Genomic DNA, 57,671 nt, shown 5'->3' on the forward strand with positions numbered 1-57,671 from the left:
CTTTCCTTCTATCTACTTTCCTTCTATCTACTTTCCTTCTATCTACTTTCCTTCTATCTACTTTCCTTCTATCTACTCCCCTTCCATCTACTTTCCTTCTATCTACTTTCCTTCTATCTACTTTCCTTCCATCTACTTTCCTTCTACCTACACTTCTTCTACCTATGTTTCTTCTACTTGTGTTTAGCCTACTTACTATGTTCCTGGTTCTAGTGCCTTAAAAATGAGTACAAATAGAAAAATTCTCTAATGACGAGCTTAACTACTATTAGAGCGGTTTGAATCATCATAACGCTCTAAGCGACAACTCTCATGGCCTAGTAATTGTGTCCCAATAAAAGCGAACACTGAGAGATCGAGTACTAGTGGGATAGTCTGTGTTGAATGCCTGACACGAAAGCGGATAAGGCATTTACGTTGCGAGGCATCGCTAGCACAATTATGGGATCGGGCGCTTCGGCGCCCTTTCTTCCCTTCCATTATCTATAAAACCTATCAGTCAATTCCTCACACAGCACCGTTCGGTGCACGGTCTTGGCTTTGAGTAGTGCAGCATCCTCATGGTTTAGTAACACCTGTCGCGTTTTCTTATCAAACCGGCTTGGCATCTCTTCATAGAGTTGGCTATGCAGCCTCTTTATGTCATTGAAGATTTGCAGTGATTGCGAGAACAACATGACCTTGCTGTAATAGCCATGCTTAAGACCATACAGCCACTTTAAGAGGATGGTTTGCCTTGCAGCCTTAGTCTTAAATGAATGCTCAATTTCAATCGCTGCGATTGTGCCATCAGGCTCTAACGCTATACCGTCGACATTGCGCACATCATTGGATTTAAATTGCCGCTTAAATTCAGGCTCAGTGACAAACGAATACCAGTAGGGTTTAGCTATCTTGTCTTTTGTTTGATTGTGCACACCTTTAAGCAGAACGTACTGCATCATAAGGTCGTGCATAATGGTGTTTTGGTTGACTCGTAAGCTTGGCTCACCAGCGCGAAAATAGACCGCAACAGATAACAACTCTTCGGCGTACTTCGCCCCCGCATAATCGAGCACATAAACGCGTCCATCGATAGAACGATGTGTGATAACAAGGCTTAGTAATTTCTCGCTAACAAGCTTGTTCAAATGCTCTAATGCAAGCCGATGTGAAATACCATAAAGCCAGCTGATAATCGTTGGTGATGTTAGGCCGAAACGAGTGATGATTTTCATCGTTAATACACGCCTATCTTTACCAATCTGATTGTTGCTTGTTCCTGGTTGATAGTGCATTGGCATAGAGATATAAGGTTGGTATAACAGCGCTATTTCTGCTGCCATTTCTACTGTTTGATTTAGCCGTTGGATTGTATTTATTTGCTCATTCATCTTGATATCCGTTGTTGTGTTGAACATGGTTATCAAGAGGTAGAAACTTAAAACACAAACAATGCCTGTTCAGGCAAAAAAGTGCTGATTTTTATTCCGAAATGCTTATTTCTCCCTCTCGGGATGAAAATAGCGATAGGTATCGCTACCAAGCCAGGCTTTGCCTGATGAATGAATCACTTCGTGACACATCCATATGCCTTGAATAGCCCGCCAGCTCTGATGACTCGTCATCGCCACTGTCTTACGAGCTACGCTCTAGCTTTTCAAGACATTAAACGCGCATGTATCTCGCTACGCTCTGTACTAACCGCATTTTCACCGCTTACGACGAGGGGATGTGTTCCACCTCTGTTCCCTCTTTCGACGCTGTGCTTTTCTGACGAAAAGGCAAATGGTTTAGCCATCAATTTGTGCCAAATGTGAGGCTAAATTTTGCTGAAGCAAAATGGAAATACGGTTAGTACAGACCAGCTGTACATGCGCGTTGCTCCTTTGAATCGATACTTCGTATCCATCCAAATACGCGAGCTGATGGCATGTTTCACATGCTCTATTGTCACAAAAACTCGTGCCGATTTTTGCTATTAAAAGCTCACTTTCGTTAGGACGTAATGGGAAATTTTTGTGGGATTTTTGAAGAAAAAACGATGAATAACTCGAGGTAAAACGCCAAACTTTTTGTTGCTGACAGTTCAGTCAAACAAGTTTGTAATCTAACATTTTTTCATTAATGTGTATAGACAGTGACGAACATTTAAGCAGCAAAATCAGGAGATGAATATGGGTACAAATTCAAACAACGGACCGCAAGTTAATGTCGATGGCACACCTATGGTGACTAATAGCGGAGTCGATATTAAAGGCAATCCATACGGTGTAACCGAGTCATCTATAGATACGAGTTGCACCTCAATCGATACCAGCTTCGGCTCTATGAGTTGCGGCATTGATAACTCTTTAAATAGCACTTTCGACAACTCTTGTAGCAGTTCATTTGATAGCTCTTTTGGCAGCGACAGCAGCTTCGACTCATTTAGCTCTGGATTTGATGACTTTTAAATGCCAAGAAAACAATTAAATTTAAACCAGACAATGAGCATCCCGCTAGTAGTCGGCGCGATATTATTGTTCTGGTTATTCTCTTTTTATGTTGAAACAGACGATATTCGATACCTTTGCACCTATAGCATAGGTAGCTGCAAGCTGACCCTTGGTGCTTCAGCATACAAAGCCCTTTGCACGCAAACCCCGAGCAAAGTGAACTTATGGCGTGCCAGCTACTTTATCCTTTTTCGAATAATTTAAGGTGGGCTCCCACCCTATGGAGAATGTATGTACTTTCTAATACCTGCTTTTGTCATGGTAATTGGCATCTACTATCTTGTGGTTGTTTCAGAGAATAAAAACGGAAAACGGTAAAACCAACACTCTCCCAGAAAGCGTTAAAAAATTAATTTTACAAAGTTCAAACCGCCCATAACGAATATCTAACAATCTCCGATTACAAAAAACGGCAATCAGTAAAGAACATTACTTGCAGCTGAAAGGCACATCTCATTTTAGAAATGCTCGTTTAATTCGTGCTTTATGCTTTTCAGTTTTTTTGAAAATCTTATTAAAAATGAAGAATTATCGAAATAAACAAAACGCCAACATATGAATAATTATGCAATATGACACTTTTATATGCAAAACAACGAAACACAAAACACTTTACAGATAATTTTTACACCTGATAGGATTTAATAAGTTTCAACAAGATACACAAATAAACAACAATAACGCGTAAAATTTTTCGGTTATAAGAAACCTCAAGGTAGTGACTACTTAGTCACAAAGAAAAACGCATAAAAACAACATGCTAAGGAAAATGATGCAGCTAAAATCTCAAATAGACCAATCAAACTCCCCCTCTACTTGTGGATAGGGTTCTAGCAAATCCGCTCACTAGTCCGAGTAACTTTGTTCGTTATTACTATTAGAAACCGAGGAGATTCATAATTTTGCCACCTGCAACCTATCATAAACCGATGGAATCTTGTCAGGAACAGATCGAATGGCTAACAGCCAAAATCTTTCAACTGACAGAAGAGCTTCGCTCTATTAAAGCAAAATCTGAAGATCGATGGATGACAACTATGGAGGCCTCATTCCACATGAAGCCGAAAACTGCCTGTGCTATTCGCCAAAGGGTGAAAAGCAAAACGAAGCCAATGCCAGAGGGTATTGTATGGAAACAAGAAGCAAAGGGACACGAGATCCTCGTTAACGTTAAAGCCTTTAGAGAATATCTGTAGTGACCCTATCCCCAGCTATTGAAGCACTTTTAAAGCAAGCTAAAGGAGTAACTGAACACAAAGGTAATCTTCGTGTTCAGTTTAAAGTCCCTGAGCGTTCTAGCCCGATAAAGCGCTCTCTTGCTATTCCTGTCACAAAAGCAAATATAAATTTTGCTCAGATTACACTGGGAAATATCAAACAAGATATCGTAAATGGTTTGTATAAGCTTGACCCCGATGCTTTTTGGACAAAGCACTTTCCAACGAACAGCATAAACTATTGCCCTAATATCACTGTTGCTGTTTGCTTCGAAGAGTATATAGCTGAGAGTGCTAACATCCTTACTGACTCCACAAGAGAAAAATTAGCGTCAGCTAAAAGCTGGTTAAATAGACATAAACTTTTGGGTCGGCCAATTTCTGAAATCACTACTGACGTACTTAATAAGGCTCGGCAGCAGACTGTCACAGAATGCAAAGATTCAACCGTCAAGGAATACACGAACACATTCAGTAAAGTTTTAAGCCATGCTTTAGACAAGAAATACATAAAATCAAACCCAATTCAATCTCTTAAGAAGCTTGTTAAGGATGATATCAACCTTGATGATGAAGACAGCCTAGTACTACCATTTTCACAAAAGGAGTTGTGCCGGCTCATAAGCGTTATTCACATTCCTCAAACAAAGCGCATGGTAGAGTTGTTGGCATGGACAGGTATGCGTCATGGCGAGCTAAAAGCGTTAGCGTGGGAGGATATTGATTTCGAAAAACGAATAATCCGTGTTAAGTACAATTTGACACGCCAAGGTAATTTAAAGCCGCCAAAGACAGTTGCCGGTCATAGAGAAATCGAACTACTTCCAAAAGCTATGGAAGTACTCATTGAGCAAAAAAATCATACTTTCAGTACACCTGCATGCAATGAGACCATTTATTATAAAAACCAAAAATCAAAAACTATCAAACGCAGACGCGTATTTCTAAGCAGAAACAATCAGCCTTATCTCAGGCCTGAATTATCCACTACTCCCAAGCAGTGGGAGAATTGGCTAATAAAAGCTGAGTTAGCTCATAGGCCTGCATATCAGTTAAGGCATACCTATGCCAGTCAGCTATTGATGGTAGGAGCTGAGCCATCCTGGCTAGCTAAACAGATGGGACATTCTGACTGGGGAATGATCCGCAAGATCTATGGCAAATGGATCAAAGCGGAGAAACCAGACTACGTCAATGAGTTAGCTGACAAGTTAAATCAGGCCTACTAGCAATCAAAAATTCGTAAGCAGAAACAAAAAAGCTCAAGCAAATTGCTTGAGCTTTTTTTGTTTTTAATCGCTCGGATTTGGCCCCTATTTGGCCCCCTCCAATCTAATAGCGTAAATACACTATTAAAACAGCAACTTAAACCTAGAATGGCATCTTCATGCCTGGTGGTAGTTGCATACCGCCAGTCACTTCGGCCATCTTCTCTTTTTGATTCTCTTCTACTCGGCGCGCTGCATCGTTACAAGCTGCTGCGATAAGATCTTCTAGCATTTCTTTATCGTCTTCAAGCAGGCTTGCGTCGATATCTACTTTACGTACGCTGTGAGAACCTGTCATTGTGACTTTAACTAGGCCAGCACCGGCTTCGCCAGTTACTTCCATACGTGCGATCTCTTCTTGCACTTTAGCCATTTTGTCTTGCATCATCTGGGCTTGCTTCATCAAGTTGCCCATACCGCCTTTTCCAAACATACTCTAATTCTCTTCTATTATTTATCACAACAAATAAAGTGGGCTAATCTTACTAAAAAACCAATGATTAGCAATGAAAGCTGAAATTCAATTGTAAAAATTATGACTCAGTTAACCGCTTAAAGTTCGCAATATCGATCAACTCAATCTGTTTTCCTTTCTGTACCAATAGCTCTGGCGCATAAGTTAACGAATCGTCCGTCATCTGTGCTCCCATATTCTGGGTCAGCCAGCGCACATTTTCATCGGTCATCAGATCGTGATGTGCCTGTAGTAAAATCTCTTTATTGAAGCGTCTTCTCACTTCAAGTGGCGTTTCTCGGTCATGATCAGCACCAACAGTCACACTCACACTGCATTGCTCACCTAGAGCGGCGCTCATCGCTTCTTCAAGCTGTTTGATAGCAACATCTGCCGCCAGATGTTTTTGATCAGGCTTTAATAATAACGATAACGGTTGTTCAAATTGATGGCAAACTGAGTTCACCGCTAACTGACGCACTCGCCCGCCAACTTCTAGCTCTGACATAAAGCGATACCATTTTAGGTCCACTTCATTTCCCGTCAAATCACCACTGGGTAATACAGGTAAGTTTAGCTCAGCATCCTGAACAGGAGATGAATCAACTTCTGTTTGCTCTGCTGCCGTTTCATCTGGCTTAGCATTAAACGCACCTAGGTTTACTTCTTCATCGGTGGCTTTAGTCTCATCGGTTTGCCCCTCGGCTGTCGAGTCATCAAATCGCGCACAAGGATCCTGCTCGTGAGGCTCTTCCCAAGGTGGCCTGTCGATAATCTCGGACTGACTAGCATCATCTAGTTGTTGAATTTGCTCTTCAGTTGATTCAAGGCTATCTATAGACCTAGTGTCGCTATCCTTTACTTCGGGCTGCTTTCGCGCCGGAGGAGTAAAAGGTTTACGAACCTCTAAAGACTTTTTTGAGGATTCCTCCTTAGGATCGTCCTCTCCTAGTCCCTCAAGTAAAGTGGCTCTGGCTGCAAGAACGGCGTCCAAAAGGTCATCCCCCGAAGCGGGGCTTGCATGCGCAATCGAGCTAACTGGCGAAGTCACGGACTGAGTCTGTTCTTGGGCTTCATCATCTTGAGGCTGAGATGGCTCTTGATTGACCTGATAACTTAGATCGTCACCATTATCGAAACCATAATCATGGCTGGAACCATCATAGGCACCGGCATAATCGGCATATGATGCTAAATCATCATCGCTGTAATCTGCATAACCTGTGTTTTCGTTGGAAGCACTGGCTTGTTCTTTATCTACAAAACGCTGAGTCTCTGATAGATATTGGGACTTGGCTTGCAATGAAGGCTCTGTTTGCGCTGATGGCTCTGTTCGCGCTGAGGCCTCATTAGTATTCTCAACGCTCTCTGCGGCGTCAGTTACTTCGGTATCAGCATCATCAGGAAGCTCAGCTTCTGACTCTGTCGTCGTTTCAGCTTGATTAAATCCCTGACTCTGAGCCTGGCTCATTATCATGGCCAACTCGCTGTTAAGGCTTGCATCAGGCTCTTCTAACACCGCATGGTCTTGAGTTAGCGGCTCGCTGTTCGACTCAGTAACATGAGCATTAGCGTTAGCCAAAATAGTCTCTACAGGCTTATCTAGTGGCTTTTTCTGCGCAGTCGATTTAAATTCAGCGTTCAGAGCTTCAGTAGCAGACGTCTTTGAAGCACTTGTCTCTGTAACTAGCGCTTTTTCTGCTTGCGCAGAGTCTATCGTCGTTTGAGCGTGGCCTGTCAAAGCAGGGGGAATTGACTCTGCTTTAACGGTGGCTTGAGTCTCACCGACTTCAGGTATATTGACTTCGGCTTTCGACTCTACCGCCCAGCGCGTCACCGGCTTTTCAGGTATGAAGGTTACCGCACGAAGCAGTGCCATCTCGAGTCCTGATTTTGGATCGGGTGCATGAGGCAAATCTTTACGCCCCGTCAGTAGCAACTGATAGTAAAGTTGTACCTGCTCAGCTGATAGCTGCTGTGCAAACGCTTTGATCTGCTCGCTATACAGTGACATTTGCGCCGCAGCAGGGGCAAACTGGGTCAAGGTAATTTGATGCAATAACTCAAGTAAGCTTCGCAGCACTTCTTCTGGTTCTGCGCCAAATGACAGCACTTTTGCCGTCACTTGCATCAAATCCATGATGTCAGCTCTAGTCAGAGCTTCAAGCAATGCAATAACATGCTTCTCATCGATGCTACCGAGCATAGTTTGCACTTGTTCGAGTGTGACTTGTCCTGCACCAAATGCAATCGCTTGATCAGTCAAACTGAGGGCATCACGCATACTGCCGTTAGCTGCTTTGGCAAGCAAGGTTAAAGCCGATTCTTCAAACTTCAATTGCTCAGCCGTTAAAATATGGCTTAGCTGCGCGGCAATCTCATCTTGCGTTAAACTCTTGAGGTTAAACTGCAAACAACGAGATAGAACAGTCACAGGTAAGCGCTGTGGATCGGTTGTCGCTAATAAGAATTTTACGTGCTCAGGTGGTTCTTCAAGCGTTTTAAGCAAGGCATTAAAACTGCTGCGAGAAAGCATGTGCACTTCATCGATAAGATAAACCTTATAACGACCACGGCTCGGTCTGTACTGGACGTTATCGAGCAGTTCTCGAGTATCATCAACCTTAGTTCTTGAAGCGGCATCGACTTCAATCAGGTCGACAAAACGGCCTTCGGCAATCTCAACGCAGGCAGAACACTTTCCACAAGGCGTGGCTGTGACACCTTGCTCGCAGTTTAAACCCTTAGCAAAAAGACGTGCAAGACTGGTTTTACCCACACCGCGAGTACCGGAAAAAAGATAAGCATGGTGCAATCTTTGCTGAGTAAGCGCATTGGTTAATGCATGTAAAACATGAGATTGACCAACCATTTGCTCAAAAGTGGCAGGGCGCCATTTTCTGGCCAACACCTGATATGACATGGAACTCCCCAACGTGTCATGAATATGGTTTCGGGAGCACGCTCCTCGACATCTTTGAACAATAGCATGCAACGGTTTTACATGCTATCTCAAGCGTCTAAGGAGCGATTTGACGGTGATTAATTCACCTTTTAAGATAAAGAATCGACAGTTTTGCCGCTTCCCTATCGCTACTATTTATCACAGTAGCCTAGCTGCTTATTCGCCTTCAAACTCACAAAGACTGATTAGCTTAAGATCCATCGTTTTTAGACGCTCTTCACCGCCTAAGTCTGGCAATGAAATAACAAAGGCTGCGTCATTTACGCTTCCGCCTAACTGGCGAATAAGCTTAACAGTCGCTTCGATTGTACCGCCTGTCGCCAGTAAGTCATCGATAACGAGTACTTTGTCGTCACTATTGATCGCATCAACATGGATCTCTAACACGTCATGACCATATTCAAGCTCATAGCTTTCTGAAATGGTCTCTCTTGGTAATTTACCAGGCTTACGAACAGGTACGAAACCAATGCCTAGCTCTAGGGCTAAAGGTGCGCCAAACAAGAAGCCGCGCGCTTCAGTACCGACAACCTTGGTAAACCCTTGGTCTTTATAGTGCTCTACCAAAAGGCCAATAGTGAGTTTATAGGCTTGTGGATCTTCTAATAAGCTAGTCACATCTCTAAACAGGATCCCTTCTTTAGGATAATTAGGGATGGTTTTAATGCTGTTCTTTATTAGTGCCAAGCTGTCAGTATTCATTACCATAATTCTGTACTTTATCTACTTTAGTTTGCTGACATCCCCAGCCCAAAATTTGATTATGCCGGTATAGATGTCATCGAAGTGTAAAAATCGGCAACAAGCTTAAGCCGCTTTATAGCGAGTTGCAACCTAGTAAATCCAGAAGTGTAGTCTTAGTCTTAGCTATTTTGTGTTTCGATTGTTTTTATGTGAGGAGTTTTTTAAACTAAAGCCGTAATAGAGCTTAAATTTCAATATGATGACTCAATACAGTGAAGGTTAACCGTCGATTTCAGGAATGCTTCTCAGATAAAAAATTAAACCTGCGCCCAAACACGCCAGCATCACTTTAACCCAGATCAAAGGCACAATTGCAATGCTGGTTAAAAAACTCAGGCTACTTACTACATAAGCTTTCTTCTTTAAACTTTTACGAATAGCGCCCTGCGCCTGCCAATTTTTCAGTGCATCGGCAAACCAAGGGTGGCTCATCAACCACTGATAAAGCCTATCACTAGAACGGGCAAAACAATACGCGGCCAATAAGATAAACGGCACAGTTGGCAATATAGGTAGTAATATACCTAATAGCCCCAAGACTAGACTGCAAAGTCCGAAAATAAGAAAAAAGCCACGCTTTAACGCCATCAATCAATCCTAAAAAACAAAAAGCCACTCTGTATTGAGTGGCTAGTATACCCGAGCTTGGCTTAAAGGCGGATTAAATTAATCCGACAATCTTCAACCAAGTAAGGCTTGCGGGTAATGTAGGGATAAGCATTACAAGAATAAAACCAATAAAATAAACAATGTTAAATGGGTCTTTAAACGGCTGACTCATGACTTCCTCTCTTATTATTGTTAACTGCATTTATTGATCTAGATCAATTTTTGCGGCCATTATAGAGTTCCATCACAGGAATAGGAAGTCTATTTAGTCATAAATTCCCTAATAATTCCCTTATGGCTCAACTCAGTAAGTAACTGATGACAACCTTGGCGTAAAACGCTAGCTTCAACCTGAGTAAAGGTTTGCACTAACCAAGTCACTAACTCTTGATAATCAACACCTTCTTGTTGTGACATATACGCTAGCACCTGTGCGGTAAGTGGATTCAAATTTAAAAAACTCACCTCATCATCTGCATCACGATAGATGCAGAAGCATTGTGGCTCGGTTGCAGCCTCTTGCGGTCGATAATCTGGGCTTATATGCTGCACATCATAAGCATATTGAGCAATTTGAGCGGTCGCAGCAACACATAGCTTTTTATTCTCAATATCGCTGGATGTAATGAATCGGTGCCTCACATTATCTTGGGCAACGGCTACGACTAATTCCAGCCATTCATAATGGGCTAATTCAAGCATAAAGGGAGGATCGAGTTCCGTAGCTTCATACTCAGTTTGCAGAAATAACAGAAACTCTTGAGAGATCTCTAAAAATATCGGGGTATGGCAGTCGTGCGTAACAAAGAACTTTCGCACTAGACTTAACCAATCTTGCTGCTCGTACAGGCTCTTGAGCACCGGAAAAGCATTTGAAATAAAACCATCAATATTATTGAAAAACAGCTCACGATAAATTGTCATTCGCCGCGCTTCAATCCCCTCTGGGGGCTGAAGAGAAGGATCTTTAATGCAATCCATAAAGTTCTGCTGCACCTTAACAAAACTCATTAAGCACTCCTTTTCAAGCTGTCTAAATATCGATTTTGATAGTCATGGATCTGGTTGATCTCTAGTAATAGTTCGCTGGTTTCGGGGATATTAAAATCGCGCTCTAACAAGGTTGGAAACACGCCGTGGTGCTGGTGACAAGCATCGAGTAGTTTCCAAACCGGATCGACAATATCTGCACCATGAGTATCGACGATTAAATCCTCAGCCTCCTCATAATGCCCAGCGATATGCAAATACGCGATTTTATCGGTTGGCATCGCCTTTAAAAATTCAAGGGCATCATATTGATGATTAATCGAATTAACATAGATGTTATTAACATCTAAAAGCATCTTACAACCCGCCTCTTGCATGACCGCGCTAACAAATGCAGCCTCTGACATTTCGGCCCCAGGCGCCGCATAAAATGACACATTCTCAAGCACTAAAGGACGCTCAATTATGTCTTCGACTTGCTTAACTCGCTGAGCGACATGCATAACGGCTTCTGAGGTAAAGGGGATCGGCATTAAATCGTACATATGTCCAGTACCGGAGCAGTAACTTAAATGCTCTGAATAAGTTTCTATCTGGTGCAGATCTAAAAAATCTTTGACGCTTCTAACAAACTGAACATCCAGTGGCGCAGGACTGCCGATCGATAAAGATAGGCCATGACAATAGAACTGATGCTTTTCGGTGAGCTCTCTAAACTGGCGGCCAAACTTCCCCCCCAAAGTCATCCAGTTTTCAGGGGCTATTTCAAAAAAATCGATCGCTCTCGGTACTGACTGGCACATTTCATCCAGCATCTCTCGTCTAAGGCCTAAGCCTACTAGTCCCTTATTCACCTTACTGCTATGTGTCATACTGTCGCCCATTTACATCTGAATCAGCTAAACAAACAGGGCCAGCACATGCTGACCCCGCATAACTACCTAGAAAGCTTATTTAGCGCCGCCACATTTACCTTCACCGCACTTACCTTCTTTCTTAGCTTTCTTTTCGCCACCACATTTACCTTCACCACACTTACCTTCTTTGGCCTTCATCTTGTCGGCACCACATTTACCCTCGCCGCACTTGCCTTCTTTTGCCTTCATCTTGTCGGCGCCACACTTACCTTCACCGCACTTACCTTCTTTAGCTTTCATTTTATCGGCGCCACATTTACCTTCGCCGCACTTACCCTCTTTAGCCTTTTTCTTATCGGCACCACATTTACCTTCACCGCACTTACCTTCGCCCTCTACTAGCTGGTAACCGGCTTGCATCTCACTGTAGCCAAATGGGTTTGCTTGAACACTGGTCGCTAAAGCACTTCCCATTACAACAGCACCTACAGCTACAGTGATTGCAGTTTTATTCACTAATTTCATAATCTCTTCCCTCTTACATAATCAATATGGTATCGGTTACCAACAAGGCATTTTGTTGGCTTGCTAAATTAGACCCGCTCACCAACAATTAAATTTCATAAATTTTACATTCATCACATTTATGACTCAATAAAACGGGTAGGTCAAATAATCATCTTCAAACAAACTGTGCACATTTGAATGTTTACTCAAACTTTTTTTCTAAAAGCTCATCATTTGACGCTCCCTCACTCCTATGAATTTCGCATCAAGGCATTAACATTTATCATCGCAACAAAGTTGTCATCGATTTACTCTAGATAAATTGATTAAGTCTATTTGGCCGGCAGTTTAGGATGAGGTAGAATGCAGCGCCTCTAAAAATACCGATATGTTGGACTGTTCAGTGCGAATAATTTTGGCGCCTATGGAAGGCGTTGTAGATGATTTAATGCGAGAGATCCTCTCAGCCATCAACCCTTATGATCTAATGGTCACCGAGTTTGTGCGTGTGGTTGATCAACTGCTGCCTGAAAAAGTGTTCTATCGCCTTTGCCCTGAGCTGCAAAACGGTGCACAAACACTATCCGGCACACCAGTACGGGTGCAACTACTTGGCCAAGATCCTGACTGGATGGCAGAAAATGCCGTTAGAGCTGTGGAACTAGGTTCAAATGGCGTGGATGTGAATTTTGGCTGCCCAGCAAAGATGGTTAATCGTAGTAATGGCGGTGCTGTCATGCTGCAATATCCAGAGCAGCTATATAAAGTTGTGAAAGCGATGCGTGATGCAGTCCCAAGCGAGCAGCCTGTTACCGCAAAGATTCGTTTAGGCTTTAATGACAAATCACTCTATATGGAAAATGCGCTAGCAATTTATGAAGCTGGCGCAAGTGAACTAGCCGTCCATGCTCGCAGCAAAGTCGATGGCTATAAACCTCCTGCTTATTGGGAATATATCACCGACATCAATGCCAAGTTACCCATCCCCGTTATTGCCAATGGCGAGATCTGGAACCGAGCTGATGCCGAGCGCTGTATGAGCGTAACTGGGTGTGACAGTATCATGGTCGGACGTGGAGCCATTTCACTGCCAAACCTTGCCGCACACATAAAAGGCGATGCCTCTTACACTTGGGAGCAATCACTCAATCTCATGCTTGAGTATACTAACCGTGAATTAGAGGGAAGAAAGAGTACTTATTATCCAGCTCGGATCAAACAGTGGTTTGGTTATCTGAATCGCCAATATAGTGAAGCTGATGAACTATTTAGAGAGCTAAGGGTATTTAAAACGGCTGAAGAAATTATCGATGTCTTACGCCGCGCACAAGAGAATTTAACGAAATAACGAGCATCTATTGCTCTCTATTTTCAAAAGTTAAGCCACGAGAATAACCTCTATTTTTTCAAGCAAATAGAGGTTTAGCTAGCTATCACATCATCATAGGCAAGAACGACTAACTGTTGTTTTAACTGTTTGCAATCAGCTAGCAGTATCGTCTACAGAAAGATCCCAATAAGTTATTTACAAGTTGTTTGATATCGCTTAAACCTCTTGAAATAGATTTATAACTTATCTTTCCCTTCCCCGGCTCACCAGCGTATTGAGTGAGCTAATTAGCATTTTATTGCATGATATCACCAAAATATAGCGCTGAATTGATCTTAGTCATAACGCGTCACGCCTGCAGGTTTAGACTAACAAGCCGTAAAGTCAATAATTGTAGGCAATCTTGTGAGTACTAACCAAATCAAACAAACCTTATCCGCTATCGAGTCGGAACTAAGAGCAAAGATTGGTGCACTCCCCGAAATGCAAGCCAAGCTAATGGACCAGCAAGATTATTCTCTTTGTGAACTCATTCAAGTTATGACTGATGTTCACCTATGCGAGCATCCATTATTTATTAAGTTGATGAGCCTAGATGCGGCGCGCTGTCAACTTGAGATTGGTTTGTACGGCGTGTGCAGTGATTGCGAAAGTGATATCGAGCCTGAACAGTTGGCTAAGGACCCATTAGAACAACGCTGTATTAGCTGCAGTGGGCAGTTCCTACGTCAGCACAGACAAGAGTTAAGACTCAATCATTAGTAGTGCTCAAATAACAATCAGGGTAAAAATTTAATCACTCAGCGAAAATTTAACGCTTGCGAAGTAAGGTCATACATGCACCTACATAAATAACATTTGCAGGTTTCATGCTATTCACAACGAGTGAAGAGCACACACGTTAAACCTCGTCTTTCTTGAGCATTTTGTGCTGAAGAGCTTCACGAGAGAGCAACGGTTCCTTCTTCTATCCTACTTGAATTAGCCACCAGAGGCGCTCGGAGTAAACCAACGTCTTATACTGATTGGTATAATCAGGGAACTCTTCGTTATTTATAAATGTTCAAGCATAAAAAAACCTCCGACTAGCGGAGGCTTTTATTATGTTCTAAATGTAAATTTAGAATGACTGTTGAATTTTAAAGAATACGGTACGACCTAAAACATCATAAAGACCAGTATTCACATCACGCCAACCAACAGAGTCCTTATAGAATGACGGTGCTTCTTCATCAAATAGGTTATTAACACCTAACGTTAGACTACCATTCCAATCATGAGTGTAAGTAAACTGAGCATTGTGCTTAAAGTACGAAGGAATATCAGCAAGGTAATCTGTTCCATACTCCTCATTACCCGACTCCTGAGAGCCAATATAATAAGTTGTCCATGCCGCAGTCATGTCGCCAGAAGTCCACGCGATATTCACATTACCACGAAACTCTGGGTAGTCCTGCAAACCTGCATAATCAAACGGCTCTTCTCCGGCTGCAGATGTCTGAGAAAACTCCTCAACGTAACCCATTTCACCTTTAACACCAAAGTCACCAAACTCTGTTTCAAGAGTATAAGTCGCTTTAAAGTCATAACCTGACGTTTCTAGGCTCGCCATATTACGGTCAAAGCTGTAAGCCACATCGATCTTACCATCTGCGTCACGTACAATAGCGTCTGATGAGCCATTATCCATTTCATCTTTTAATAGACGAGTCAGACTTGTTGCTGCAATTTGGTTATCCAGCGTCAAGTCGTAGTATGATAATTCAACTGCAAGGCTATCAGTAATATTCCAAACAACACCCGTTGTAAAAGACTCCCCCTCTTCAGGCTTAAGATCAGGGTTACCACCAAACCAAGTTTTATGCTGTGAACCACCTGTCGCACAGTACACAGGGTCTAATGCAGCATTATTTCCTGCATCACACCACAGGTTGTCATCCGCAGTAGAAAAGCTTAACGCTTGGCTTGAGAACATCTCGCCCATGTTTGGTGCACGGAATGACTCTCCCCAGCTAGCACGCAATAAAAGCGAGTCAACTGGACGCCATGCTACTCCAAGTTGAGGAGCTACATTATCAAATGTGCCACTCACTAAATTAGCACCAACGTCGCCCTCTTGATCATAATTGTCGTAGCGTATAGCAGCATTTAAATCGACGTTATAAGGTAGGGTCGCCTTCAACTCCATAAATGCAGATGTACGATCTCGAGTCGCATCAACATCGTCACCACCAGAACCACCAGACACTTTTCCTGAAGCCGATTGTGGATCACTCTTTTGTGCGAATTCCACCATTTCATACTCGGCACCAACTACACCCGCCAAAGTAAATTCACCGTTTTCAACTAAAGTCGTTGAGATTAAGCCATCTATTTGCTTACTGCTAAATTGTGCTTGGTAAAGTCCTGTATGAGCGGCTTGGCCGTACATATCAGTCATCATTGCATTCCAATCACCGTAGCTCATGCCTGTGGTGTTGAAAATGTCGTACTCTTCACTATCAATGAGGGTCTGTACGATATCGTCATTAATTAAGTTTTCATTAAATACATTGGTTGTAGAACGGCTATATTGACCGTTTACTTCCCAATCAAGTCCATTGCCTACATCAATATAGCCAACCAAACCTCCAAAGAAGTCAATGCTATTAATCTCAGTATGCGCATCACGCTCGCCTTGTTGAGCAGAACGCATATACAGAGTTAGGTCTTCACCGGCAGGGTTATACATGTTTGATGCAGACATAGTTGGCTTATTGGTCGAAACTGGAGTTCCCGCATAACGAGTATCAGTCTCAGATAATGAAGCGCTTGCACGACCACGGAATTGAAGGTTATCAGACAATTCATAGTTAAAGTTCGACAATACAGAGTTTTGCTCCATATCACCAAATAACTTAGTTACTTCACCATAACTATATAAACAGCGACCACCATTATTGCCGTCTGTTCCATCATAAGTGTTATCAGCTTCGTTACAGAAAGCGCTATTTGAGATCCAACCACTATCGCCTTTAGCATTAGGAACTGAACTATATGATGAATAATCAAAATAAGTTGGATCATCAAACTTCCAAATATCCTTATCCCATACAGCATCGGCAGCATAATGCTCGAAAGTTAGAGTGATATTACCTTTTTCACTCGAATAACCACTTGTAACTGTGAAACGATTAGCATCACCACCTTCAACACTTGGTAATTCAGAATCATAAGTGAAATTTAATCCCTCAAAGTCCTTCTTGGTGACAATATTAATAACACCAGCGACAGCATCTGAACCGTATACGGCTGATGCACCCTCTCTAAGGATTTCAATTCGCTCTACGATAGCCATTGGAATGCGTGATGTATCTGCCGCAGCTCCTGAACTTGAGCTTGTGCCAGGCATACGTCGCCCATCCAACAAGACTAATGTGTATTTCGCGTCCAAACCTCGCATCTGAACACTACTTGTAGCAGCACCACCGCTACCGTAGCCAGATGTACCACGCCATGAACCAAAACTATTCACTGATGAGTTATTTAGTACATCTGCAACTGTTGCTTCACCACTTAACTTTATATCTTCAGCTGTAAGAACAGTTACAGGTGAAGAGTTTTCCATGTCGACTTGCTTAATACGTGAACCGGTGACTTCGATGCGTTCTACTTTTTCATCTGCAGCTTCTTCAGCAAATGCAAATCCTGATAAAGCAACACTTGTCGCGGCAGCGGCTATAAAGCTACGACGTACTGCTTTTGCGGTTAAGGTTACTGAGCTCATATTTATCCCCTCATATTCCAACATTACAACGCTGGAATAGTTGTATTTATTTATTATTCTTTAAAAGGAAGTTAATCACTTCACGACAAATACTGTTTAAATTTAACTTTTATGTCAACTCTCATTACAAAAAAATAACCTAAAAGAGATAATTTGATACAAGTACACGAATAGCCCTGTCAAAAATAAATAACAAAACCCTTTAAAAACAATCGAGTAGACAAAAGGCCGCACCAAACCAATTTAACGCAAAATAATGTATCAGACCAAGCAAAGCTTGTTAATGAAATATTAAACTGACCAACAGTAATTGTTGCAAAAATAAGCATTTCGCCGACAAAAGCAGCAGAAATATTAAATTAAGCATTAACTTAACGAAGGGGGAACCCTTGTTTATAGGGATAAAGAAGAAATAAAAGACTTAAAAACCCAAGTTTACATTTTATTAACTTTTACAAACTAAGTTTATCAAAAGGTAATATACAAACCTAGAAAGAAAGTTAATACTAGACGGCCCACACCTTGAAAGCCAATAATCTACCAGAGGCATTAAATTAAATATTAAATGCTAAACAAAGCGAATTAAGCAAGGGGATTCCTCTGTTACTCCTAAGTCATTAAAAATCAATTCAACGCTAGTGTTAAACAAAGTTCGTGTTAAAAAAGCTAAGAAGAAACATTTCATTTAGAGTCGTTGAAGAGAAACACGACACAAGATAGTGAGTAGTCTGCTCACCCCATGCAACGTAGCAGGCTTTAATGCCTTTCAGTATAAAGAACTGTTCGCTCAGCGAGCGCTTATAAGGCATGTATCGAGTAGTGCATAGTAAAAAATTGATTTAAGCTCGTTAACATAGCATCACAAGCGCTAGAATTCGCCTTACAGGACTGGTTGCGATTGCCTACTTCAGCGTTGAACAGCTTTACAAGGGAATAACTATACTTTCAGCAACTCGCCTTGAATTAGTTTGCCAAAACGCTCTGAGTAGATCATTTGCTTATACTTATTGGTACAAGGAAGGGGCAGAATTTAAAGCAAAAAAAAGGAGCCATTCGGCTCCTTTTTTCTCACATTCGAATTAACGAGTACGAGGGCATAACTCATCAGCGCTGAAGAAATAAGCTACTTCACGCTCTGCAGATGCTACAGAATCAGAACCATGAGCAGCGTTCTCATCAATGCTTTCTGCGAAATCAGCGCGGATTGTACCTTCAGCAGCTTCAGCTGGGTTAGTCGCACCTAAGATCTCACGGTGAGCTAGAACAGCGTTCTCGCCTTCAAGAGTTTGCACCATGATTGGACCAGACGTCATGAATGCAACTAGTGCACCAAAGAATGGACGCTCGCTGTGCTCAGCGTAAAAGCCTTCAGCTTGTTCTTTGCTTAGGTGAATCATTTTAGAAGCGATGATTTTCAGGCCAGCCGTTTCAAAACGGTTGTAGATAGCGCCAATGTGGTTTTTTGCAACTGCATCAGGCTTAATGATAGAAAAAGTACGTTCGATAGCCATGAAAAGCTTCCTTCTTATATAAACGGGTTTTAATTTTCGCGCGGATTATACGAAATTAATGCCTCATTGCCTACCCTTAAGCCGCAAACTAGTTGAGATAAGTCCGTAAGCCAAACGAGAAAACCGCGACCAGCTCACACTTCACGTCAACACCAACCGATTTAATTAGATAAAACAGCAATAACTAAACAATTGAATGACAATTAAAGCTAATCATCTCAAAGCACGCTACTTACGCTTTTTTATCCAAACAAAGCCTGCTGCTATCACTACTAGCAAGGCTATTGCCGGCGCTAAATCGACAAAGTGATGGAATAAACCAATGCCGCCATGGCCTTCATGCGCCATAACGGTCATGGGTAATAACAAGATAGCTAATAGTAACTTACGCATAGGAACTTCCCTTTTATTTGATTTTGTAGTGAATGTCTTAGCTTAGATTCGATAAAACTCGACTCTAAGCTAAGACCAATCAGCCTACGGTCTTTTGATACGGATCAAGACAAGGCGGTTTTGTGTTCACTAAGCCAGCTAGATAAGATGCTGGTCACACTTTAATCACATCGGATAGGTAGATTCATTTTTCAGCAATCCAATTTGCTTGGATAGCCTCAAGCACTCTCTCATTACAATGATTTGGATCGTCATCAAAACACTCTAAATTTAATACCCACTCACTAAGATCAGTGAAACGAATTTTTTCTGGTTCAACATCTGGGTATTTGTCTATTAAATGCAGCGCTATCTCTAGTGAGTCAATCCACTTAAGCTTCATATCTGCTCTCCTTTCAGTTCAAACTTAATTGAGTATAAAACATGGATAGCGACTCGCAGGTGAAATACCGATGACAAGTTAACATTCAATGGATAACGCGCAATATGAGCCTATAGGAGGAAATAGGATATTGGAGAAGCCTTGCAACGCCTCTGTATCGGTCTTGACCCATATCTTATTCCTAGCACTAGGAATTGATGAATGACTCACTATAGGCCGCCAATTTAAGTAATTCGCTTTCTGAAGAAAGTTGATTGGTCCATCTATTAGCAAATAGTGAGCTTGTGATCTTGGAATAGCAAGATGCCACAAATATATCGTTACAGGGCTTTAACAGCATGAGTTCCCTCCCCCCTGAATTTTAAGGTCTCACTGAAAAACAAAGTTTCACTTTAATATCGAGTCTAACGTCTAAATGGCTACATGGAGCTTTGCTAATCAGTATTTGGAGCTGACGTACTGATAAGATATGCCTTCTCCGAAATTTCAGCAGCTTTGTTTTAGTTTTAGTTTTAGTTTTAGTCCAAATTGATACACACATTCTTGAGCAATACAGACGAGATACCGAAAACAAAAAAGCCAGTAGACTTAGCTACTGGCTTTGACAACAAAACGGCTCACACAGGCTGAATTTTAGCCTTCGCTGACCATGTTAATGGTGTACTTTGGAATATCCACAACTAAATCAGCTTCAGGTACTCTAGACTGGCAAGACAGACGACTTTCAGGCTCAAGACCCCACGCTTTATCTAGCATGTCATCTTCTAGCTCATCACTCTCTTCTAACTCGTCGAAACCTTCACGGATAATTACGTGGCAAGTTGTGCAAGCACATGACTTTTCACACGCGTGTTCGATATGAATACCATTACGCAGTGCAACGTCTAATACTGTTTCGCCGACATTCGCTTCAACTACCGCGCCATCCGGACATAATTCTTCATGGGGTAAAAATACAATTTGTGGCATAACCTTACCTATATATTGTCAACCGACTGCCCTTTTAGAGCCAGTCGAATTGAATTATCCATACGCTTAGCAGCAAAGTCCTGCGTCGCTGTATCTAGTGCTTCAATAGCCTTTTCAATCGCATCAGCGTCATCTTCACTTGCAATTTGAGCAAGTGATGCCATATCGGCTTGGATTGCTGTGCGCTCTTCATCTGACAGTAGCTCACCGTCTTTATTTAAAGCAGCGCTTAAAGACTCAAGCACGCGTGCAGCTTCGACTTGTTTCTCAGCTAACATGCGACGAGTGATATCCTCTTTAGCATTAGCCATCGAGTCTTTTAGCATGCTACCAATTTCTTCATCACTTAAGCCAAATGATGGCTTAACCTGAATGCTTGCCTGAACACCCGTCGACTTCTCCATGGCAGTAACACTTAACAAGCCATCTGCATCCACTTGGAATGTCACCCTGATGTGCGCAGCACCAGCCGCAAGTGGTGGGATCCCCTTTAAGGTAAATCGAGCAAGTGAACGGCAATCAGCGACTAACTCACGCTCACCTTGAACCACGTGGAATGCCATGGCGGTTTGCCCATCTTTAAAGGTGGTAAACTCTTGCGCACGGGCTACTGGTATTGTGGTGTTACGAGAAACCACCTTCTCAACCAAGCCGCCCATGGTCTCAACGCCAAGTGACAATGGGATAACATCAAGTAGTAACAGATCAGATTCTGGTTTGTTACCCACTAAAATATCGGCTTGAATGGCTGCGCCAATCGCAACAACGCGATCAGGGTCAATAGAAGTTAGCGGAGTTTTACCCATGAAGCTTTCAACTTCTTGGCGTACTAAAGGCACACGAGTCGAGCCACCAACCATCACAGTTTCTAGTACTTCGTCATTAGTCACTCCGGCGTCACGTAGTGCGCGGCGACAACTACTGATGGTCTTTTTAACTAACTTAGCGATCAAGCCATCAAATAGCTCGCGACTAATGGATAACGTCAGTGTATTGCCTTCATCATCAACCACTGAAGCCGTAGTCTCAGCCGATTCTGTTAAAGCTTCTTTAACCCGTCTAGCTTCAATCTGCATCTTGCGGTTCAAGCTTGCACTCGCTGAAGCTAACTGCCACTGTTCGGCAAAATACGCTTGCAACATATGGTCAAAGTCATCTCCACCCAACGCTGAGTCGCCGCCAGTTGCCAGCACCTCAAACACGCCTTTATTCAAACGCAGAATAGAGATATCAAACGTACCACCGCCCAAGTCATAAACCGCAATCACACCTTCTTGGCCACTATCTAAACCATAAGCAATAGCCGCAGCAGTAGGTTCGTTTAATAGACGTAACACTTTAACACCCGTTAAAGATGCCGCATCTTTAGTGCCTTGACGTTGTGCGTCATCAAAATAAGCAGGAACGGTGATCACCACACCTTCTAGTGTGCCACCTAACGTAGACTCGGCACGTGCCACCAGCGGCTTTAAGATCTCTGATGAAATCTGAACCGGATTAACTTTACCGCTTGGGGTAACGAAAATCGGTAAACCGTTTTCACTCGATTCGAAACTGTAAGGTAGCGCTTGTTCACCAGACTGAATATCTTCAAGGCTTCGCCCCATAAAGCGCTTAATCGACACTATGGTGTTTTGTGGATCTTGAGCAGAAAATGCTTCAGCTTCACGGCCAACAAAAACTGCATCTTGGGTATATCGGACGACAGAAGGCAATGAATGTTGTGAATCTTCATCGGGTAAAGTATTCGCCACGCCGCTACGTACCGCAGCAACAAGAGAGTTAGTGGTGCCTAAATCGATCCCGACTGCGAGACGATGTTGGTGGGGAGCAGCGCTCTGTCCAGGCTCTGCTATCTGCAAAAGTGCCATATATATCCAACTTAAAAAAATGTTGGCTCAATATCTTGAGCCAACAGTATTATAAAATTAATACAGCTGACTAATCTAAGAGTGCGTCTTCCACTCTGGTCAGCTCGTCTTGTAATTTTGCCATGAACTTGAGTTTACGAATTTGATCTGCCGCCTGCAAATGGTCCGCTTCAAGCTCACTAACCAGCAAAAGCTTTAGCTCTGTGGTAATTTGCTTGGCGTATTGCTCAAAAGAGTCGTAGAGATCAGCAATCTCAGAGTCGGGATCATCGCTATGCTTGATCTCTTCAAGTGACTCACGCCATTCCATCTGTTGCATTAAAAATTGAGTGTCTTTTAATGTGGTAGATTCATGGCTTAACTCCATCCCTTTCAGTGCCAATAGGTGCTCGGCTCTCTGGATCGGGTTTTTGAGTGTTTGAAAACCATCGTTGATTTGCGCAGTACGCTGCACAGAAAGACGCTTATCTTGCTCACTTGCGTTAGCAAATTTGTCGGGATGAACCGCCCTTTGCAGTTCGCGGTAGCGATCTGCAAGTAAGGCGGTGTCGACATCATAGGAAGGAAGTAAACTAAACAGCTCGAAATAATTCATAGTTTTACTTTTAATGGCTTAAACGGTAAAGCTCTCACCGCAACCACATTCACCTTTCGCATTAGGGTTATTGAATTGGAAACCTTCGTTTAGACCTTCTTTTATAAAGTCCAACTCAATCCCTTGTAGATAGATAAAGCTTTTGGCATCGATGATGATTTTAACACCATCGACATCGTAAATTTCATCATCATCATTAAGATCGTCAACAAATTCCAGCACATATGCCATACCAGAACAGCCTGACGTCTTAAGTCCTAAGCGTAAGCCTAGACCTTTGCCGCGGCTAGCTAAAAAACTCTTAACTCTGTCTGCCGCAGCGGGAGTGATACTAATTGCCATCTTAACTCCAGGTATTACTTAGATTGCTTAGTTTTATACTCTTCTAGCGCAGCCTTGATCGCATCTTCAGCCAAAATAGAACAGTGAATCTTAACTGGCGGCAATGCCAACTCTTCAGCGATATCAGTGTTCTTAATCGCACGAGCTTCTTCAACCGTCTTACCTTTAACCCACTCAGTGACTAGTGAGCTAGAAGCGATAGCACTACCACAACCGTAAGTTTTGAACTTAGCGTCTTCGATAATACCGTTATCGTCGATACGCAGTTGCAGTTTCATTACGTCACCACAAGCTGGCGCGCCAACCATACCAGTTACTACTGATGGGTCGTTTTTATCGAATGAACCCACGTTACGTGGATTTTCATAATGGTCGATTACTTTTTCGCTATAAGCCATGATACTACTCCAATTTATCTATTCGTGAATTAGCTAAGGTTAATGGTGTGCCCACTGAACTGAGTCCAGATCGATTCCGTCTTTGAACATTTCCCAAAGCGGAGACATTTCCCTTAAATTACCAATAGACTCTTTAATCGTTTCTATTGCATGGTCGATCTCTTCATCTGTCGTGAAACGACCAATTGAGAATCGAATTGAACTGTGTGCCATTTCGTCATTTAGACCTAATGCACGCAGTACATAACTTGGTTCTAAGCTAGCTGAAGTACATGCAGAACCAGACGATACTGCTAAGTCTTTTAGCGCCATCATCAATGATTCACCTTCAACGAAGTTGAAGCTGACGTTTAGGCTGCCACAAGCTCGCTTGTCCATGTCGCCATTGATGTAGGTTTCTTCGATGTGCTTGATACCATTCCAAAGCTTGTCACGTAGACGACGAATGCGTTCGTTATCCACATCCATATCCGTTTTAGCAATGGCTGCAGCTTCACCCATACCTACGATTTGGTGAGTCGCTAGTGTACCACTACGCATACCACGCTCGTGTCCACCACCGTGCATTGCTGCTTCTAGGCGAATACGTGGTTTACGGCTTACATAAAGCGCACCAATACCTTTAGGGCCATACATCTTGTGACCAGAGATCGACATTAGGTCAACTTTCGTCGCTTGCACATCGATAGGTAGTTTACCCGCGCTTTGCGCCGCATCGACATGGAATATAATTTTACGTGAACGACAAAGCTCGCCAATTGCATCGATATCTTGGATGACGCCAATTTCGTTGTTCACTTGCATGATGCTCACTAAAATTGTGTCTTCACGCATCGCGTCTTCGATCATAGATACTGGGATCAAACCACTTGGCTCTGGCTGAAGGTAAGTCACCTCATAACCTTCACGCTCAAGCTGGCGACAAGTATCTAATACGGCTTTATGTTCAGTCTTGCTAGTGATGATGTGCTTACCCTTCTTATGGTAGAAGTGAGCAACACCTTTAATTGCAAGGTTGTCAGACTCCGTCGCACCTGAAGTAAACACGATTTCACGTGGATCGGCATTGATCAGCTCTGCAACTTGGTTACGGGCGATATCGACAGCTTCTTCAGCTTGCCAACCGTAACGGTGAGAACGAGACGCTGGATTGCCGAAAATGCCGTCCATAGTCAGGCATTGCATCATTTTCTCTGCGACACGAGGGTCAACCGGCGTCGTCGCAGCATAATCTAGATAGATAGGTAGCTTCATCACACACTCCGTACTTGGTAACCTCTAATAAAGGTCACTTAACAACGTACAAAAAATAATTTTTATATTCATAACAAAAGCTGTTAGATACTTAGCCTTTGTTCCTGCTGCAATTTATCCTGTTTAACGGAGATAAACTGCACATCTCTTTTATGCATCAATCCTGCTAACGATATGCCATTTAAGAAATCAGAAATCTGACTACTTAAATCTCCCCAGAGAGAATGGGTTAAACATCGTGTTCCACTCTGGCAGTTACCTTGACCTTGGCAGCGAGTTGCATCAACAGACTCATCAACCGCACGTACAACCATCCCAACAGAAATATCGCAAGCATCAGTTCCAAGGCGATATCCACCACCAGGGCCACGTACGCTAGAGACCAAACCGTTTTTTCTGAGTTTTGCAAAGAGTTGTTCGAGGTAAGATAGAGAGATCCCTTGGCGCTCTGAAATATCGGCCAATGGCACAGGACCATTAGTTGAATGCATGGCAACGTCTAACATTGCAGTTACTGCGTACCGACCTTTCGATGTAAGTTTCATGGCTACTACGTCTCCCAAAAAAGCATAAGCTAATTTCAACATACCCGACTATTTTAGTCAAGTATAAAACCTAGCAATTTGGTCAAGTATTAAAAGGATCATGACAGGTTAAATAACCCGTCATTTTGCTGGGGTATTTAACCTGTTTATTAGGCAAGATTCAATGGCATTTAAGATTTTAAACGCACATTATTCTAGATAATGGGATCAAACTCATCTAAAGACTTCTGACGTTTCTGCGCTGCCGCATTTTCTGCGTCACTAAAATCTTCAACATCAAGCTCTGGCAGCTTCTCAGTACAGACACTTCCGCCCAAAGTTTGTACAGCCTGACAGACCTCTTGAACTTTTGAGTCCATCAGATGCATATGATCTAGCATCTGGCCAATGGCATTGGCAACGGGGTCTGGATTATCTGGCGAGACAGCATAGGCATCGAAACCGTATTTCTTTGCCATTTCGGTGCGGCGCTGAGACGTTTCTTTTGATTGTGCAGATGGTGTAGCCACCACGCGGCCAGGAATACCCACCACAGTGGTATCTACAGGTACGTCTTTAACAACCACTGAGTTAGAACCGACGCGCGCGCCATCATTCATGGTAATAGGGCCAAGAATTTTAGCCCCCGCACCAATGACCACATTATTACCTAATGTGGGATGACGCTTACCTGACTGCCAAGTTGTACCACCTAGAGTGACACCATGGTAAAGTGTGCAATCGTTACCGATTTCTGCCGTTTCACCAATCACAACGCCCATGCCGTGGTCAATAAAGAAGCGATCACCTATGGTTGCACCAGGATGGATTTCAACCCCGGTTAGCCAACGAGAAAACGTCGACAAACATCGCGCTGAAAGTCGCCAATTCCTGACCCAAAGTTTATTACTTACTCTGTGGATCCAGATAGCCTGCATTCCCGGATAATTGAATAGAATTTCAATGGTTCCGTTTGCAGCTGGGTCTCTATGGTAAATAGAGGCTATGTCGTCTTTCAGTCTTGCGATAACACCCATGTTAGGTACTTCCTTTTTAGCACTACTTACTTATCTTTAGTCTCTGTCTTGGCAACGACTTTATCAATCGAGGTCAATATACCGCGCAAGATGTTCATCTCTTGACGCTCAATTCGGGTACGGCTAAATAGACGACGTAACTTAGTCATTATCTGGCCAGGATGGTTTTTAACGATAAAATTAGTAGATAGCAATGTGCTTTCTAAATGTTCGAAGAAATTCTCACGCTCTCTTGAAGATGGAAACGCTTCGAGGTTTTCATCATTTTCATCAGCAGGTGCTGGTTCAGCGCCGCTTTCCACTTGTGCTAGATGCGCAACTCGTGCCTCATAACAGATAATCTGCACCGCTTGCGCCAGATTCAAAGAGGTATACTCAGGGTTTGCTGGAATGGCGACATGGTAATCACAACGTTGCAACTCTTCATTGGTTAGCCCGTTATTCTCACGACCAAACACAATCGCCACAGGACCAGTTAACGCTGAACCCACTAATTTCTCACCTGCTTCACGAGGTTCGAGCATTGGCCAATCCAAAGTGCGACTACGAGCACTGGTTGCGATAACAAGGCTACAATCGGCAATGGCTTCTTCTACAGAGCCGACGGTAATCGCATGTTTAAGAATATCAGAGGCACCAGCGGCTAATGCAATAGAGTGACCATCTGGCTCAACTTTTGGCTCTGCCAAATATAAAGTGGATAACCCCATGGTTTTCATAGCACGGGCTGTAGAACCTATATTCCCTGGGTGGGAAGTACCGACAAGAACGACGCGAATATTGCTGAGCATGAAACTACTTAATTTTTTGAGAAAACACGTTAAAGGATGTTACCACAGGCGACTCATTTTGCTTATACAAAAATCAGCATTTGATATAACCGTCAAATAGAGTATAATCCGCCTCCGATAATTTATATCCGTTCTTTTACATCCAGGGGATTTGCAATGCTTCCTATGCATACTATTGCTGTGCGCGCTGCTCGCGCTGCCGGCCAAACGATTCTGCGCGCCTATGCGGAATTAGACCGAGTTGAAGTAACTTCAAAAGGTGTTAACGACTACGTGACTAACGTAGACAAGGAAGCTGAAGCTGCAATCACGTATCAGATCCGTAAATCTTACCCAGACCACACAATCGTTTGTGAGGAAAGCGGCGAGAATAAAGGAACAAATAAAGATTACGTTTGGATTGTTGACCCTCTGGATGGCACTAATAACTTCGTTAGAGGTATTCCTCATTTTGCTGTTTCAATTGCAATGCAATTCAAAGGCAAGACTGAAGTCGCTGTTGTCTACGATCCAATCCGTGATGAGTTGTTCTCTGCAGTACGTGGTAAATTCGCTAAGCTTAACGATTTCCGCATCCGTGTTGCGAACAAAGACTTAAACGAAACGATCATCGCTACAGGTTTCCCGTTCAAAGCTAAGCAGCACACTGAAACTTACATGAAGTTGTTCGCAACTGCATTTACTCAATCAGCAGATGTGCGCCGTGCAGGTTCTGCAGCACTTGACCTAGCATACCTTGCAGCTGGCCGTGTTGATGGTTTCTTCGAAATTGGTCTAAAGCCATGGGATATCGCTGCTGGCGATCTTATCGTACGTGAAGCCGGTGGTACCGTTACTGACTTCACTGGTAACCACAACTACCTAGTTTCAGGCAACATCGTTGCGGGTTCTCCAAAGACGACCACTGCACTAGTTAAGTCTTTCCGCCCATTATTGAGCGAAGCACTTAAGCGTTAATTTGCTTAAGTTAATAATCAAGCCGCCTTTATGGCGGTTTTTTTATGCCTTTTATCCAGCGTCGGTGACCCCTCCCCTCTAGGGTTAGCAGCCAAGCATGTATTCAAGAGGTGAGTACCGATAAGTATGATAACGCCATGTACTACAAGTTGTTGCTATGCTTAATTTAGGTTGGAAAAGTTCGATAGCCGTATGTGAGTTCCTCTCACACGATTGAATAGTTGCTCTTTTAAGGGAAATTATCAAACATAATTGTGAATGGCATCACACAGTGAATATCACAATTCTTCAATTTACTGGTACCCTTTATCAAACGACTGCATTAGGGAGCATCATGGATAAAATGTATCGAAAATATGGCATTACAAGTATCAAAGCCATCGAACATCTAGTACTGATTATTATTGCAATTGCCACGGTTGTAGCAATTGGACAAGAGATTAAGCACATTTTTGATGTGGGTGCTGTTGCACTAGCCGATCTCTTATTATTGTTTATTTACCTAGAAGTACTGGCAATGGTGTCGCACTACGCTGAATCAGGCAAACTGCCAATCCGTATGCCACTTTACATTGCCATCGTCGCACTAGCCCGATATTTAATCTTAGATATGAAGGCCATGGATGATTGGCGAATCGCTGCAATCTCACTCTCAACGCTTATTCTAGCAGCGACAGTGATAGTGATCCGTTGGGGGCAGTTAAAGCTACCTTACCCGCGCCCTAAAGAAGAAGATCTATAACGACTACGCCCGAAGTGTTCACTTCGGGCTTTTTTTATTGCCAGCCTGCCCACTTCTTTGTCTTTAAAATCTTTCTTCTGAGTAATTTTAACTTTTATTGTCCTGTTAAGATCTTTAAGCTATTGATTCGATCAACTAAGCAGTTGAGCAAAGTCATAGCGCTAAACCGAATAAGGGACTAATAGTATGGAAAGCTATCGGGAAGAAAGACGCAACTCTGCACGAGTGGATATGGAAGGCGAAGCGGTGATCATTGCCATACAGAGTGATGTAGATACCATTACCAAACCAGCTAAAGCCGTCTGTATCGATCTCTCTCGAAGAGGGGCACTACTAAAGTGCACACAAAAAATGCCATTAGGCACCTTAATGACTGTCACCTTTAACGCTAATAAAGACAACGAAAACACCGTTAAAGGGCAAGTTTGCCGTTGCGCTCGCCTTAATGAGGCTAGCTTTCATGTTGCGCTTCAACTCATATGAAGTATGCAAAATAACAAAAATAAAGCCTGCTGATGCAGGCTTTATTTTTTACTGTATTCAATAATAGAACTAGGATCCCTAGTGGTTACAAATTCTATTAGCAGCCGTTTCAATACCCTCTTCTGAGTGAATAAACTTACCTTTCTTCTCTAGAAAAGCAATCAACTCATCGGCATCCATCTCTTGTGCAGAACAAGTGTGGTAACGTGCCTGCTCACCAAATTCGTTATGCATAAGCGATTTTAGTGACTCTTTGGTTAAAGATTTCCCGTGCGCAAGCATAAGTTCCATTACCTGATGACCATGAATCGAATCTGACATAATGCCTCTTTAAATAAGCTGTATATAATAAGCAACTTTATACGCTATCCACGGGTTTAAAACTTTGATCTGCTTTGCAGTCACATCAATATCCCAAAATTTTTGTAGGAAACTCGCCTAGATGCGCACTATATTAAGCATTTGATTATGCTTGTGCTAAACCACTCTCCTAAAGTGAGTCTTCCATGTCCCTAATATTATTACTAACACAGCAGATGAGCCTCTATATGGTGATTGTCTACCTTGTTAGTAAAACGCCACTTTTTAAAGTCTTTACCGAAGCCGCGACCCGCCTGCCCCATAAAGTGTATATCTACTTCATCTTCTCTAGCTTTTGTGTCATGGCGACCTATTTTGGTGAGCAAACCAATGATGCCATTGCCAATACTCGAGCAATGGGTGCTGTACTTGGTGGATTATTGGGAGGCCCCATCACTGGATTTTTAGTCGGATTAACGGGGGGCTTACACCGTTATAGTATGGGCGGCTTTACCGATCTGGCCTGCGCCATATCGACAACCCTTGAAGGCTTATCCGCGGGCATGGTGAGTTATTACCTACGCCGGATCGGCCAACAAGAGTTGATCTACTCACCTTTACTCGTCTGCATGGTCACATTTGCTGCCGAAGTCATGCAGATGCTCATTATTCTGACTGTCGCCAAACCGTTCGCTGATGCCTGGGTGCTTGTGGAACAAATTGCGCTGCCTATGCTAATCATTAATTCTATTGGCGCGGCGCTATTTATGAGTATCATTCGCGATCAAAAAGCCATGTATGACAAGATGTCCTCGGTATTCTCCACCCAATCACTGCGGATTGCTGAGCGCAGCGTAGGCATTTTATCGACTGGCTTTAACGAAGAAACCAGTAAACAAGTCGCGCAGATAGTCAAAGAAGAGACCCAAGTCGGCGCGGTGGCAATTACTGACACCGAAAAGCTGCTCGCCTTTATTGGTATTGGTGACGATCACCATATCGCAGGCACGCCCATCTCATCCAAAATCACCCAAGATGCCATAGAGCAAGACAAAGTCATGTTCGCCGACGGTGTCAATGTTCCCTATTCCTGCTCAATTTCAGATAATTGTCAGCTCGGCTCCAGTCTAGTGATCCCTCTGCGATCCGACGCTGAGGTAATAGGAACCATTAAACTGTATGAGCCCAAGAAAAAACTATTTTTAAATATTAACCGCACCTTAGGCGAAGGCCTAGGCCGTCTATTGTCGAATCAGATCCTCTATGGCCGCTTTGCCGCACAACAAAACTTACTCACCCAAGCCGAGCTCAAACTGCTGCAAGCCCAGGTTAACCCGCATTTCCTATTTAATGCCTTAAACACTATTGCCGCGATTATTCGCCGAGATCCCAACACTGCGCGCCAGCTCATCCAAAATCTGTCACAGTTTTTAAGGATCAATTTAAAGCGCACCACAGGTCTAGTCACACTTGCCGATGAGCTTGAGCATATAGACTCATATTTAACTATCGAAAAAGCACGCTTTATCGACAAGTTAACCGTCAATATCGATATTCCAGAGTCGCTGTTGCACTGTAAGGTTCCGGCCTTCACTCTACAGCCTATCATTGAGAATGCGGTCAAACATGGCACCTCAAACATGCTAAGCTCTGGCGTGATAACAGTTAAAGGTGAGCAATTAGCCGATGAAACCATACTACTGTCTGTTACTGACAATGCCGGCCTATATAAGCCGGCAACAAACAGCGAAGGCTTAGGTATGAATATTGTCGATAAACGTATTCAAAACATGTTTGGTGAACAGTTCGGCATCGCCATAGATTGTGAACCTAGCCTTTACACAACAATCAGTATCCACCTACCGATAATGAGAACTTAAACCTTGATTAGCTGCATCATAATTGACGACGAACCTTATGCCAGAGATGAGATTGCAATTTTACTTGAGAGTGAACCCGATTTCGAAATTCTGGCCCAATGCAGCAATGCGATAGAGGCGATACAAGCCATCACTAAGTTAAAACCTCAGCTTATCTTCTTAGATATTCAGATGCCGAAGATTTCAGGACTTGAACTCGCTACTATGCTGGATCCTGAGCACTTACCAAGAATCGTGTTTGTCACCGCATTCGACGAGTTCGCTATCACAGCCTTTGAAAAACAGGCCTTTGACTACCTATTAAAACCGATTGATGATAACCGCTTTACTAGTACCTTAAATCGATTACGTAAAGATCTGACTCCAAAAGCACTCGGCACCATCGCTAGTGAGAAGCTGGAGCATATTCCCTGCTTTTGTGGCAACAAATTGAAAGTGGTCGCCACAGATGCGGTGCAGTTTATCTATAGCGACATGAGTGGGGTACACGTTGCTACGGCTGATGAGCTGGTTCACACCCATATGACCTTAAGAGTGCTTGAGGAGAAAACCTCACTCATCTATTGTCACAGACAGTATTTGATCGCACCAAAGGCCATTGCAGAGATCGAAGTTCAAGAAGCAGGGGCTGAGGTGACGACTCGATCTGGTGCAAAGGTTCCAGTCTCTAGACGTTACTTAAAACAACTAAAACAGCTATTTGGATTTCAATAGTCCAGCCTTACGTTACTCCCCCCTAAAAAGTTTAACCGCTAAGGCCAGCATATAACCGCTGACCTTAGCGATTTGACCGCTTATCAATTTGCAACTTTCCGATACTATAAATATGTTTACACTCTCAGCCATTCTATGTTTGGAGAGTTAATTAATATGACGTGGTTTTTGCTTTGCGTTGGTCTGTTGATCGGTGGCTATTTTATTTACGGTGCATTTGTCGAAAAGGTTTTTGGCATCAATGCCAAGCGCCAAACGCCTGCGTTTACCAAGACAGACGGTGTTGATTATGTGCCGATGTCAAAAGGTAAAGTGTACTTAATTCAGCTACTCAACATCGCAGGTGTAGGCCCTATCTTTGGTCCAATCCTTGGTGCTCTTTATGGTCCAGCAGCAATGTTATGGATCGTTTTAGGTTGTATTTTTGCTGGTGCCGTTCACGACTACTTCTCAGGTATGTTGTCAGTACGCAACAATGGTGAATCAGTACCAAGCCTAGCAGGTAAGTACCTAGGTAAAGGCGCTAAGCACTTTATGAACGTATTTGCCATTATCCTACTGCTTCTTGTTGGTGTGGTCTTTATCTCGGCTCCTGCAGGCCTACTAGGTAAGCTAACCGGATGGGATGTCAGCATTTTCGTAGGTATTATCTTCTGCTATTACTTAATTGCGACTATCGTACCTGTAGACAAAATCATCGGTCGTCTATACCCATTCTTCGGTGCGCTATTAGTATTTATGTCTGTTGGCTTAACCATCGCATTAATCGTATCAAGCGAGCACAGCTTATTGCCAGGTGTTGAAGTGGGTGACTTCCTAACTAACCTCAACCCGAATGACATGCCACTATGGCCTGCGCTATTCATCACTATTGCATGTGGTGCGATTTCAGGTTTCCACGCAACTCAGTCACCATTGATGGCACGTTGTGTAGAAAACGAATCAAATGGCCGTTTCGTGTTCTTTGGTGCGATGATTGGTGAAGGTATTATCGCGCTGATCTGGTGTGCTATCGCATTATCATTCTTCGGTGGTGTTGAAGGTCTAAATGCTGGCATGGCCGGTAACCCTGCAAACGTCGTTTATGAAGCTTCTACTGGCCTTCTAGGCGCTGTAGGTGGTTTCCTAGCGGTATTAGGTGTGATTGTACTGCCAATTACTTCTGGTGATACTGCTTTCCGTAGTGCACGCTTGATTTTGGCTGAGTTATTCAAGATGCCACAAACTGAGTTACCAAAGCGTTTGATGTTTGCTATTCCACTGTTTGCAGCTGGCGCAGTACTAACTCAAGTAGACTTTGGTGTGATTTGGCGCTACTTCGGCGTGGCGAACCAAGCGACTGCGGTAATGATGTTGTGGACAGCATCAGCTTACTTGCTACGTCTGAACAAGTTCCATTGGATCTGTACGATTCCAGCCATGTTCATGACCACAGTAGTGATTAGTTTCCTATTAAGCTCACCAACACTTGGTGCGGGTCTACCGATGACACTATCTACGGTTGCAGGTATTGTATCGACCCTAGTGATCACTGGTTTGATTATGGTGAAAACTAAAGGCAAAGGCGACATCGAGTCAACTGCTGAAGAAGCCTAATTTATTACAAGTTTAAACCCAATAAAAAGCCAGTCATTTGACTGGCTTTTTTATTTGTATTCAAGTTCACTCAACTAGAGCATGCTTGCGTTTTCAATTACCTAAAGCGTTACTCCTGCACGCCCTTAAGTAACTCAGGCTCCACAAGTACAGAGTTATCGTTATCTGAGATCCAGATCTGGCCCTCACAGATATTAAACTGCAAAGACATATTACGACCAACCAGTTGTCCCATGGCTTTAACTGCGTCTTCTGGAATATTCCAAATCGTTAAGTTGTCATAACGCTCAAGTGCAGCTTCATTTTGCTTCCACCAAATAGGCACGCTACGACCACCATAGGTAATAAGCTGTACCTGTTTGGCACGGCCGCAAGCTTTACGCAGCCATTTCTCATCGCTTTGACCGAACTCAACCCAAAGGTTAATTTCATCTGATAAAGATTTGTCCCAAAGCTCAGGCTCGTCATCGACACACAACCCTTTACTAAACGTCAGAGAATCACTGGCGTTCATGGCAAAAGCAAGCAATCTGACCATCATACGCTCATCGGTTTCCGATGGATGCTGGGCAACTGTTAATTGATGATCTTGATAGTAGCCACGATCCATATCGGCGATTTGGATTGCGATTTTGTATACGGTAGCTTTTTTAGCCATTAGCAATGTTTCATAAAGAAATTTGCGCCAAGTTTACCTTAAATTAAGATGTGAGCACACAATCTGTTATCTAAGATGCTCAGACGGAAGCGTGAACAGGGACGACACAAGATAGAGCTCTATACTCATTACAGCCAACAGTCCTTAACACACCTAGAAGTTACCAGTTCTAGAAGTCATCAGGACTAGAAGAGTCAATAGCTAGAAATGGCCAGGGCGGATCAGCTTAGCAGCGGGGAATTGCCGAGCTAAACGTAAGATTTCGTCACTGTCACCATAAACAAGGCAGGACTCACCCGCTGCCAGTTTATGCTCTATGGTTTTATCATCGAAAGATGCTGCATAGCTTGCATCACGTCTAAGTAACTCATTAAATTCAAATGGCACAGGCTTTGAAGAGTATGTGATATCGATTTTTTGCAGGTAAGGCATGGCGCCTATCGGTAATAACTCAGCCGATGTAGAAGAGTCTATCAAGAGCAACTCCCCTCTTGCAGGCTCTAAAGCAAAGCTCTTTTGATAGTGGTTTTCCGTGTCATCGTCAAAGCGTTCAGCATTACGGCTGAAAAACTGCTCCCAAAACACCCTTCGGTGTTTAAATACGGGCAAGCGCTGCTGAACCTCTTGGCGGCGCTCAGCGATAAAATCGAATAACGGCGTTATGGACTGTGGTAACCAAGATTCAAGTCGCGATCTGAGTTCTCGAGCATAAACAGGAGCCGCTCCAGCGGTACTGATCGCAATCTGCAAGCGGCCTCTATCGACAATTGAAGGAGTAATAAAACGGCAGTACTTTGGATTATCGACCACATTCGCCCAAATGCCTTGTTCCTTAGCAATACCCGCCAAGCGCTCATTAAGCCTTTTATCCGCGGTGCAGAGATAGACTAGATCGTAATCTTGAATATCTGCGTCACTCACGGCTCTTTGTTCAAGAGTAATACGGCTCTGCTCTAGATAATTGAGCGTATCATGGCAAACATCGACAGCTATCACGTGAATATTCGCCTCAGTGCGACTAAGTAAGTCGAGCTTGCGGCTAGCAACGTCACCCGCACCAACGATAAGCACCTTGAGTGACTGAGTATCAACAAATAGCGGAAAGTACTGCATCTAGGTTACACCTTAGCGATAATTAACGACGGTATTAGTCGTGTTCTATCGGCAATTGTCCCCCAAGCCAAGCTTTATAACCACCTGATAATGATACTACTTTCGTATAACCCATAACCTGAAGGTTGTTAGCCGCTAATGCAGAGCGATAACCGCCACCACAATATAAAACCAGCGGTGTATCTTTTTCAGGAAAAAGGGTCTCAATATCTCTTTCGATAATGCCACGACCTAAATGCTGTGCATTAGGTAGGTGTCCCTGGTGCCACTCAGAGTCTTCTCTGACATCGAGTAAAACCCAGCCTGTCATAGATTGGTACTGCTCAACGCTCACTTCGGTGATCTTAGGTAAGATACTTTCAACTAGCGCTAGAAATGCGGGATTGTGTTTCATTAACTGTATTTCTCACTACGTTCGGCGCTGCAATTCCAGCAGAGCTCAAAACTTGATTCATTAATTTCATGGCAATTAACACACTTCCACTTAGGACACTGTGCATTTAACGATGCCATCTGTTTCTTTGCAGACTCATACTGACTATCAGCAACCCACAACTCGACATTTTGAATGCCTGTAGGTAACTCACCAACACCGCCTAACAAGGCCTCACCTTTTAACTCGACTTGAATGCCGCTGGCCTCCAGCATGCCTTTCCAAGTATGAGCCTCTAGCAGGTTCCCTGCTGCAACCAAACGTGTTTGCTCTTCCATGTTATTTCCTACTGCTATTGCTCTAATTGGCAAATTAAGTGGTAATACTTCAGTTAGCTCACTTTAAAACGTTTTTACATGCTACAGCTAAATCAACAAGCCTGTCGAGTGCTGTTTTTTCAAACAACACAAAACACTTACCCTAGGTTGACATGGTGGAGATTTGTACTCAATTTCGCAGAAAGTCAAACATAAGCCATATTGCTTCAGCCATAAAAAAGCCACCTCAGCGGTGGCTTTTTTAACTGAGTACAGATTAAGGCATTAATGCGTCTTGATCTGCACCTTCTTTTTCAATTTCCACTGGCATCATGTGTTCACGATTGATCCCAAGCTTAATCGCTAAGAAACTTGCCACGTAGATTGACGAGAATGTACCGACAAAAATACCCATCAGCAATGCAGTTGCGAAGCCGTGGATCATTGTGCCACCTTTAAGGAATAGCGCTACAACCACAACAAGTGTTGTACCCGTTGTAATGATGGTACGACTCATGGTCTGCGTGATTGAAATATTCACCACTTCTTCAGGCAAGCTCTTACGTAGCTTCAGGAAGTTCTCTCGGATACGGTCAAACACAACGATGGTATCGTTAAGCGAGTAACCGACAACCGTTAATAGACCGGCTAATACGGTTAGATCAAACTCCAACTGTAAAATCGAGAATACACCCAGAGTAACAATCACGTCGTGGGCCAAAGCTGCCACTGAACCTAAAGCTAAACGCCATTCGAAGCGGAAAGATACATAGATAAGAATACATATCAAAGCGACTAAAACCGCAAGTCCGCCCTGCTCTGCAAGTTCTTTACCCACTTGAGGACCAACAAACTCGACACGCTTTTGAATAACAGATGAGTCAAGCTGAGTCACTGCACTCATTACGTCATTAACTTGATCTTCACTCTTAAAGTCATCTTTCACTGGAAGGCGAATAAGCACATCGCGGCTAGAACCGAAGTTCTGTACCAATGCCCCACCTACCGACTCACTTGAAAGATTCGTACGAATTGCATTCAAATCAGCAGGCTTAGAGAATTCTAGCTCAACAACGGTACCACCGGTGAAGTCTAATCCCCAATTAATCCCTTTTGTCGCTAAGGTGACAATCGAACCTAGCACCAACACAGCAGACAAAATACTGATAGGCAGTGCGTGACGTAGGAAGTTGACTGTACCTTTAACATTTAAAACCTGTAACATTTCAACTTCCCCTTAAATAGACAGTTTCTTCACGCGTTTACCACCCCATATCGCGTTCACGATTGAGCGTGTACCAACGATACAAGTAAACATAGAAGTGGCGATACCGATCATTAAGGTCACCGCGAAGCCTTTCACTGCACCCGTACCTACGGCAAATAAGATAAGCGCCGTCATAAAGGTCGTAATGTTCGCATCAGCGATAGTTGAGAATGCGTTACCGTATCCTTCATGAATCGCTTGCTGTACGCTACGGCCGTTACGAAGTTCTTCACGAATACGTTCGTAAATAAGTACGTTACCGTCAACCGCCATACCTACAGTTAACACCATGCCGGCAATACCTGGCAGGGTTAATACAGCGCCAGGGATCATAGACATAACGCCTACAACCATCACTAAGTTAGCTGTTAGCGCTAGGTTAGCAATAAGACCAAAGCCACGGTAGTAAACCAACATGAAGATAAGGACAACAGCCATACCCCAGATCATCGCCTGCATACCGTTTTCGATGTTTTCCTTACCAAGGCTTGGACCAATGGTACGTTCTTCAACGATATATACAGGAGCGATTAGCGCACCAGCACGTAGCAATAATGCTAGATTCTGTGCTTCAGCATGCTCAAGACCTGTGATAACAAAGTTACGGCCAAGACGAGCTTGAATGGTCGCAACCGAAATCACTTCCTCAATCTTCTTCATCTTAACGCTACCATCAGCATTCTTTTCACCGGTATCTTTATACTCGATAAATAGCGTTGCCATCGGGTTACCGATGTTGTCTTTAGTCACGTTAGAGAAAATTGAACCGCCTTTAGCATCAAGATTAATAGCTACTTGAGGACGACTGTATTCGTCAAAACTTGGTTGTGCGCCTTGAATATGGTCACCGGTCAACATAACCGCTTTCTTCAAGACAACTGGGCCGCCGCTGCGGCGCTGATAAAGCTCAGAACCTGCTGGTACACGGCCACTCATAGCAGCTTGTACATCTGCTTTTTGATCAACCATATGGAATTCAATCGATGCTGTCGCACTCAAAATTTCTTTTGCGCGAGCAGTATCTTGAACACCTGGTAACTCAACGATAATACGTTCAGCACCTTGACGTTGCACCACAGGTTCAGCTACACCTAGCTCGTTTACACGGTTACGAAGTGTAGTGATGTTTTGCTGTAGCGCTTCTTCTTTAACCTGCTTTAAATAAGCTTCACTTGGATTAGCAACAAGGACATAGTCATCGCCAACAGTCTTGTCTTGGAAGACCATGTCATTGCTGCGAGACTTAAGAAAGTTTTCTGCTTTCGCTAAAGTCTCGGCATCGCGAAACTTAATCTCGATGCCTTTGGCGCCATTTCGAATACCCGCGTAGCGAATTTTCTCAGCTCGTAAATCAGTTCTGAAGTCTGCAACCTTGGCTTCGGTCATCTTACGAATCGCTTCGCCCATGTCTACTTCCATCAAGAAGTGAACACCACCGCGTAAATCCAAACCTAACTTCATCGGCGAGCCGCCCATGGCCTCTAGCCACTTTGGAGTTGCTGGAGCTAAGTTAAGTGCTACGGTGTACTTGTCGCCTAACGCATCGCTAATAGCTTCTTTAGCAAGTAATTGCTCTTCGCCATTATTTACACGTACTAACAACTGACCATTTTCAAGCTCAGAACGCTTTACAGCGATCCCTTTGCTCTTTAATACTTCATTTACTGTCGACATAGTCGACGCTGAGACCTCTGCTCCTCGTGTGGCTACCACTTGAACTGCGTGGTCTTCACCGAAAAGGTTTGGTATCGCATAGAATCCACCTATGGCGATGATTAACACCACCATTAGGTTTTTCCACATCGGGTATTTATTTAACACGCCATCGCCCTCTTGGCTTAAAGTGACTTAATAGAGCCTTTTGGCAATACGGCCGCAATATAATCCTTCTTAATCGTGATTTCGCTTGTCTCGTTGATAGTCAACAACACGTAGTCGTTTTCATCACTGATCTTAGCGATCTTACCTAGAATACCGCCGCTTGTTAGCACTTCATCACCTTTGCTCAAAGAGCTCATTAGGTTCTTGTGCTCTTTAACACGCTTAGATTGTGGACGGAAAATCATGAAGTAAAAAATTAGGCCAAAGATGACCAACATGAAAATCAATTCCATCGTACCACCAGCGCCACCAACAGGTGCATCAGCTGCATATGCGTTTGAAATAAACATAGTATTCTCTTCTTATTTGTCTGAGTAAAAATTAATCGGATAATTCAGGAACTTCAGGTACTTCTCGACCTTGACTGGTATAGAATTCCGTAACAAAGGCGTCTAATGTACCTGTCTCGATAGCGCCACGCAAACCTTCCATCAATCTTTGATAATAACGAAGGTTATGAATGGTGTTTAATCGAGCACCTAGAATCTCATTACAACGATCTAAGTGGTAAAGGTATGCCCGTGAGTAGTTCTTACAGGTATAACAATCACACTTATCATCGAGTGGTGAAGTATCATCGCGATGACGTGCATTACGGATCTTGATAACTCCTTCACTGGTAAACAGATGACCGTTGCGAGCATTTCGTGTAGGCATAACACAATCGAACATGTCTACGCCGCGACGTACGCCTTCAACTAAATCTTCAGGCTTACCGACCCCCATCAAATAACGAGGTTTATCAGCTGGAATTTTAGGACAAACATGCTCAAGAATGCGGTGCATGTCTTCCTTAGGCTCGCCAACTGCTAAACCACCAACAGCGTATCCATCAAAACCGATGTCGACTAAGCCATTCAAGCTTTCATCACGTAGGTCTTCATAAACACCGCCTTGAATGATACCGAACAGTGAGTTCGGGTTTTCAAGTCTGTCAAACTCATCGCGTGAACGTTGTGCCCAACGAAGTGACATCTGCATCGACTTACGTGCTTCGTCCTCAGTTGCTGGGTACGGGGTACATTCGTCAAAAATCATTACGACATCGCTGCCTAATGAGTCTTGAATTTGCATCGACTTTTCTGGATCTAAGAAGATCTTTTCACCGTTGATTGGTGAGCGGAAATGTACGCCTTCTTCAGTGATCTTACGAATATCACCCAAGCTAAAAACTTGGAATCCACCCGAGTCAGTCAAAATAGGACGTTGCCAGTTCATAAAGTCATGCAAGTCGCCATGCTTACGCATGATCTCTTCACCTGGTCGTAGCCAAAGGTGGAATGTATTACCTAGCAGAATGTCGGCGCCAGTTTCGCGCACTTCTTCTGGTGTCATTCCTTTAACGGTACCGTAAGTACCTACAGGCATAAACGCAGGCGTTTCAACCGTACCACGTTCAAAAATCAAACGACCACGTCGAGCGCGGCCTTGAGTTGTATCTAATTCAAATTTCATTTTTCACCTCGCCAGATAAACAGTCTGACCTGAGTTAACTCAAGTATTTGAGTCTAAGATTATGACAAACATAAGGGCAAACAATTCAGTATCAACCCTAAATGCCAAAATATGCATTAAATCTGCGGATAAAAAAATACCCACTTCATATTATGAACTGGGTATTTTAAAGCAATTTGGATAATTAGTTCGCTTTTTTGGTCACAAACATGGCGTCGCCATAGCTAAAGAAGCGGTATTTTTGAGCAATCGCGTGCTGATAGGCGTTTTTTACCTCATCGAAGCCAGCAAATGCACTCAGCAACATGATGAGCGTCGACTCTGGTAGGTGGAAGTTTGTTACCATCGCATCGACCACTTGGAACTGATATCCTGGATAGATAAAGATATCCGTGTCACCACTGAATGCTTGTAACTGCTCAGGCGAAGCTTTGGCGGCACTCTCTAGTGAACGCACCGATGTGGTACCCACTGCAATCACTCTATTACCTGCTGCTTTAGTTGCAGCAATCAAATCAACCACATTTTGTGGCACTTCAGCCCACTCAGAATGCATCTTATGATCGAGGATATTATCAACGCGAACAGGTTGAAAGGTACCCGCCCCAACATGCAAGGTGACAAAGGCCGTATTTACGCCTTTCTCTTTTAATGCCGCGAGCATAGCGTCATCAAAATGCAGACCCGCTGTAGGCGCAGCAACTGCACCAGGATTTTGATTATAAACTGTTTGGTAGCGCTCTTTATCCGCGTCTTCATCGGGTCTATCGATATAAGGCGGTAATGGCATATGGCCGACTTCTTCGAGCACTTCTAAAATTGTCTTATCACTTTGCAGCGATAGCTCAAATAAAGCGTCATGTCTGGCAACCATCACCATCTCGTAGCCACCATCAAGGCAGATAATTGAGTCTACTTTCGGCGATTTAGAGCAGCGAACATGGGCAAGGACTCGTTTATCATCAAGCATACGCTCGACAAGGATCTCCAATTTACCACCCGACTGCTTAGTGCCAAACATACGCGCAGGAATAACCCGAGTATTGTTGAACACCATCAAATCACCTGAATTGACTTGCTTCAAAATATCGGTGAATTGCAGATCCGCCAACTGACCGCTATTACCGTCAAGTGATAGCAATCGGGACGCAGTCCGCTCTGCCGTTGGGTAACGGGCAATTAACTCATCTGGGAGCTCGAAAGAAAAATCTGCAACGCGCATGGAAAGTCTCTACTGTGTCTAAATCGGCCGCTAGTCTATGGCTACAGCTAAAGAAGATCAACAATCCGATCCTAAAAAACGCCCAATATCCGGGATTACTGCCATAAAACCAGAATATTAATTAAATGATTTAAATTTGCTCGACTGCTGCGAAGTACTATTGACCGTAGATTTGCTATCTAAATCTTCTATACGATAGCGGTGTTGAGCGTAGGGAATATCAATTTCGACTTTTTTTCGTCTAACTTGAGCGCTTCGGCCCAACTTTTGGGTTAACCAGTTCCACATCATCCTTGATCCTCAAACCGTTTTATTGGTGGATTAATTGCTGTTTTACGATGCACATCCTTTTGGAAAGCCTTAAATATTGAATAATCTCAAGAAAGAATTTCCTTCGCATCGCCCTGCATGATAACGTGAAGTATGCGAATCACCAAGTATAAAATATGAACTTTCTTGCACACCTGCACCTTGCAGACAATAGCCAAACCTCAATGGCAGCCAATATTGCCGGCGATTTTGCAAAAGGCAGTATTGAACATTTCCCTAAACATCTTCAGCAAGGAATATGGCTTCATCGTCAAATTGACCAACTCACAGACAGCCATGAAATAACCAAAGAGCTTTTAACGATATTTCCTAAATCATTAACCCGCGCCGCCCCTATTATCATCGATCTTAGTTTTGATCATATGCTGGCAAAATACTGGGACGAGTATCATGACCAAAGTCTCGATGAGTTTGCCACTAAGGCCTACGACGCCATTGATGAGTGTAAAGATCTCCCCGAACAATTGGTCGCGATTGCCCCTAAGATCCGTCAAGAAAATTGGCTTGTTGCTTATCAAACCCGTGAAGGACTCAATCAAACACTCGCCTCGGTAGCAAAACGAGTCTCTAAGCCCGAGATTTTTAATGGCGCTCAAGAATGCGTGAAAAAACTTGATACTGAAATAGAAATTGCCTTTCGCACCTTCTATCCCCAACTGATGGCATATAGCCGCTTATGGACACGTAACACTCCACCTGAGTATCTGTAAGCACTTATTAGCCTTTCTTAAGTGGCTTAGATTAATCCTCGGGTAATTTAAGTCACCTTATAACTCTTCCTCAAAATTAAGTGCATGTCTTAACGCTAACTATTTTGCTAGAATTGCGCCGCAACAGGAGAACTCATGCAAATATTTAGCTATCAGCCCCCCACTATTCCTTGGTTAGATATCCGTTATCTCGACCGAGATATTATCGTTATCAATAAGCCATCAGGCTTGCTATCTAATCCAGGCATCGCTGAATATACTCACGATTGTGCGCTCACACGCCTACAACAGCGATATAAAGACTGCATACTCGTACATCGCTTAGATTGTGCAACCTCAGGGATCATGGTGTTTGCCCGTAACAAGAAAGCTGAATCAAGCCTTAAAACCCAGTTTCAAGATAGACAGACACAGAAGACTTACATTGCAGAAGTTGACGGTGTCTTCAAGCAGCAAAGTGGTGTAATTGAATTAGCTATTGCTGCAGATAGACTCAATCCACCAAAGCAAATGGTCAGTGAATTAGGCAAGAGCGCGATAACCCATTTTAAAGTGTTACAGCAAAAAACTCACAGTGCTCTAGTTGAACTCAAACCTGTCACGGGCAGGACACACCAATTAAGGGTGCATATGTTAGCTGTAGGACATGCCATTTTAGGTGATGACTTTTATGGTGATGAACGAGTGATTAATGCCGCCAAACGTTTGCAACTGCATGCGCAAAGCTTAAGCTTTACTCATCCTTATTCAGGTAAAGCAATGCACTTTAACAGTGTGCATCCTTTCTAAATAGTACTCATTAATACCAACAATTTAGTTACTATTCATTTGATACTAACTATTTAGCTTCTGCTAACTTTAGTCGCAAAAAAGGGGCTTATGCCCCTTTTATATTTTAAAACAGTCTAATGCTGGATTGACTCGTTAGCCACTCAAATGTTGAGCTTAGGTTAACAGGCCAAACCTGCTTCGCCATTGATTTTTGCGGTATAATAACAGTTAGTTGAATTACAAAATTTAAGCTCATTATCTGTAGTCAACATAAAATATTCACCAAAAATATTACCGCCTTTATCTTCAAGCTTTATACCTTCCTCGGTCTGTTCTGAAGTCATCTCATCCAAGCTGTGGCAGCCATCAGTATACCAAGTCTCGAGATAATACTTTCCCTCTTGCTTATATAGGGTGATATTATCACCAAGCAAAGGTCTTTCATCTATCCAGCGACCCACTACCTCACGGGATCTGAGCTCGCCCTCTCGCCAAGATAAACGTCTACGCTTTTCAACTACTGACATTTCCATCTCCTTGAGCTTAGTTTCTCTCTCAATTTGAATAACTTCTTCTGTCCTATTGCGCACAAGTGTCATCTGTTAGTATTCTCCATTAAAAAGCGTTTGTAATATTTTTGTTAACCAAATCAGTTGTAAACAAAGAAAGCAATTACAATGATGCAGCCACCTTTTAGTAAAAAGTGTATCGCAATCATAATTTAAAAACGCGATATAAATCACTTTATATGCATTACTTTAGTAAATTCGCATAAAAAGACAAGCGCCACAAATTGACATACTTCTTTTTAACCTTTCAGCTACCAAATTTGATATAACTCTTGGGGTAAATCCTATTCTAATAAAATCGCTCAGGAATCTAGATGAAACTTAATCGCCGACATTTTTTGAAAACAGCTGGTCTCTCAGCGGCCGGGATCCTCACCTCACAACTTCCACTATCATCTGCAGAGGCTGTACCAAGAAAACCCGCAACAGGCCAGTCGGTCATGGGCTTAGTCGTCCCCAAAATGGATACCGTAAGAGTTGGCTTTATCGGTGTAGGTCAACGAGGTTCGGGTCATGTGAAACATTTCTGTCATTTGGAAGGGGTTGAGATCAAGGCCATTTGTGACACTGACTCTGAAGTATTAGATAGGTCGATTGAGTTTGTGGTTAGCCAAGGTTTACCAACACCAACGCGCTATACAGGTAAAGAACACGCCTATAAGGAACTTCTAAATAGGGATGACATCGATATTGTAATTATTTCAACTCCTTGGGAGTGGCATGCGCCAATGGCCATCAACACAATGGAGAGTGGCAAGCACGCCTTTGTCGAGGTGCCCTTAGCGTTGAGTGTCGAAGAGTGCTGGCAAATCGTCGATACTGCGGAGCGTACCCAGAAAAACTGTATGATGATGGAAAACGTCAACTACGGTCGCGATGAATTAATGGTGCTCAATATGGTTCGCCAAGGCTTATTTGGCGAGCTACTTCATGGAGAAGCAGCTTACATCCATGAGCTTCGCTGGCAGATGAAGGAGATCGACAGTAAAACGGGGTCTTGGCGCACATACTGGCACACGAAACGAAATGGTAACCTTTACCCTACCCACGGTTTAGGTCCTGTATCCCAGTATATGAATATTAATCGCGGTGACAGATTCGATTATCTAACTTCGATGAGCTCCCCAGCCCTTGGTCGAGCCTTATATGCAAGGCGTGAATTCCCCGCCGACCATGAACGCAACCAGCTCAACTACATCAACGGCGATATCAATACCTCTCTTATAAAAACGGTGAAAGGCCGTACCATCATGGTTCAACACGATACCACGACCCCACGCCCCTATAGCCGCCACAATCTCATTCAAGGCACTAACGGCGTGTTTGCGGGCTTTCCTAACCGCATTGCTATTGAGCAGACAGGCTCTGATAGTTACCACAAGTGGGATAGGGATATGGCTAAATGGTATGCCAAATATGACCACCCACTCTGGCAACGAATGGGGCAAGAAGCCGAGCGTAATGGTGGACATGGTGGCATGGACTTTTTAATGCTTTGGCGCATGGTGTATTGCCTCAGAAATGCAGAACCTTTAGATCAAGATGTTTATGACGGTGCAGCTTGGTCTGTGGTTAATATCCTCAGCGAAGAGTCGGTTAATAATCGTAGTAACTCAGTCAACTTCCCTGACTTTACCCGCGGCGCATGGAAAACCGGTAAGCCATTGGGGATTGTTGGCGCATAGACTCGGCAGTACTTGCTTTTAGCTATCTCAAGACGGGACCAATACAAATAAAAAAGCCCACTCTAAATGAGTGGGCTTTTTCAGTATTTAACGAGCCAATTTAGGGCTAAGCGTTTTCTTTTCTCTCTGCCGCTTCACAAGCTGCAGCGGTAAAGATCACGTCTGTAGAGCTATTAAGGCCCGTTTCTGCCGAATCTTGGATGACACCAATGATAAAGCCAACTGCAACAACCTGCATCGCGACATCATTAGAAATGCCGAACAGGCTACAAGCTAGTGGGATTAATAGTAATGAACCACCAGCAACACCTGATGCGCCACAAGCAGAAATACCAGCAACCAGACTTAGCAGAATCGCTGTAAGGATATCCACTTGAATGCCCATAGAATGCGCAGCCGCAAGCGTTAAGATAGTAATCGTAATTGCCGCGCCGCCCATGTTGATGGTTGCACCTAGTGGAATAGAGACTGAATATGTATCTTCATGTAACTTTAATTTTTCACATAACGCCATATTTACTGGAATATTGGCCGCACTTGAGCGAGTAAAGAAGGCGGTAACGCCACTTTCACGAAGACAAGTAAACACTAATGGATATGGGTTGCGACGTATTTTAAAATACACAATCGCAGGGTTGATGATCAGCGCCATAATCGCCATTGCGCCAAGAAGCACTAACAGCAGATGCATATAGCCTGCTATAGCGCTAAAGCCTGTGCTTGCGAATGTTGATGACACTAAACCAAAAATACCAATCGGTGCTAGACGGATAATAAAGCGAACCATCTGAGATACGCCATGGCTCACATCCGCGAACACAAGCTTAGTTGAATCAGTTGCATGATGCAGTGCTAAACCTAGACCCACACCCCAAGCTAGAATACCGATATAGTTACCCGTCATTACCGCATTAACCGGATTATCGACTAGCTGAAACAACAAGGTATGAATGACTTCACCGATCCCTTCTGGTGGGTTTGCCTGAGCAGCATCTAGCGTTAATGCTAGCGTGGTCGGAAATGCAAAGCTCATCAAGACAGCTGTAACCGCTGCGGAAAAAGTACCAAATAGGTACAGGATCACAATGGGACGCATATTGGTTTTAGCATTTTTCTTTTGGTTGGCAATAGATGCCGCAACCAAGATAAAGACTAAAATCGGTGCGATTGCTTTTAAGGCTCCAACAAAAAGCTGACCTAAAAACGCAACACTCTCAGCACCGGATTTAGACACGGTTGCCAAAATAACACCAGCAATAATACCTACAAGAATTTGTAACACTAAACTGCCGTCTGCCAAGCGGGCAAACAAAGATGGTTTTTGATTCATTACTTAACCTGTCGTTTTTATATTATGTGGTAATCCTATTTAAACCCACCATTAGGCGAACCTTAAATAAAATTAATCTTCCTTCGACACAGTTTGTATCGGATGTGGCAACTATTGTCTACCTTTACCAGGCAAATAAGCGCAGTTATTACTCACGGTTAACATACTGCTAATAAGGCCCTATACATTAGTCGTCGCAGTTGCTTTTTCAGCCCCTCGCAGCATGGCTTCTATCAACTCGTGGGCATCAAATTTTGTTAGCGCTTCGTTGGCGCCCACTTGATGCGCCTGACTGACACTAATTTCACTGGATAGCGAAGTGTGTAAAATAATATAGGCAGGTGCTATTGCAGGGTTATTCTTAACTTCGAAGGCAAGCTCATAGCCATCAAGTCCTGGCATCTCAATATCGCTGACGAGGATATCGATAGCGCGTTCGTCACGCTCAGCTTGTTCCATTATCAATAATGCCTCCTTACCATCGGCTGTGACTTGGTAAGGAATATTGATACTGTCTAATGCGTCACTCAGTTGTTTACGGGCTACTTTAGAGTCATCAACCAACAAGATATTGAGTGGTTTTAAATATTCACGTTGAACATCAGTCAAAATAGCTCTAGTACTTTCAGGGCTCGTCGGAAAGACTTTAGAGAGGAGTAATTCCACATCCAGTAACTGCACCAACTTACCATCAATTTTTGTTACCCCTGTAAGGTAAGCATTCTTGCCTAAATTACTCGGTGGTTTCTCAATATCACGCCAATTACACTCAATAATCTTATCGATTGAACGAACAAGAAAGCCAATCACCATTCGTTGGCAATCGGTAATAATAATATAGCTATCTTTCAATTCCTCGTTGCTAATAGGTCGATACCCAACTGCGGCAGCCATATCGACAATAGGGATCGTAGCACCACGTATGCTGGCCGCGCCTAAAATCGTAGGGTGAGAATGGGGGATCGCGCTCAATGGTGTATAGGGAACCAACTCGCGTATTTTCAACGTGCCTAATGCAAATAACTGTGTCAGAGACAGTTGAAACAAGAGTAAACCTTGAGATTGGCCTGCCTTACTCTTCATTTTGCTTCCAGTTCTTGCATCCATCGTAATCTGGTCACTCGCTATGTAAAAAGTTTAAACAAACTCTAACTCAATCATCATACGCACACAATTAAAGCTGCGACTCAATCGGTAATAATGCGATGCAATCCACTAGAAACTTTCTCCACAGGCCAGCATCGGGCTCGGTGTAAATTTTCCGTTGGCTAAAATCATCGAACCAGACGATTTCCCCCTTCTCAATCCCTAAACGGTAGGTGTTTTTAGCTAAGCTTGCATCAATTGCATCCACCACACCCGCTGCCAGCTCTGGGTTATCTATAATCAACCCCATCTCGGTATTCAACCATGCAGATCGAGGATCGAAATTAAAGGATCCAACAAAAACTGACAACCTATCCGTGATAAACGTTTTGGCATGTAAGCTACTCTTAGAACTACCGCTCCAGCTACTGGTTTTTTTTTGTTTAGGGTTAGCTTTTACTTCATAGATCTTTACCCCAGCCTCGAGCAACTGCTGACGATATTGTCGGTAACCGGCATGAACAGCCAATACATCGGTAGCGGCTAAGCTATTAGTCAATATCGTAATATCAATCCCAGCCCGCGCCGATTCAATAATGCTCTTTGTACCAGTCCGAGTGGGAACAAAATAGGGAGATACAATTAATACCTCCTCAGTTGCCTGATCTAAATACTCCCCTAGATCAGAGAGTATATTGTCCTCCTGAGACTGATGATTTTGCTTATCCGGCTGGTCATAAATCAGTCTTGCGGGTCCCCAGAACCAATGTAGAGATTGATTCTGCATTTGGCTTATCAGCTGACTACTTAGCAAACGAGCGATATATGGATTGGATTGATAAGCAGCTTTTTCTGACTCAACGGTCACCAAGGCATCAGCGATATTTTCCGCTGTCACACTGTGGGAGCTAAGTGAGTTAATCTCTACGGTTAATGGTGCATTCCAATAAAGGTCAAACTGTTGAGATACCTCATCGACGGCACTGCCTATCGCCATTAAATCAAAATCGCCAAACTCAACATCAGTATCATTTGAGAAATACTCGTTGCCAATATTACGCCCGCCTACCACGCTAATGGTGTTATCGACCGTTAGCGATTTATTGTGCATACGATGATTCAATCTAGAAAAACCAGCAACAAAGGCGATATTACGAAAATCTCTCTCGAACGAGGGGTTATATAAACGCACCTGGATATTTTCATGCGCATCCAACATCACTAAGGCTCTATCGACATTTTTAGCCGCCATATCATCGAGTAAAATGCGGACTCTAACGCCGCGATCGGCGGCCTCAATTAAGTGCCAGGTGAGCAGTCTTCCGCTGTCATCTCCGCGGTAGATGTAATACTGCAGATCGATACTGGCTGTCGCCGCATTAACTAACACAAGGCGTGCTGTTAAAGCATCAATACCATCGGCGAGTGGCAGTACGCCAGTTTGTTGGGGATAAGCTTCTACATCGGCTTGAACATACTGAACCAATGGCCACTCAGGTTGAACGGTTAACTTAGTGGTAATAGGTTTATCGGGGTAAACAGGAGAAGATTGGCAGCCAACTAATAGTGCGATGGCTGCCCAAAGAAAAATACTTCTTAAAAAGATAAGCGACTGCAATCCATTTGCATTCATTCTTTTATTCTATTGCTGAGTCTTATTTACTCTTGTAGCGCATAAAGCACATCAAATGCAAATTGATCCCAACCTTCGGCGCTAAATGCGATATCACGTATGGCTCGAACTTGGCTCACGGCATGAAGTGGAGCCGCACCATTATCCATCAAGTAATAAGCCATGATTAGGCCTGTTCTATCTTTACCCGAACGACAATGAATCAGTATCGTTTTATCCTGCGCTTCGCACTCACGGATAAATGCTAATGCTTTTGGAACCTGCTCTACACAATAACCCAAGTCTTCCGGCCTAGGCGGTATATTTCGAGAGAAAGGCACGCATAAGTAGTCTAACCCAGCGGCGCTCAATTCATCCTCAATACAATCTTCACCGTTATTAACCGATAAAATGGCATCGAAACCGGCAGCCTTTAACTCATGCAGATCCCAAGGATCTTTATTGGGTCCACTGCGTCCAGCAATTTGTCCCTCAACTAACCAAAATAGGTGCTGCATAGTACTTCCTAAAATATATTTTGAGTTTCAATTAAGGTTAAATACCAATCAATATAATAAGTTAATCTACTCAGAGTGTTTTTTGACAAACTAATTTAAGGCGAATGGATGATATAACCGTTGTTACCTTTTGAGTTTATTCAACGCAGAAGTTGGCAACCGAAAACACTCTTTACAGGCATTCAGAACTTTATACTGATTAGTATTATCGCCAAGAGAATACCTAAAGCCTATATCTTGTGCTATCGCTTTATTACTGAGCTAAGCGGATATTGTCAAAAAATGGCGCTAAGCCACAAAAGCATACTTATTTACTAAAAAAATGGACTCAATTAGAGTCCATTTCATGAGCCGTTGCTCTAAGGTTTTACGCCATTAACAGCAAGGTTTAAGACTTCTTACCCCAAAGTTCGGCATTGGCTTTGGGGAGTTTATTGCGATGTTTCTTGCCTGTGCCTGCAGGTTTAGCCATCGGCTTAACCTCGCGGGATGGACAGTCTTCTGGTGCTTCAAGATCGGCTTCAAACCCTGATATCTGCTCGCGTTCTAAACGCAGTTTGTTTTTCTTCTCAATTAATTTGAAGTGCTGATATTCATCGTGTGAAATCAAGCTCATTGCTAAACCCGCTTCACCCGCACGGCCACTTCGGCCAATACGGTGCATATAATCGGCAGGACTTCTTGGCAACTCAAAGTTAATCACGATAGGCAGTTTTTCAATATCGATACCACGCGCTGCGATGTCAGTTGCGATAAGGACGCTTATTTCGCCTGACTTAAAGCCTTCCAATACGCGATTACGCGCTCCTTGGCCTTTATCGCTGTGGAATACTTCGGCAGTGATCCCTGCATTTTCTAATTTTTGCGCCAAACGGTTACAAGTATATTTGGCGCTGGCAAAGATAAGCACCTGTTGCCACTCATTATCTTTAATCAATTGAGCTAACAAAGCGGTCTTACGGTTACGGTTAACGGTAATGACGCGTTGAACCAGTGTACTTTCTTCGCTACTTTGTAATTGTACTTCTACAGGATTATTCAACAACGAATCGGTAAGCTCACGCACCTCTTCAGGGAAAGTTGCTGAGAACAATAAGGTTTGCTTAGCTTTAGGCAACTTAGCTAAAAGCGCGTTAAGCTCCTCAGTAAAACCAAGGCTCAACATACGATCGGCTTCATCCAACACCAAAGTCGCGGTGTTATCGAGCTTAAGCGCATTGCTAGAAATCAGATCGATTAAACGCCCAGGTGTCGCAACGACAATATCAGCACCGCCACGTAAACTTTGCATTTGCACATTGGTAGACACACCACCATAAACGGCAAGCGTTTTAAGATTAGGTTTAATTAATTGCGAGTAGCGCATAAAGCTGTCAGCCACTTGCTGCGCCAGTTCACGGGTAGGAACTAATACCAAGCAAGATACAAAATTACTTCCTACTTTACGAGGTGACGCCTTTGCAAGCTTTTGGATGATAGGCAAGGCAAAGGCTGCGGTTTTACCCGACCCCGTTTTGGCACCGCCCAGTACATCTTTTCCGTCTAAAACCGCCGGAATAATATGTGATTGAATCGCTGTCGGCTTTGTATAACTCAGCAGTTTAAGAGTTTCAAGCAACTCAGGGATAAGCCCTAGTTGGGTAAAGTCACTGTGAGTTGTTGTGCTAGCCACAGTTTGCGTTGCTACTTGGTCGGTTGAAGATACTGGCTGAGTCATAATTTACGGGTAAACGCCTAATCAAAAATAAGGCATATATTCTACGCTAAACTCGGCTTAAAAGCTTATCTTTGATGTTATAGCAAGCTAAATAAGCCTCTACTCCTAGTTGCAGGTTAACCCCTTTTATGATGTCGAAAATGATCCCCCTTTGATAACAAAGACTTAAACAACACCTGCGGGTTATTATAACCGTTTGTTTCTGTGAAGTTCCCTGAACATCTGGTTATCTAGTACAACATTGTTAAGCGATGCAAAGGCCTAAATTTTTAACCTGCTTATGACGATAAACAATCTAAGCCCTCAAGCCTAAGTAACTTTCGCTTCAGTTCTATACCATACGCGTAACCAGTTAAGGCCCCATTCTTTCCTATCACTCGGTGACAAGGTACAATTATGGCGATGGGATTTGCGCCATTGGCCGCACCAACCGCCCTCACGGCTTTGGGCCTATCGATTCGGTTAGCGATTTGCGCATAACTGCAACTTTTACCGTAATCGAGCTCGGCTAATGCATGCCAGACTTGACGTTGAAACTCGGTGCCTTTTGGGGCAAGTTTCACATCGAATTGATGCCGCTCACCAATGAAGTACTCATTTAGCTCTTGCTGAGCTTGTAAAAGGTGTTGATTGGCCGCACTAAGCTCAGCTTGAGGACGCCCCGTATCAAGCTCTTTCTCCTCAATCTCCCGTGACTGCCAATCATCACCTGTCAACGGAACAATATTGAGATGAGTTATCCCGCTCGCGTTTGCACATAAGGAGAGCAAACCAAGCTCAGTTTTAAAATTCAACTTAGCAATAGGTTGCATATTTGTTCTCATCATAGACTCCAAAGCTGGAACGTAAGATAGCTGCCCCAAGGGGAAACTTGCTTAGCAAGTGACTGCGTTATCAATCCATAATCATTGCTGTTAGGGCTGCCCTCCCCTGCGGCTTGATAAAGGCCTAACACTCGCTTTTTAACCACAAGATCGCCACATAACAAGATATCAGGATGACTCATGCCGCGCATTTTTGCATAAGCCACCGTCCAAGGCCCAATCCCTTTTACCGATAACCAGTGTTCAAGCTCTGCATTAGGGTTATCGCAAACAAATTGACCGAGCGCATTGAGCGCACGTTTGCGAGCTCCTGGCATTTTAAGCTCTGTCAATTCAGCTGTTGCGATCGTCTCAGGACTAGGGAATAAAGTGACAAGTTTTTCACCAATCAAGCGCTTCTCACCGTAGGTAAGGACTAACTGATTAAGTAGTTTAGATGCCTGTACTATGCTCACTTGCTGCCCTAAAACCGCTCGACAACCCGCTTCGAATGTAGACCAAACACCAGGTAGACGCAGCCCCGGAATGATGAGAGCAGACAATGGCTTCAACGCAGTAAGCGCACTGTCGATCTGCTGAACGTTAGCATCGAGATCTAGCACTCTTCTAATATTACCGATAATTGCACTTAACTCGGTTAGACCTGACTCTTTCTCTAACACTATATCCACGTTAAAGAGATTGTTGCCAGAATCGAGCTTTGCATCAAAGTAACCACTTACCCCGTTTAAAGTAAAACTGCGACCATAACTCTGCCTACCATCAAGCCATTCCATCTCTTTTACTGCCCGTACATGATAAAAGTCATGCAGTTGCTGCCAAGCAAGAGGAGGACGAAAACTAAATTGGACTCTCAAAGCAACTGGCAGGCACTGACTTGAGGTTTGAACACGTTCGGAATCTAGCTCAATAGGCTTTGCCCGGCTTTTTCTCAGAGCCGATGGCGTCAGCTTCAGCTCATCTTTAAACACTTCATTAAAACGACGGATACTACTGAACCCAGCAGCATAGGCAACCTGAGTGATGCTCAATTTTGTTTGGTGTAGAAGCTGTTTCGCCAACATGAGTTGACGATATTGTGCATAACGTTTAACTGAGGTACCCAGTTTTTCTGAAAACAACTTTCTCAGATAGCGGCTCGAGATCCCCAAGCGCTCAGATAAAGATTCAATACTCATGCTCTCGGTACCACAGAGAGCTCCGTTATCAATCAATCCTTTTGCGCGCTCTAATGTGGTTTGCGTCCCCTTCCAAGCATAAGAAAGTGGCGCGCTATCGGGGCGACAACGCAGGCAAGGCCTGAGGCCAGCATTCGCAGCCTGTACGGCAGAGTCAAAATAGCAAACATTTTCCTCTTTTGGGCTTACAGCAGGGCATACTGATCTACAGTATATCTTAGTCGTTCTCACCCCGATAAAGAACTGACCGTCGAAGCGAGGATCGCGAGCAAGTCTTGCTTTACGACAGGCCTCTTTCGAGAGGTAACATTCATGCTTAAACATCTATCGCCCCATCTTTTTAATTCTTAAGTTGTATATTACGCGCCATGCTAAGTCATCACTAGCGGAAAACGGAACTGAATATAACTATCAGCGTATTCATTACATTTCACTCCCTGTTTCCTATATGCTTAATGCTCGATACATTTTTCCAACATAAAAATAATCAGTCGAGTAAACAGATGTTCAAACGATTTGAATCTTGGGTCGACCCTCTCCCCAATGAAGAGCCGCAGCAACCACCTAAAGGGATTTATGCCTTTTGTCGCCACTACACACGAGGTTTTGAAGTACCGCTGGGGGTTATGTCGGTTTTAACCGCCCTACTCGCCATTCTCGAGGTCTCTTTATTTGGCTTTATGGGGGATTTGGTTGATTTACTCATTAATAATGATCCAAATACCCTGTTTGAAAAAGAAGGCATGAAACTGCTTGGCATGACACTACTGGTACTCATTGTCATTCCAGCATTGGTGTTACTTCACGCGTTGATCGTCTATCAGGGGTTACTCAGTAATTACCCGATGTCGATTAGATGGCTCGCCCACCGCTATCTGCTCAAACAAAGCGTGTCATTTTATCAAAATGACTTTGCTGGACGTGTCGCAACTAAAGTGATGCAAACCTCACTTGCGGTGCGAGAAACGGTCACAAAGCTGTTAGACGTGTTGGTTTACATTCTGGTTTACTTCACCTCAATGGTCGTCATGATTGCTAAAGCCGATCTTAGGCTGATGTTACCTATGCTTGTATGGCTTGGCCTTTATGTTGCGCTGCAATTTAAATTTTTACCTAAATTGAAAAAGGTATCGACTGAGCAAGCCGATGCTCGCTCCACCATGACAGGCCGTATTGTAGATAGCTATACCAATATTGCGACGGTAAAGCTTTTCGCACATACCCAAGAGGAAGCTGAGTACGCGAAAGGCAGCATGAAAACCTTCCTCAATACCGTATATCGACAGATGCGCTTGGTAACTTGTATCAATGTAAGCGTGCAAATTATTAACTATCTACTGGCCTTTGCTATTGCTGCGGTATCCATCTGGCTTTGGCGCGATGATGCTATTACCGTAGGCGCCATTGCGATTGCTATTAGCCTCGCATTAAGGCTGAACGGCATGTCGCAGTGGATAATGTGGGAAATAAGTTCCTTATTTGAAAACATTGGTACAGTTGCTGATGGTATCAATACCTTATCTAACCCTATTGAAATCCAAGATATTGCGAATGCACCTGCACTAGCTGTTAATGAAGGCTGTATAGACTTTAATAATGTCAGCTTTAACTATGGTGAAAATAGCGGAGTGATTGATGAATTAAACCTCAATATTAAAGCTGGTGAAAAAGTTGGCTTAGTAGGCCGTTCAGGCGCAGGTAAGTCCACTCTAGTTAACCTGCTAATGCGATTTCATGATGTCGAATCTGGCAGTATTACAATCGATCAGCAAGATATTACCCAGGTTTCACAGGACTCTCTGCGCGCACATATCGGCATGGTGACACAAGATACCTCTTTGCTGCACCGCTCTATTCGAGAAAACATACTATATGGTAATCCAAATGCAAGCGAAGCTGAGTTAGAGCAAGCCATTCATCGAGCTCAAGCACACGAGTTTATTCAAGATTTGAGCGATCCAGAGGGTAATCGAGGCTTAGACGCACAAGTGGGTGAACGTGGCGTAAAGCTCTCAGGAGGACAACGTCAACGCATTGCTATTGCGCGGGTACTACTTAAGAACGCCCCTATTCTACTGCTTGATGAAGCCACATCTGCTCTCGATTCAGAAGTTGAAGCCGCAATCCAAGAAAGCTTATATCAGCTTATGCAAGGGAAAACAGTTATTGCCATCGCACACCGACTATCAACCATTGCAGCGATGGACAAATTAATAGTTTTGGATGAAGGAAAAATCGTTGAGCAAGGTACTCATCAGCAGTTAATTGGCTCTGGCGGGATCTACGCGCAACTTTGGGCACATCAAACCGGTGGGTTTCTTGGGGTCGATTAGTGCGTAAGTTTCTACACTTGCTATACAAAAGTCATCATTACTGATGGCTTTTATACGTCAGATCGGACTAAATTACTGCTCATCATTCACAATCTTTGTAATCTAGGACAGGTCGAAAGTAGAATAATGCAGGGGCGATTATCGAGAGTAACGCAGGTGTTGTTACCGAGGAGCAATTAATGACCTTGCCTATAGCGCCAGACTCCCACTGACCGAGCAAATCTTTATACTGATTGGTATAAGAATTGGCGTGGGTAAAGCAGCTATGACCGCAAATTTCAGGCATAAAAAAACCACCCTAAGGTGGTTTAATTACTTACTGATTTAAAACAGTAAAATGGTGGAGCCTAGCGGGATCGAACCGCTGACCTCAACACTGCCAGTGTTGCGCTCTCCCAGCTGAGCTAAGGCCCCATTTCTGGTAAACATCCATGTTATTACTAACACGAATTAATAAATAGTGGTATCCCCAAGGGGATTCGAACCCCTGTTACCGCCGTGAAAGGGCGGTGTCCTAGGCCTCTAGACGATGGGGACCCGGACTGCATTAGACTCTGCAAAGAGTGAATACTCATTAAGTTCTGTAGGCTAAAACTCAACGCTTGATAAATAGTGGTATCCCCAAGGGGATTCGAACCCCTGTTACCGCCGTGAAAGGGCGGTGTCCTAGGCCTCTAGACGATGGGGACCCGGACTGCATTAGACTCTGCAAAGAGTGAATACTCATTAAGTTCTGTAGGCTAAAACTCAACGCTTGACAAATAGTGGTATCCCCAAGGGGATTCGAACCCCTGTTACC

55 protein-coding genes and 4 tRNA genes (1 of these 59 running past the window's edge) are annotated in these 57,671 nt (G+C 43.4%); 15 read left to right on the forward strand and 44 right to left on the reverse strand.

Features of this window, described 5'->3' with window-relative positions; all coding sequences use genetic code 11:
* Positions 1 to 479: 479 nt before the first annotated feature.
* Positions 480 to 1,373 carry a hypothetical protein gene (locus Q1A86_RS18465; RefSeq protein WP_299809984.1) on the reverse strand — a complete coding sequence of 298 codons (894 nt, stop codon included), beginning with the start codon at positions 1,371 to 1,373 and terminating at the stop codon, positions 480 to 482.
* Positions 1,374 to 2,156: 783 nt separating this feature from the next.
* Here Q1A86_RS18465 and Q1A86_RS18470 point away from each other — a divergent pair.
* The 3 genes from Q1A86_RS18470 (at position 2,157) to Q1A86_RS18480 (ending at position 4,923) form a co-directional block, all read left to right on the forward strand.
* Positions 2,157 to 2,435, forward strand: coding sequence for a hypothetical protein (locus Q1A86_RS18470; protein ID WP_299809987.1), 279 nt, complete (start codon positions 2,157 to 2,159; stop codon positions 2,433 to 2,435).
* 944 nt (positions 2,436 to 3,379) lie between these two features.
* Positions 3,380 to 3,673 (forward strand): hypothetical protein, encoded by a 294-nt coding sequence (locus Q1A86_RS18475; RefSeq protein ID WP_299809990.1) that lies wholly within the window; start codon positions 3,380 to 3,382, stop codon positions 3,671 to 3,673.
* Entirely contained in the window at positions 3,673 to 4,923 is a 1,251-nt protein-coding gene (locus Q1A86_RS18480) for a site-specific integrase (RefSeq protein ID WP_299809993.1), read from the forward strand. Before Q1A86_RS18475 ends, Q1A86_RS18480 begins: the two co-directional genes overlap by 1 nt.
* Before the next feature lie 142 nt (positions 4,924 to 5,065).
* On the opposite strand, the gene Q1A86_RS18485 is transcribed toward Q1A86_RS18480, so the two are convergent.
* From Q1A86_RS18485 to Q1A86_RS18515, 7 genes are all read right to left on the reverse strand, one after another.
* Positions 5,066 to 5,395 carry a YbaB/EbfC family nucleoid-associated protein gene (locus Q1A86_RS18485; protein ID WP_012154758.1) on the reverse strand — a complete coding sequence of 110 codons (330 nt, stop codon included), beginning with the start codon at positions 5,393 to 5,395 and terminating at the stop codon, positions 5,066 to 5,068.
* A 100-nt stretch (positions 5,396 to 5,495) separates the two neighbouring features.
* On the reverse strand, positions 5,496 to 8,339 hold the full coding sequence (gene dnaX / locus Q1A86_RS18490) for a DNA polymerase III subunit gamma/tau (protein WP_299809999.1): 2,844 nt from the start codon (positions 8,337 to 8,339) through the stop codon (positions 5,496 to 5,498).
* A 198-nt stretch (positions 8,340 to 8,537) separates the two neighbouring features.
* Complete coding sequence (gene apt / locus Q1A86_RS18495; protein WP_299810002.1) at positions 8,538 to 9,089, reverse strand: adenine phosphoribosyltransferase; 552 nt, start codon at positions 9,087 to 9,089, stop codon at positions 8,538 to 8,540.
* 255 nt (positions 9,090 to 9,344) lie between these two features.
* Complete coding sequence (locus tag Q1A86_RS18500; protein WP_299810005.1) at positions 9,345 to 9,713, reverse strand: YbaN family protein; 369 nt, start codon at positions 9,711 to 9,713, stop codon at positions 9,345 to 9,347.
* A gap of 282 nt (positions 9,714 to 9,995) precedes the next feature.
* Positions 9,996 to 10,745 carry a DUF2063 domain-containing protein gene (locus Q1A86_RS18505; protein WP_299810008.1) on the reverse strand — a complete coding sequence of 250 codons (750 nt, stop codon included), beginning with the start codon at positions 10,743 to 10,745 and terminating at the stop codon, positions 9,996 to 9,998.
* On the reverse strand, positions 10,745 to 11,596 hold the full coding sequence (locus tag Q1A86_RS18510) for a DUF692 domain-containing protein (RefSeq protein WP_299810011.1): 852 nt from the start codon (positions 11,594 to 11,596) through the stop codon (positions 10,745 to 10,747). The genes Q1A86_RS18505 and Q1A86_RS18510 overlap by 1 nt, the downstream gene beginning before the upstream one ends.
* A gap of 78 nt (positions 11,597 to 11,674) precedes the next feature.
* Entirely contained in the window at positions 11,675 to 12,106 is a 432-nt protein-coding gene (locus Q1A86_RS18515) for a hypothetical protein (RefSeq protein WP_299810014.1), read from the reverse strand.
* Between the two features lie 385 nt (positions 12,107 to 12,491).
* Here Q1A86_RS18515 and dusC point away from each other — a divergent pair, with 385 nt between their 5' ends.
* The gene (gene dusC, locus Q1A86_RS18520; RefSeq protein WP_299810016.1) at positions 12,492 to 13,436 is read left to right on the forward strand and encodes a tRNA dihydrouridine(16) synthase DusC; all 945 of its coding nucleotides are present in this window, start codon (positions 12,492 to 12,494) and stop codon (positions 13,434 to 13,436) included.
* Positions 13,437 to 13,823: 387 nt separating this feature from the next.
* Positions 13,824 to 14,180, forward strand: a complete 357-nt coding sequence (locus tag Q1A86_RS18525) for a TraR/DksA C4-type zinc finger protein (RefSeq protein WP_299810019.1) — start codon at positions 13,824 to 13,826, stop codon at positions 14,178 to 14,180.
* 358 nt (positions 14,181 to 14,538) lie between these two features.
* On the opposite strand, the gene Q1A86_RS18530 is transcribed toward Q1A86_RS18525, so the two are convergent.
* From Q1A86_RS18530 to trmJ, 13 genes are all read right to left on the reverse strand, one after another.
* Positions 14,539 to 17,184, reverse strand: coding sequence for a TonB-dependent receptor (locus tag Q1A86_RS18530; protein WP_299810022.1), 2,646 nt, complete (start codon positions 17,182 to 17,184; stop codon positions 14,539 to 14,541).
* 1,079 nt (positions 17,185 to 18,263) lie between these two features.
* Complete coding sequence (gene ndk / locus Q1A86_RS18535) at positions 18,264 to 18,695, reverse strand: nucleoside-diphosphate kinase (protein ID WP_299810025.1); 432 nt, start codon at positions 18,693 to 18,695, stop codon at positions 18,264 to 18,266.
* A 228-nt stretch (positions 18,696 to 18,923) separates the two neighbouring features.
* Positions 18,924 to 19,088 (reverse strand): hypothetical protein, encoded by a 165-nt coding sequence (locus Q1A86_RS18540; RefSeq protein WP_299810028.1) that lies wholly within the window; start codon positions 19,086 to 19,088, stop codon positions 18,924 to 18,926.
* A 184-nt stretch (positions 19,089 to 19,272) separates the two neighbouring features.
* Positions 19,273 to 19,470: a Fe-S cluster assembly protein IscX gene (iscX, locus tag Q1A86_RS18545; RefSeq protein WP_299810031.1), complete on the reverse strand. Its 198-nt coding sequence runs from the start codon at positions 19,468 to 19,470 to the stop codon at positions 19,273 to 19,275.
* 633 nt (positions 19,471 to 20,103) lie between these two features.
* On the reverse strand, positions 20,104 to 20,439 hold the full coding sequence (fdx, locus tag Q1A86_RS18550) for an ISC system 2Fe-2S type ferredoxin (RefSeq protein WP_028767232.1): 336 nt from the start codon (positions 20,437 to 20,439) through the stop codon (positions 20,104 to 20,106).
* Between the two features lie 8 nt (positions 20,440 to 20,447).
* Entirely contained in the window at positions 20,448 to 22,310 is a 1,863-nt protein-coding gene (gene hscA, locus Q1A86_RS18555) for a Fe-S protein assembly chaperone HscA (RefSeq protein ID WP_299810043.1), read from the reverse strand.
* A gap of 70 nt (positions 22,311 to 22,380) precedes the next feature.
* Positions 22,381 to 22,905 carry a co-chaperone HscB gene (gene hscB / locus Q1A86_RS18560; protein ID WP_299810046.1) on the reverse strand — a complete coding sequence of 175 codons (525 nt, stop codon included), beginning with the start codon at positions 22,903 to 22,905 and terminating at the stop codon, positions 22,381 to 22,383.
* 18 nt (positions 22,906 to 22,923) lie between these two features.
* Positions 22,924 to 23,247: an iron-sulfur cluster assembly protein IscA gene (gene iscA / locus Q1A86_RS18565; RefSeq protein ID WP_299810049.1), complete on the reverse strand. Its 324-nt coding sequence runs from the start codon at positions 23,245 to 23,247 to the stop codon at positions 22,924 to 22,926.
* Positions 23,248 to 23,261: 14 nt separating this feature from the next.
* Positions 23,262 to 23,645 (reverse strand): Fe-S cluster assembly scaffold IscU, encoded by a 384-nt coding sequence (gene iscU, locus Q1A86_RS18570; protein WP_220770737.1) that lies wholly within the window; start codon positions 23,643 to 23,645, stop codon positions 23,262 to 23,264.
* Positions 23,646 to 23,684: 39 nt separating this feature from the next.
* Positions 23,685 to 24,899, reverse strand: coding sequence for an IscS subfamily cysteine desulfurase (locus Q1A86_RS18575; RefSeq protein WP_299810057.1), 1,215 nt, complete (start codon positions 24,897 to 24,899; stop codon positions 23,685 to 23,687).
* A gap of 83 nt (positions 24,900 to 24,982) precedes the next feature.
* On the reverse strand, positions 24,983 to 25,444 hold the full coding sequence (gene iscR / locus Q1A86_RS18580; RefSeq protein WP_012154738.1) for a Fe-S cluster assembly transcriptional regulator IscR: 462 nt from the start codon (positions 25,442 to 25,444) through the stop codon (positions 24,983 to 24,985).
* Between the two features lie 194 nt (positions 25,445 to 25,638).
* The gene (gene cysE / locus Q1A86_RS18585; RefSeq protein WP_012154737.1) at positions 25,639 to 26,460 is read right to left on the reverse strand and encodes a serine O-acetyltransferase; all 822 of its coding nucleotides are present in this window, start codon (positions 26,458 to 26,460) and stop codon (positions 25,639 to 25,641) included.
* A gap of 26 nt (positions 26,461 to 26,486) precedes the next feature.
* A complete protein-coding gene (gene trmJ, locus Q1A86_RS18590) occupies positions 26,487 to 27,251 on the reverse strand; it encodes a tRNA (cytosine(32)/uridine(32)-2'-O)-methyltransferase TrmJ (protein WP_299810062.1) in 765 nt (254 codons plus the stop codon).
* 156 nt (positions 27,252 to 27,407) lie between these two features.
* On the opposite strand from trmJ, the gene suhB reads away from it, so the two are divergent.
* The 3 genes from suhB to Q1A86_RS18605 all read left to right on the forward strand — a co-directional run bounded on the left by suhB (position 27,408) and on the right by Q1A86_RS18605 (position 29,433).
* Positions 27,408 to 28,208, forward strand: a complete 801-nt coding sequence (gene suhB / locus Q1A86_RS18595) for an inositol-1-monophosphatase (protein WP_220762930.1) — start codon at positions 27,408 to 27,410, stop codon at positions 28,206 to 28,208.
* 334 nt (positions 28,209 to 28,542) lie between these two features.
* A complete protein-coding gene (locus tag Q1A86_RS18600) occupies positions 28,543 to 28,950 on the forward strand; it encodes a phosphate-starvation-inducible PsiE family protein (protein WP_299810146.1) in 408 nt (135 codons plus the stop codon).
* 186 nt (positions 28,951 to 29,136) lie between these two features.
* Positions 29,137 to 29,433 carry a PilZ domain-containing protein gene (locus tag Q1A86_RS18605; protein WP_299810067.1) on the forward strand — a complete coding sequence of 99 codons (297 nt, stop codon included), beginning with the start codon at positions 29,137 to 29,139 and terminating at the stop codon, positions 29,431 to 29,433.
* Positions 29,434 to 29,511: 78 nt separating this feature from the next.
* Here the strand turns inward: Q1A86_RS18605 and Q1A86_RS18610 are convergent, their stop codons facing one another.
* A complete protein-coding gene (locus Q1A86_RS18610) occupies positions 29,512 to 29,754 on the reverse strand; it encodes a YecH family metal-binding protein (RefSeq protein WP_299810070.1) in 243 nt (80 codons plus the stop codon).
* 185 nt (positions 29,755 to 29,939) lie between these two features.
* On the opposite strand from Q1A86_RS18610, the gene Q1A86_RS18615 reads away from it, so the two are divergent.
* The 3 genes from Q1A86_RS18615 to Q1A86_RS18625 all read left to right on the forward strand — a co-directional run bounded on the left by Q1A86_RS18615 (position 29,940) and on the right by Q1A86_RS18625 (position 33,923).
* Positions 29,940 to 31,613: a sensor histidine kinase gene (locus Q1A86_RS18615; RefSeq protein ID WP_299810073.1), complete on the forward strand. Its 1,674-nt coding sequence runs from the start codon at positions 29,940 to 29,942 to the stop codon at positions 31,611 to 31,613.
* 3 nt (positions 31,614 to 31,616) lie between these two features.
* On the forward strand, positions 31,617 to 32,327 hold the full coding sequence (gene btsR / locus Q1A86_RS18620; protein WP_299810075.1) for a two-component system response regulator BtsR: 711 nt from the start codon (positions 31,617 to 31,619) through the stop codon (positions 32,325 to 32,327).
* A 156-nt stretch (positions 32,328 to 32,483) separates the two neighbouring features.
* Positions 32,484 to 33,923: a carbon starvation protein A gene (locus tag Q1A86_RS18625; protein ID WP_299810078.1), complete on the forward strand. Its 1,440-nt coding sequence runs from the start codon at positions 32,484 to 32,486 to the stop codon at positions 33,921 to 33,923.
* A 109-nt stretch (positions 33,924 to 34,032) separates the two neighbouring features.
* Here the strand turns inward: Q1A86_RS18625 and Q1A86_RS18630 are convergent, their stop codons facing one another.
* The 9 genes from Q1A86_RS18630 to queA form a co-directional block, all read right to left on the reverse strand.
* Positions 34,033 to 34,581 (reverse strand): YaeQ family protein, encoded by a 549-nt coding sequence (locus tag Q1A86_RS18630; protein WP_299810081.1) that lies wholly within the window; start codon positions 34,579 to 34,581, stop codon positions 34,033 to 34,035.
* A gap of 201 nt (positions 34,582 to 34,782) precedes the next feature.
* On the reverse strand, positions 34,783 to 35,694 hold the full coding sequence (locus Q1A86_RS18635; protein ID WP_299810084.1) for a bifunctional precorrin-2 dehydrogenase/sirohydrochlorin ferrochelatase: 912 nt from the start codon (positions 35,692 to 35,694) through the stop codon (positions 34,783 to 34,785).
* Between the two features lie 34 nt (positions 35,695 to 35,728).
* On the reverse strand, positions 35,729 to 36,088 hold the full coding sequence (locus Q1A86_RS18640) for a rhodanese-like domain-containing protein (protein ID WP_299810087.1): 360 nt from the start codon (positions 36,086 to 36,088) through the stop codon (positions 35,729 to 35,731).
* Positions 36,088 to 36,405, reverse strand: coding sequence for a DUF2007 domain-containing protein (locus Q1A86_RS18645; RefSeq protein WP_220762963.1), 318 nt, complete (start codon positions 36,403 to 36,405; stop codon positions 36,088 to 36,090). The genes Q1A86_RS18640 and Q1A86_RS18645 overlap by 1 nt, the downstream gene beginning before the upstream one ends.
* Positions 36,406 to 36,661: 256 nt before the next feature.
* Positions 36,662 to 37,609: a protein translocase subunit SecF gene (gene secF, locus Q1A86_RS18650; RefSeq protein WP_299810092.1), complete on the reverse strand. Its 948-nt coding sequence runs from the start codon at positions 37,607 to 37,609 to the stop codon at positions 36,662 to 36,664.
* Between the two features lie 12 nt (positions 37,610 to 37,621).
* Complete coding sequence (gene secD, locus Q1A86_RS18655) at positions 37,622 to 39,472, reverse strand: protein translocase subunit SecD (protein ID WP_220762967.1); 1,851 nt, start codon at positions 39,470 to 39,472, stop codon at positions 37,622 to 37,624.
* A gap of 17 nt (positions 39,473 to 39,489) precedes the next feature.
* The gene (yajC, locus tag Q1A86_RS18660) at positions 39,490 to 39,822 is read right to left on the reverse strand and encodes a preprotein translocase subunit YajC (protein ID WP_012154722.1); all 333 of its coding nucleotides are present in this window, start codon (positions 39,820 to 39,822) and stop codon (positions 39,490 to 39,492) included.
* 31 nt (positions 39,823 to 39,853) lie between these two features.
* Positions 39,854 to 40,987 carry a tRNA guanosine(34) transglycosylase Tgt gene (gene tgt, locus Q1A86_RS18665; protein WP_012154721.1) on the reverse strand — a complete coding sequence of 378 codons (1,134 nt, stop codon included), beginning with the start codon at positions 40,985 to 40,987 and terminating at the stop codon, positions 39,854 to 39,856.
* A gap of 184 nt (positions 40,988 to 41,171) precedes the next feature.
* Positions 41,172 to 42,209: a tRNA preQ1(34) S-adenosylmethionine ribosyltransferase-isomerase QueA gene (gene queA, locus Q1A86_RS18670; protein WP_299810109.1), complete on the reverse strand. Its 1,038-nt coding sequence runs from the start codon at positions 42,207 to 42,209 to the stop codon at positions 41,172 to 41,174.
* A 446-nt stretch (positions 42,210 to 42,655) separates the two neighbouring features.
* On the opposite strand from queA, the gene Q1A86_RS18675 reads away from it, so the two are divergent.
* Both Q1A86_RS18675 and Q1A86_RS18680 read left to right on the forward strand, forming a co-directional pair.
* Entirely contained in the window at positions 42,656 to 43,249 is a 594-nt protein-coding gene (locus Q1A86_RS18675; RefSeq protein ID WP_299810112.1) for an ACP phosphodiesterase, read from the forward strand.
* 135 nt (positions 43,250 to 43,384) lie between these two features.
* Positions 43,385 to 44,038 carry an RluA family pseudouridine synthase gene (locus Q1A86_RS18680; RefSeq protein ID WP_299810115.1) on the forward strand — a complete coding sequence of 218 codons (654 nt, stop codon included), beginning with the start codon at positions 43,385 to 43,387 and terminating at the stop codon, positions 44,036 to 44,038.
* 161 nt (positions 44,039 to 44,199) lie between these two features.
* Here the strand turns inward: Q1A86_RS18680 and Q1A86_RS18685 are convergent, their stop codons facing one another.
* On the reverse strand, positions 44,200 to 44,619 hold the full coding sequence (locus Q1A86_RS18685; protein WP_299810117.1) for a hypothetical protein: 420 nt from the start codon (positions 44,617 to 44,619) through the stop codon (positions 44,200 to 44,202).
* Between the two features lie 284 nt (positions 44,620 to 44,903).
* Here Q1A86_RS18685 and Q1A86_RS18690 point away from each other — a divergent pair, with 284 nt between their 5' ends.
* Entirely contained in the window at positions 44,904 to 46,274 is a 1,371-nt protein-coding gene (locus Q1A86_RS18690; RefSeq protein WP_299810120.1) for a Gfo/Idh/MocA family oxidoreductase, read from the forward strand.
* Between the two features lie 106 nt (positions 46,275 to 46,380).
* On the opposite strand, the gene sstT is transcribed toward Q1A86_RS18690, so the two are convergent.
* The 7 genes from sstT to Q1A86_RS18725 form a co-directional block, all read right to left on the reverse strand.
* A complete protein-coding gene (gene sstT, locus Q1A86_RS18695; protein WP_299810123.1) occupies positions 46,381 to 47,604 on the reverse strand; it encodes a serine/threonine transporter SstT in 1,224 nt (407 codons plus the stop codon).
* A 180-nt stretch (positions 47,605 to 47,784) separates the two neighbouring features.
* Positions 47,785 to 48,687, reverse strand: coding sequence for a chemotaxis protein (locus Q1A86_RS18700; RefSeq protein ID WP_299810126.1), 903 nt, complete (start codon positions 48,685 to 48,687; stop codon positions 47,785 to 47,787).
* Between the two features lie 91 nt (positions 48,688 to 48,778).
* Entirely contained in the window at positions 48,779 to 50,323 is a 1,545-nt protein-coding gene (locus Q1A86_RS18705) for a phospholipase D family protein (protein WP_299810129.1), read from the reverse strand.
* 26 nt (positions 50,324 to 50,349) lie between these two features.
* Positions 50,350 to 50,820 carry a dual specificity protein phosphatase family protein gene (locus Q1A86_RS18710; protein WP_299810132.1) on the reverse strand — a complete coding sequence of 157 codons (471 nt, stop codon included), beginning with the start codon at positions 50,818 to 50,820 and terminating at the stop codon, positions 50,350 to 50,352.
* Between the two features lie 388 nt (positions 50,821 to 51,208).
* Complete coding sequence (locus Q1A86_RS18715) at positions 51,209 to 52,537, reverse strand: DEAD/DEAH box helicase (RefSeq protein ID WP_299810135.1); 1,329 nt, start codon at positions 52,535 to 52,537, stop codon at positions 51,209 to 51,211.
* A 278-nt stretch (positions 52,538 to 52,815) separates the two neighbouring features.
* Positions 52,816 to 53,361, reverse strand: coding sequence for a methylated-DNA--[protein]-cysteine S-methyltransferase (locus Q1A86_RS18720; protein WP_299810149.1), 546 nt, complete (start codon positions 53,359 to 53,361; stop codon positions 52,816 to 52,818).
* A complete protein-coding gene (locus tag Q1A86_RS18725; RefSeq protein WP_299810137.1) occupies positions 53,361 to 54,863 on the reverse strand; it encodes an Ada metal-binding domain-containing protein in 1,503 nt (500 codons plus the stop codon). Before Q1A86_RS18725 ends, Q1A86_RS18720 begins: the two co-directional genes overlap by 1 nt.
* A gap of 179 nt (positions 54,864 to 55,042) precedes the next feature.
* Between Q1A86_RS18725 and Q1A86_RS18730 the strand changes: the two genes are divergently transcribed.
* Positions 55,043 to 56,872: an ABC transporter ATP-binding protein gene (locus tag Q1A86_RS18730; protein WP_299810140.1), complete on the forward strand. Its 1,830-nt coding sequence runs from the start codon at positions 55,043 to 55,045 to the stop codon at positions 56,870 to 56,872.
* Between the two features lie 82 nt (positions 56,873 to 56,954).
* Here the strand turns inward: Q1A86_RS18730 and Q1A86_RS18735 are convergent, their stop codons facing one another.
* The 5 genes from Q1A86_RS18735 to Q1A86_RS18755 form a co-directional block, all read right to left on the reverse strand.
* Positions 56,955 to 57,158, reverse strand: a complete 204-nt coding sequence (locus Q1A86_RS18735; RefSeq protein WP_299810143.1) for a hypothetical protein — start codon at positions 57,156 to 57,158, stop codon at positions 56,955 to 56,957.
* A gap of 52 nt (positions 57,159 to 57,210) precedes the next feature.
* Positions 57,211 to 57,286 (reverse strand) — tRNA-Ala (locus Q1A86_RS18740).
* Between the two features lie 47 nt (positions 57,287 to 57,333).
* Positions 57,334 to 57,409, reverse strand: a tRNA-Glu gene (locus tag Q1A86_RS18745).
* Between the two features lie 76 nt (positions 57,410 to 57,485).
* A tRNA-Glu gene (locus Q1A86_RS18750) sits at positions 57,486 to 57,561 on the reverse strand.
* 76 nt (positions 57,562 to 57,637) lie between these two features.
* Positions 57,638 to 57,671: transfer RNA gene (locus tag Q1A86_RS18755), tRNA-Glu, on the reverse strand; it runs 36 nt beyond the window's last position.

Source organism: uncultured Shewanella sp. (genome assembly GCF_947497935.1).
Classification (GTDB): Bacteria; Pseudomonadota; Gammaproteobacteria; order Enterobacterales; family Shewanellaceae; genus Shewanella.

Bases quoted from the DNA above. Each gene is read 5' to 3' on its own strand.
- Q1A86_RS18465 (WP_299809984.1), bottom strand. From the start codon at position 1,373: ATGAATGAGCAAATAAATACAATCCAACGGCTAAATCAAACAGTAGAA.
- Q1A86_RS18470 (WP_299809987.1), top strand. From the start codon at position 2,157: ATGGGTACAAATTCAAACAACGGACCGCAAGTTAATGTCGATGGCACA.
- Q1A86_RS18485 (WP_012154758.1), bottom strand. From the start codon at position 5,395: ATGTTTGGAAAAGGCGGTATGGGCAACTTGATGAAGCAAGCCCAGATG.
- dnaX (WP_299809999.1), bottom strand. From the start codon at position 8,339: ATGTCATATCAGGTGTTGGCCAGAAAATGGCGCCCTGCCACTTTTGAG.
- apt (WP_299810002.1), bottom strand. From the start codon at position 9,089: ATGGTAATGAATACTGACAGCTTGGCACTAATAAAGAACAGCATTAAA.
- Q1A86_RS18500 (WP_299810005.1), bottom strand. From the start codon at position 9,713: ATGGCGTTAAAGCGTGGCTTTTTTCTTATTTTCGGACTTTGCAGTCTA.
- Q1A86_RS18505 (WP_299810008.1), bottom strand. From the start codon at position 10,745: ATGAGTTTTGTTAAGGTGCAGCAGAACTTTATGGATTGCATTAAAGAT.
- Q1A86_RS18510 (WP_299810011.1), bottom strand. From the start codon at position 11,596: ATGACACATAGCAGTAAGGTGAATAAGGGACTAGTAGGCTTAGGCCTT.
- Q1A86_RS18515 (WP_299810014.1), bottom strand. From the start codon at position 12,106: ATGAAATTAGTGAATAAAACTGCAATCACTGTAGCTGTAGGTGCTGTT.
- Q1A86_RS18530 (WP_299810022.1), bottom strand. From the start codon at position 17,184: ATGAGCTCAGTAACCTTAACCGCAAAAGCAGTACGTCGTAGCTTTATA.
- ndk (WP_299810025.1), bottom strand. From the start codon at position 18,695: ATGGCTATCGAACGTACTTTTTCTATCATTAAGCCTGATGCAGTTGCA.
- Q1A86_RS18540 (WP_299810028.1), bottom strand. From the start codon at position 19,088: ATGCGTAAGTTACTATTAGCTATCTTGTTATTACCCATGACCGTTATG.
- iscX (WP_299810031.1), bottom strand. From the start codon at position 19,470: ATGAAGCTTAAGTGGATTGACTCACTAGAGATAGCGCTGCATTTAATA.
- fdx (WP_028767232.1), bottom strand. From the start codon at position 20,439: ATGCCACAAATTGTATTTTTACCCCATGAAGAATTATGTCCGGATGGC.
- hscA (WP_299810043.1), bottom strand. From the start codon at position 22,310: ATGGCACTTTTGCAGATAGCAGAGCCTGGACAGAGCGCTGCTCCCCAC.
- hscB (WP_299810046.1), bottom strand. From the start codon at position 22,905: ATGAATTATTTCGAGCTGTTTAGTTTACTTCCTTCCTATGATGTCGAC.
- iscA (WP_299810049.1), bottom strand. From the start codon at position 23,247: ATGGCAATTAGTATCACTCCCGCTGCGGCAGACAGAGTTAAGAGTTTT.
- iscU (WP_220770737.1), bottom strand. From the start codon at position 23,645: ATGGCTTATAGCGAAAAAGTAATCGACCATTATGAAAATCCACGTAAC.
- Q1A86_RS18575 (WP_299810057.1), bottom strand. From the start codon at position 24,899: ATGAAGCTACCTATCTATCTAGATTATGCTGCGACGACGCCGGTTGAC.
- iscR (WP_012154738.1), bottom strand. From the start codon at position 25,444: ATGAAACTTACATCGAAAGGTCGGTACGCAGTAACTGCAATGTTAGAC.
- cysE (WP_012154737.1), bottom strand. From the start codon at position 26,460: ATGGGTGTTATCGCAAGACTGAAAGACGACATAGCCTCTATTTACCAT.
- trmJ (WP_299810062.1), bottom strand. From the start codon at position 27,251: ATGCTCAGCAATATTCGCGTCGTTCTTGTCGGTACTTCCCACCCAGGG.
- suhB (WP_220762930.1), top strand. From the start codon at position 27,408: ATGCTTCCTATGCATACTATTGCTGTGCGCGCTGCTCGCGCTGCCGGC.
- Q1A86_RS18600 (WP_299810146.1), top strand. From the start codon at position 28,543: ATGGATAAAATGTATCGAAAATATGGCATTACAAGTATCAAAGCCATC.
- Q1A86_RS18605 (WP_299810067.1), top strand. From the start codon at position 29,137: ATGGAAAGCTATCGGGAAGAAAGACGCAACTCTGCACGAGTGGATATG.
- Q1A86_RS18610 (WP_299810070.1), bottom strand. From the start codon at position 29,754: ATGTCAGATTCGATTCATGGTCATCAGGTAATGGAACTTATGCTTGCG.
- Q1A86_RS18615 (WP_299810073.1), top strand. From the start codon at position 29,940: ATGTCCCTAATATTATTACTAACACAGCAGATGAGCCTCTATATGGTG.
- Q1A86_RS18625 (WP_299810078.1), top strand. From the start codon at position 32,484: ATGACGTGGTTTTTGCTTTGCGTTGGTCTGTTGATCGGTGGCTATTTT.
- Q1A86_RS18630 (WP_299810081.1), bottom strand. From the start codon at position 34,581: ATGGCTAAAAAAGCTACCGTATACAAAATCGCAATCCAAATCGCCGAT.
- Q1A86_RS18635 (WP_299810084.1), bottom strand. From the start codon at position 35,694: ATGCAGTACTTTCCGCTATTTGTTGATACTCAGTCACTCAAGGTGCTT.
- Q1A86_RS18640 (WP_299810087.1), bottom strand. From the start codon at position 36,088: ATGAAACACAATCCCGCATTTCTAGCGCTAGTTGAAAGTATCTTACCT.
- Q1A86_RS18645 (WP_220762963.1), bottom strand. From the start codon at position 36,405: ATGGAAGAGCAAACACGTTTGGTTGCAGCAGGGAACCTGCTAGAGGCT.
- secF (WP_299810092.1), bottom strand. From the start codon at position 37,609: ATGTTACAGGTTTTAAATGTTAAAGGTACAGTCAACTTCCTACGTCAC.
- yajC (WP_012154722.1), bottom strand. From the start codon at position 39,822: ATGTTTATTTCAAACGCATATGCAGCTGATGCACCTGTTGGTGGCGCT.
- tgt (WP_012154721.1), bottom strand. From the start codon at position 40,987: ATGAAATTTGAATTAGATACAACTCAAGGCCGCGCTCGACGTGGTCGT.
- queA (WP_299810109.1), bottom strand. From the start codon at position 42,209: ATGCGCGTTGCAGATTTTTCTTTCGAGCTCCCAGATGAGTTAATTGCC.
- Q1A86_RS18675 (WP_299810112.1), top strand. From the start codon at position 42,656: ATGAACTTTCTTGCACACCTGCACCTTGCAGACAATAGCCAAACCTCA.
- Q1A86_RS18680 (WP_299810115.1), top strand. From the start codon at position 43,385: ATGCAAATATTTAGCTATCAGCCCCCCACTATTCCTTGGTTAGATATC.
- Q1A86_RS18685 (WP_299810117.1), bottom strand. From the start codon at position 44,619: ATGACACTTGTGCGCAATAGGACAGAAGAAGTTATTCAAATTGAGAGA.
- Q1A86_RS18690 (WP_299810120.1), top strand. From the start codon at position 44,904: ATGAAACTTAATCGCCGACATTTTTTGAAAACAGCTGGTCTCTCAGCG.
- sstT (WP_299810123.1), bottom strand. From the start codon at position 47,604: ATGAATCAAAAACCATCTTTGTTTGCCCGCTTGGCAGACGGCAGTTTA.
- Q1A86_RS18700 (WP_299810126.1), bottom strand. From the start codon at position 48,687: ATGAAGAGTAAGGCAGGCCAATCTCAAGGTTTACTCTTGTTTCAACTG.
- Q1A86_RS18705 (WP_299810129.1), bottom strand. From the start codon at position 50,323: ATGAATGCAAATGGATTGCAGTCGCTTATCTTTTTAAGAAGTATTTTT.
- Q1A86_RS18710 (WP_299810132.1), bottom strand. From the start codon at position 50,820: ATGCAGCACCTATTTTGGTTAGTTGAGGGACAAATTGCTGGACGCAGT.
- Q1A86_RS18715 (WP_299810135.1), bottom strand. From the start codon at position 52,537: ATGACTCAGCCAGTATCTTCAACCGACCAAGTAGCAACGCAAACTGTG.
- Q1A86_RS18720 (WP_299810149.1), bottom strand. From the start codon at position 53,361: ATGAGAACAAATATGCAACCTATTGCTAAGTTGAATTTTAAAACTGAG.
- Q1A86_RS18725 (WP_299810137.1), bottom strand. From the start codon at position 54,863: ATGTTTAAGCATGAATGTTACCTCTCGAAAGAGGCCTGTCGTAAAGCA.
- Q1A86_RS18730 (WP_299810140.1), top strand. From the start codon at position 55,043: ATGTTCAAACGATTTGAATCTTGGGTCGACCCTCTCCCCAATGAAGAG.
- Q1A86_RS18735 (WP_299810143.1), bottom strand. From the start codon at position 57,158: ATGCCTGAAATTTGCGGTCATAGCTGCTTTACCCACGCCAATTCTTAT.